Raw genomic sequence first — 41,124 nt, 5'->3', positions numbered from 1 at the left:
GCAAGCCCCGCCATTCAGGGTGGAGAAGGATAGCGCAAACAGCGGAGCCGTTCTGTTATTTTACTGTCGGCCCCAACCACACTGACCTACGGCAGGGCATGCCGGAAGTGACACCTGTGGAGATAGGAGTAGTGGATACGCACTCGGCTTAAGAACCCACCGCAGCAACCTAAGATCATCGGCTTGAGCGCTGTAGGAATCTTTGGCCTTCTAGTCGGGGAAGATGTCAAAAAGCTGAAGTTTGTCTCTAGTTGGAAGTCAAGAACTGCCTTTAACGGGTAAGGACAGGTTTCAGGGGGAGCCAAGTCGTTCAAGGGGGTCTCACGAATCCCTAAATCCATCGGCCTCAGCGATCGCCGGTAGTAAGTAAGGCTGAAGGCGGGAGGGTGATTGATGCGCTTCGCCACAGCTTGCCGTTGTTTGCGAATGACTGCTCGCAACTTTTACGCCGTTTTTGCGGCTGATCGTCCCACTTCAGGAGATGCCCAATCAAGACTCCTAGGCAATTCTCTAGCTCCCGACGCTCCTGCCTGCCCAAGGCTTCAATTTCCTCCACGGGATGGGCAATATCAAGGTGGGTAAAGTCTCTTGCCTTCAGTAACTTTACCTGCTCTAGGGTTCAGGCGTAAAAATCGCTTTCATAAAGACTGCCTTGCATGATTTTTTATTGGCCGATCTCCTCAAGCTGCATTTTAGAGAATGTACGCGGCAAAAAATTGCCCCAAGCTGGGACTGGCACTCACCAGTGTATGGAAAATACGACTCCCAGCTTCCTGACCCGGCTGCATGGGAAACAGTCTTTGCCAAGGTTGCGGCGGATCTAGCCATTGCCAGTGGGCACCGGCGGCATGGACAATTGGCCAAGCGGGGGCGACATCCCAAATGTGAGGTGTGCGCTCTACGGCACCGAGGGTATAGCCAGCAGCAACGGTCAGCAAATTGTAACTGGCAGATCCTAACATGCGAATTTTGCAGGGAAAGGAACGCTTGAGCACATCGGTGCTGCGGGCGCAGAGGCTAAAGAACGTTTGTGAATTTGGCTCACCGACTTTGGCGCGAATGGGTTTCTCATTCAAATAGGCACCATTGGCATGAGCCGGTGCTTGATAGAAGCCATGAAATGTTTGCTGAAAGCCGGGAACGTGCACATAGCTAAATACGGGTGTGCCTTGGTAGAGCAGACTTAAGGCAATACACCAAATGGGCAGACCATGACTATAGTTAGTCGTGCCATCAATCGGATCAATGATCCAACACCACTGTTCACCACCATAGGTATGGTTGCCCTCTTCACTCAGACAGCCGTGGTGGGGAAAGCGCTCTTGCAGCATCTCGGTGATTTTCTGATCAGCCCAAAGGTCGGCGCGGGTGACAAGGCTGCCATCGGCTTTGCGATCGCTGGGGGACTGCCCTGCCCACTCCAGCAAACGGGGGGCAACCACCTCCTGAATCTGTTGACAGGTTTCCAGCACCTCAGACCAAAACCCTGAGTTCATTGGCTGTCTCCCACCGCGATACAATGAGCACGTCGCCCCTGATCCTATACCCAAGAGGCAATCTTCGTCCCCACTTCCCATGGCACAAACACTGGTCGTCAAAATTGGCACATCGAGCTTAACGGGGGGCAAAGAAGGGAATCTGGCCTTGGCCACCATTGCCCAATTAGTGGAGGTTTTGTGTCATTGTCAACGGCGGGGCGATCGCGTGGTTCTCGTCTCCTCCGGGGCCGTAGGTGTGGGTGCCGTGCGCTTGGGTCTGAGCGAGCGTCCCCAACAATTAGCCCGAAAACAGGCGGTAGCAGCCGTAGGTCAAGGACACTTGATGCGCATGTATGACGACCTCTTTTCGGTGCTCCGCCAGCCCATTGCCCAAATCCTCGTCACACGGCAAAATTTTGTTGATCGCCAGAGCTATTTGAATATCTACAACACGTTCCAAGCCCTGTTTGAACTGGGCGTCATCCCCATTGTCAATGAAAACGATACCGTGGCGGTGGATGAACTCAAGTTTGGCGATAATGATACCCTCTCAGCCCTTGTGGCTAGCCTTGTGGAGGCGGACTGGCTCTTTTTACTTACGGATGTCGATCGCCTGTACTCAGCAGATCCGCGCATTGATAAGACAGCCGTTCCCATTGAGCGGGTGGTCTCCTTGGCAGAGTTAGCGCAAACAATTCAAATCGGTGCTGCTGGCTCCCCTTGGGGTACAGGGGGCATGACGACAAAAATTCGAGCTGCAGAGATTGCCACAGAAGCGGGGGTGCGCACTGTCATTACCGATGGGCGATCGCCCATTAACCTTCTCAAAATTCTTGCGGGTGAACCCTTGGGTACCCACTTTGAACCCCGTCCCAAAACCCTCAATGCCCGCAAACGCTGGATTGCCCGCGCCCTGATTCCCAAAGGCGAGTTGTGGCTAGATGATGGCGCTGTAAAAGCCATTACCATTGGCGGCAAATCTCTTTTGGCTGCTGGCATTACCCGTGTTGAAGGGGAGTTTCAAGCCCAAGATGCCGTCAAGCTCTGTGATCCCACAGGAACTGAAATTGCCCGTGGCCTCGTCAACTACAGCAGCGAAGAAATCCGCCGCGTGCAGGGGCAACAGTCCACAGAATTGGCCAACATCCTCGGTTATGCGGGTGCCGATACAATTGTCCATCGCGACAACTTGGTGGTGACCCTGTGACAGTGCCCTATTATTAAGCACAGGACAATAGCGAACCAGTGCGGTAAAATTACTCACTAACTGTAACGATTTATGCAGCGATTGGGGGTAGGTTTTGCATCTGGCATAGCCACATTAAGGAGGGCGTATCCCCTAAGGACAGTCTCTGATTGGCAAAAGGAAACCTATGGTTCAATTCCACATCCAACCAGATAGCGAAATTCCTGCTTCAACTCAGCTCTTTAATCAAATTAGTTTTGCGATCGCTGCACGACAGTTTCCACCGGGTTATCGCTTGCCCAGTACGCGGCAGCTTGCCATGCAAACCGGGCTGCACCGCAACACCATTAGCAAAGTTTACGAACGCCTTGAAGCCGCCGGTTTAGTCGTGCCCCAAGTGGGGTCTGGCATCTATGTGCGCGCCCTCGGCCAAGAGGAAACCCGTCCCCGCCAACGCCGACCCGCAGTTGTGTCTGTACACCGCGTTGTCCAAGAAAGTGTCGATACCCTTCTTGAAATGGGCTATTCCCTGAGTCAAATTCGGGAGTTATTCCTTGCGGAGATCGACGCCCGCCACAAAGCTGGGGTGAGGATCTTGGTAACGGTGCCCCGCCACGATCAAGGGGCTGGCGAACTGATTGTTCAAGAACTGCAACAACTGTTGCCGATTCCTGTAGAACTGATCTTTCTTGAAGACTTGGAAACCGTCCTGGAGGGGGATACCTCTGCAACCGTCGTTACCGTGCGGTATTTTGCCAGCATGACGGAAGCCATCACCCGCGATAAGGACGTGCGGGTATTTTTCATCGACATCTACAACTACCAGCGGGAACTGGAAGTGATACAGCAATTGCCGAAAGGCTCCTGCTTGGGGTTGGTCAGCCTGAGTTCCGGTACCCTTGGTGTTGCTGAGGTCATGATCCACAGTTTGCGAGGGGATGAACTTCTCTTGGTGACGGCTCAAGCCAACGATAGCTATAAGCTCAATGCCCTTGTCCATCGTGCTCACACAATCATTAGCGATCGCGCCAGTGGCGAACGGGTCAAAGCAGCCATTGCGGCAGCCCGCCATGATTTGATTCGCATTCCCCGTCTCATTTGTTGTGAAAGCTACATTGATCCGCAGTCAGTCGAACTACTGAAGCGGGAAATTGGCCTGACGGAGGATCCTCCCCTCGCAGCCAAAGCCTCTTAACTCAGGGATTGAGATCATTCAAGCGATGGGACAATTGCACAGGAATTGCCTGCTGTTTTGCTTGATTGTGCATTTCCTCCAGTTGTAGGTTCGTAAGATAACCTATACCGGCGGCTAGACCACAGTACAGCAGACCGACAATACCTAGTTTTGGCCAATGCAAGCTTATAAAACGCCACATGGGTTGACTCCTCACTTTCAAAGCCACGCCATCAAACCAGACCACCTACCCTTTTTCATCAAGAGGGAACACGATTAAATTTGTCGCAGTCTCCAAGAAAAAGTATTGTGGGCACCTCTCCCAAGGAAATCTGCCGTGAACTTCCTAGGGGAGGGCAGTAGGGGTTATTACTCAAAAATTAACTCTAAATAATTCTAATAATGGCGCCAAGAATTGTGCTGCCAATGTTACATTTGCTAAAACATTGTTAAAAATTTAAGGAAGTGCGGCAAAGTCTCTAATTCTCAAGGCTTGAGAAGAAGCCGCAAAGTCTTCTAAAATTATCTAGAAAAGGTTAATTATTTTTTTGTTTTGACTCAGCAGACAAGCGTGGATACCCTCCCGTCGGTGCGCATTGTCCTCGTTGAACCCCAAGGGGAAATCAATGTCGGCAGCATTGCCCGTGTGATGAAAAATATGGGATTACAGCAGTTGTGGATTGTCCGTCCCCGCTGTGATCCCAAGGGAGAGTTAGCCCATCGCTGGGCAGTCCATGCAGAGGATGTGCTGCATCAAGCCACGATTACGGATTCCCTGACGACGGCTCTAGCCGATTGTCAGCGGATTTTTGCCACGGTGGGGCGAGATGTGGCGGATTTAGCGTTACCCCTTTGGCCTCCCCGTCAAGCAGCACCTCAACTGTTGGCTGTGCCTCAATCGGCACTGGTATTTGGGCGTGAGGATCGGGGACTCACAAATGCAGAATTAGAGTGCGCCCATGGTTTAGTGCAGATTCCTACGGCCAATGCCTATCCATCTTTGAATCTGGCGCAAGCTGTGGCCGTATGCTGCTATGAGTTGTGGTTGACGGCCTCCGACAGTGCGGGCACTTTTCCCCAAGGGGCTGCCGTCCCCTTTGAGCGGTTGCAGGGGTTTTATGCTCATTTAGAGCAGGTGCTGCTCCAGATTGGTTTTTTGTATCCCCATACCGCTGCTAGTCGTATGGCCAAGGTGCGATCGCTACTCGGGCGCGCCTACCCCACGGATGCCGAGGTGGCGCTGTTGCGGGGTATGGTTCGTCAGGTGGAGTGGGCGATTCAGCACGCAGCCACGCTCTCTTCAGACACCTTCCCCCTAGGGTAAACGGCATGGTTGCTCAGTCTCGTTCAATGGTTCAGTCTTCTGGTCTTTCCTCACTGTCTCGTCCAACAACGCTCCCCCGTGCCAATTTGTTCTTAATGGCTTTTCGCTTTGCGGTTAGTGGAGTGGCTCTTGCTGCAATAGTAGGAACGCTATTGTCAGTGTTGCAGCCAGAAGAACAGTCTTTACAGACCACTGCCAGTCAGGCGATCGCCCCCGAAACCACAACGCTCAACCTACCTCCAGAACGCCCCCTGACGACCCTACAACAGCAAATCCAGCAACTGGTTGCCCGTCAACCCAATCTGACGGCGGGGCTGTACTTTTTTAACCTCGATTCCGGAGCCTCCCTCAATGTAGGCGGCGATGCGGTCTTTCCGGCGGCATCTACGATTAAATTTCCAATCCTTGTTGCCTTTTTCAAGGCGGTGGATGAAGGACGAATCACACTTCATGAACGCCTCAGGATGCGTCCAGATCTCATTGCCCCTGAGGCCGGTACATTGCAATACCAAAAGCCAAATTCCCAGTACCCCGCCCTTGAGGTGGCAGATTTAATGATTACCATTAGCGATAACACCGCCACGAATATGATCATTGATCGTCTTGGGGGCGCAGCTGTGCTCAACCAACAGTTTCGGGAATGGGGGTTGGAAAACACGGTGATCCACAATCCGCTACCGGATATGAAGGGCACGAACACCACTAGCCCCCGCGATTTGGCAATGCTGATGCTGAAAATTAGTCAAGGGGAAATTGTCTCGCCCCGTAGTCGCGATCGCCTGCTGGATATGATGCGGCGCACGGTCACCAATACTCTTTTACCCGCGGGTCTTGGCAAAGGAGCCACCATTGCCCACAAAACTGGGGATATTGGTATTGTGGTGGGGGATGCAGGCATGGTGGATATGCCCAATGGCCAACGCTATGTGGCGGCAATGATCGTGAAACGCCCCTACAATGATCCCCGAGGCAGTGAACTCATTCGCCAAGTCTCCCGCATGGCCTACCAAGCCTTCGAGAAAGTTCCCCCTTCTCAGCCTTAGATGTCGCAGCCCCTCCTGACTTTAGAGAAGGTGTGCCGCTACTGCGGCGGCCTCAAGGCCATTGAGATCAGGTCTCCTTTGCTGTTGAAAAGGGCGAAATTTTTGGCATTATTGGCCCTAATGGTGCCGGTAAAACCACCCTTTTTAACCTGCTGACGGGGTTAATTCCTCTCACCTCAGGGCAAATTCAGTTCCAGCAGCAGCCCCTCCACCGGCTCAAGCCCCACCAGATTGCTGGATTGGGCATTGCCCGCACATTTCAAAATATCCGCCTCTTTCCAGAGATGAGTGTTTGGGAGAATGTGCGCATGGGACAGCATCTCCATGTCCCTGCCGGCTTTTGGGCAAACCTCTGGGGGGCACCGCCTGTGCGTCATGCGCAGGAGTGCTTGGAGAACCGTGCCAAGGAACTTCTTTACTGGGTAAACCTCTATGAACGTCGCCACGAGCGAGCCGGCAATTTGCCCTATGGTGAACAACGCCGCCTTGAGCTGGCGCGTGCCTTGGCACTCCAACCGCGACTGCTCTTGTTGGATGAACCGGCTGCGGGCATGAATCCCAAGGAGAAGCAAGACCTTTGCGAGCTAATTCGCTGCCTCAAGCAAGGAGACCTTTGAACTGACGGTGATTCTTATTGAACACCATGTCCCCTTGATAATGCGTTTGTGCGATCGCCGAGCGGTTCTAGATTTTGGTCAACTCATTGCTCTTGGCGACCCCCTCAGTGTTAAAAACGATCCCAAGGTGATTGAGGCCTATCTGGGCGGCGATGTTTAGATCCACAGATGCCTATTTTCAAGGCCGTACGGCAATTCTTGCTAGTAAACACGGCAAAGAACAGGTGATTGCTCCTGCTTTTGCCCCCTTGGGGGTGACCGTGGTTGTGGCCCCAGATTTTGATAGCGATCGCTTTGGCACCTTTAGCCGTGAAATTCCCCGTACGGGTACCCAAGAGGAGGCAGCTCTCGCCAAGGCAGAAGCGGTGCTAGCGCAAATGGATACAGACTTAGTCCTTGCCAGTGAAGGCAGCTTTGGCCCCCATCCTCAATTTCCGATGCTGCCCAGCGATCGCGAACTTGTCCTCCTTATAGACCGCCGCCATAACCTTGTCTTGCGGGGGGAGGTGCGCTCCTTGGAAACTAACTTTAACCATGCCACCGTGAGTGATCTTGAAGAGGCCTTGGCCTTTGGGGCACAGGTGGGCTTTCCAACCCATGGTTTGCTTGCCATGGCGCAGGCTGATCCTCCGCCCAATACGCCAATTTTCAAAGGGATTCAAAGCGAGGAACAGTTGCAAAGGGCGATCGCCACCCTACAGGCCTACAGCCCCAGGATTCACCTAGAAACTGACATGCGTGCCCACATGAACCCCACACGGATGCAGGTGATTGCTCAAGCTGCTGCCGAGCTCGTTCAAGCAATGGCTCAGGGCTGTCCTCGGTGTGGTTGGCCGGGGTTTGTGGTTTGCGAGAAACTGCCGGGGCTGCCCTGCGCGCTATGTGGGGCACCCACCAGCGCCATCAAAGCCAACCGCTACCGCTGTCAACACTGTTTGTACCAAGTGACAGTGCCTAGGGCGGAAACCGTTGCCGATCCCGGTCACTGCTACTTCTGCAACCCCTAGGCAAAGACAAAGACTTGGTATAATCCCTTGTGTAGCTCTTTTCACTGCGGCACCGATTCAGCCATCCTATCGTCTGCATTCCCAGCACAATTTTGAGGAGTGACCGATGACACCCCGCTACCTGACCAGTCTTGTCCTTGCCACATTAACGCTCAATCTTGGGAGTATAGCCCTTGCTCAGACTGCAAGCCCAAATAACCCAATGGAGGGCTGGCAACAAAATGGCAATGCCAATGATTTAGGCACCATTCTCAATCCCCAAAATGGCAATTTTTCTGTGCCCGGATTGATGAATCGGCTGCGTTTGATGGATGGTCGCGATCCCCGCGAAGTGGTGGCAGATCAAATGGAAAATCTCAATGCTCAAGCAGAGGCCTTTCGCAAACGGCAGCAGCAACAGTTCCAAAATTTAACGGTTACCCCCTAGGATGGGGATGGTATGTCCCCAAGAGTATTGATTTTGGGTTTAGGGCATTGGGGACAAACACTGGCGTACCTATTTGAGCAACAGGGCTGCACGGTTTCCTGTTGGGGGCGATCTCACGGGCCACTCTCAGTTGCTCTTTTCCAAGACATTCAGTTAATGGTTTCAGCTCTCCCCATCAAAGCGGTGCGGGAAGTTGCTGCTCAAGTTGCTGCCCTTCGCCCCCCTTTAGGCATCATCTTTGTCAGTGCCACAAAAGGCCTAGAATCTGAAACCTTTGCCACGGCGGCGGATATTTGGCAAGCTTACTGTCCGCATCACGATCTGGTTGTGCTTTCAGGTCCCAATTTGGCTAGTGAAATTCAGCAGGGATTACCAGCAGCAGCAGTAGTGGGGGGGCATCCAATGGCTACCAAGCAAGTGCAGGACTGTTTAGGGAGCACCACCTTCCGCCTCTATAGCAATGAGGACCGGCGGGGCGTTGAAATGGGGGGCATCTTCAAAAATGTAATTGCGATCGCCTGCGGTGTCAATGATGGTCTCGGTCTTGGTGTCAATGCCCGCTCTGCCTTGATTACCCGAGGACTTGTAGAAATGGTGCGGGTGGGGACTCACTGGGGCGGACAAGTGGAAACCTTCTACGGTCTTTCTGGGCTAGGGGACCTCCTTGCCACCTGCACCAGTGCCCTCAGTCGCAATTATCAAGTGGGGTGGCACCTAGCCCACGGTAAATCTCTCTCCCAAGCTCTAGCCTTGACAAAGGGGACTGCCGAAGGGGTAAACACTGCATGGGTTCTGTGCACCTATGCTCAACAGCACCAGTTAGAGATCCCTATTACGACCATGGTGAACGCAGTTCTTGCTGGCAATCTCACGCCCCAAGCAGCTCTCAATTGTCTTTTGGAGCGTCCCTTCAAGCCGGAGATTATTCCTGGATTGGGGTTTTAGTTGTTGATTCTGCACTGGGTTCTGGCAGCACCGCAGGAGCCGTTTCACTCACGGGAATAGCTATGGGGGGACGGTCGAGACTGAGCATCAAACCGACTCCTGTGGGTTCAATCGGTAAAGGAGATGGTGCTGGCTCAAGACGGGCAGGGCTAGTAACAGCCACAGGCAGACTAGGGAAGGGATTGGGAATTAGACCTGTAAACATTGCTACAAGGGATGCAGCTAGTGTCGCCCCCGCACTCCCTAAGACCCAAATACGACGGGGACGATTGGCCTTAGCAATTACTTGAGCCGCCAAATGATCCGCTGGACAGGGGGTCAGGGGTACGGGCAGCTCTTGCATCTGCTGCTTGAGAATCAGGAGTCGCCGGTAGAGGCGTTGTCCTTCAGGGTCGGTGGCAAGCCATGCTTCCACCTGTTGCCGTTCTGCAGCCGTCACTTCACCATCAAGGTAGGCGCTCAGGAGTTCAAAGGTATCGCGTTTGCAGTAATCAAGTTCATCCATCATGGGGGTCTGTCCTTGCAGGAAAAGGGTAGGGGTGATTCGCATTAGGTTGAAGGGAGATCGAGGTGAGGTTGTAGTTCTAGTTGGAGCCGCTGTCGGGCACGGGCAATTCGTGATTTCACGGTGCCGAGGGAAACTCCAGTGATGTGGGCAATTTCTTCGTAGGAGAGGCCTTCAATTTCGCGGAGGACAATGGTTGTCCGAAAGGCTTCTGGTAAGTTGGCGATCGCCCGCCGTAATTGAGCATAGAACTCATCTGTGCGCAACCGGTCATCGGGACTGGCATCACTAGTGGCAAGTTCCCAATTCATTTCACCTTCTTGGGTTTTCAAGGGCGCATCCAGAGAAAGAGGCGGCTGATGGCGTTTGCGTTTGCGCAGCTCATCGTAAAACAAGTTGGTGGCAATGCGACTGAGCCAACCTCGAAATTTGCTGGCATCTTGCAATTTGTGAATGTTGCGATAGACCCGAATCCAGACTTCTTGGACAAGATCGGCGCGATCCTCCCAGTCGGGAGCAAGATGATAGATAATTCGCTCCACATGGGATTGGTATCGGCGCAGCAGTTCAGTAAAGGCAGCACGATCTGGGGTTCTGCCGGCTTGACAGCGAACAACCAACTCTTGGGGTGTAAGTTTTGTCAGCGGCAGCGTCACCCGAGCACTGATCTCCTCAACACGCTTCCAAGTGAGGGGAAGACTGGATGTCATGGATACAATTGACCTCAGACCAATCGCTTTTCATGACGCCTGTGCCCCCATGATGTTCCCTGATCCGTTATAGCTTGCCCAGGACAGGGTCATACGTCCTAATCTGTTAATATTCCCTTAACGTTGATGAATTTAGATTAAGCTTTTTATTGTAGTGGCGATCATTCTTTGGACGCTCTACGCAGACACTTAACGCGCGGCTCAATGTAACCCCCCTTCCTAATCACCGCCCTTCACCACCATGCTCTGGATCCGCATTGCCAGTGGACTTGTCGCGATCGCTCTGACGCTGCTGATGACCTTTCTAGGCGGTTGGTATTTTTGTCTGGGGATTGGGGCGCTAATTTATCTCGGTCAACTGGAATACTTTGAACTAGCTCGTGCCAAGGGGAGCGCGCCAGCAGCCAAAACCACCCTTGTGGTCAGTCAAGTACTTCTCATCACTTCTTTGCTGCAGCCAGATCTTGCCGATGCCGTGTTTCCCGTTGCGGGTACTTTTATTTGCTTCTACTTGCTATTTCAACCCAAGCTGGCCTCAATCGCCGATATTTCCACTTCAATCATGGGGCTGTTTTACGGCGGCTATTTGCCAAGCTATTGGGTGCGTCTGCGGGGGCTAGAGCAACAGGCAACATTACCTTTGGGGGGATTTTGGCCAGAGCAGTTTCAACTTACTGCTTTGCCTTTGGGGTTACAGGCGACTCTCTTGGCCTTTGTTTGCATTTGGGCAGCGGATATTGGTGCCTATACGGTTGGCAAGCTCTTTGGCCGAACACGACTTTCTCACATCAGTCCCAAGAAAACTGTGGAAGGGGCAGTGTTTGGCGTTTTGGGGAGTTTAGGCGTCGCTCTTTGGGGAGCGTATTCCCTTGGCTGGCCACTCCCTTGGCTTTTGGGGGCAATGTTTGGCCTCATGATTGGCATTGCTAGCCTATTGGGGGATTTGACAGAGTCAATGATGAAACGAGATGCTGGGGTCAAAGATTCTGGCCAGTTGATTCCGGGACATGGCGGTATTTTGGATCGCGCCGATAGCTATGTGTTTACAGCACCTCTTGTGTTTTACTTTGTGACGTTGCTATTGCCCTTATGTCAATAGTTTGTTTCCATTTAAGTTTCCATAAGTTTCTATATTAATCAGCTGAACACGAGATTCAGCAACGGTGGCTTAATGGAGCGTGCCTGTTTATTGCACAAACACTGAAAGCTGAGCCGCCTGCCGCACAGGTGGCTGCCCTAGAGCATCTCTTCCAGACCTTTTTCTCCTTCGCCCTGCCACCCGAAGCCCTAGCACAGTGCACTAGCTTTCTGCGCGACTAGGTTGTCTTGCCAAGACTGAGAAAGCAGATCAAACAGATCAAGAACAAAAAAGGTGAACTATACGGATGTGCTCCCATACGCTTGAACAATCTTATCCGCTGAGGCTAACTGACACGCAGGAATGCCAATCTAGCGATCGCCACCTCAAAACAATTGATTAAGACAAAGCCAGATTTTGAACAGCAGTTGTGAGTTCAACACAGGAGAGTCGCAAGGGCTGAGGTGTTTGAGGATAAACTTGGCAATCTTGCCAAAGGATGCGATAATTAGCCAATAAATTTTATATTCCTTAAGGGAAGAATACACCATTTCTTCTCTTTTTCCAGTCTCTCAATCTATCGTTCAACACTTTTAGTTTAAGAGGATACCATTGTCTCCGATAGCAGCTTTTACCGTTTTCAGCGGGTTCCATCGATGGGAAAAGGATTGGCATAGATGAAAATTTATTACACTGCTTAAGAAACATTTGAACTTATTCTAAGAATTGTTCAGAATGGATTGTACTGCAACCAAGTAAATTTTTTGTAAACAGGATAAAATCTTGGGTTCTAAAATGGTAAGCGGTTCTCCTTGTCAATACCCCTTTAATTGAGGAATTTGTAGTCAAAGCCGTTCCTTGATGACAATTTACCGAGGCGATAAATGTGAAGTCTGATCCGCCGAAGAAGTGGCGCCATCTCCTCGTTATTGAAGATCAGGAGGGTCGGCGCATCATTCACTTAGAAGCTAGTACCTATACAATTGGGCGGCATCCCAGTAATACGATTGTTCTTAGGTCACCCCTGATTTCCCGGCAACATGCTGTTTTGCTACGGGTTTTGGATCCGAACAGTGGTAATTTTTTCTTTCGCCTTATTGATGGCGATTTACAAGGGAAGCGCAGTGTCAATGGTCTGACGGTAAATGGCAGACCCTGCTACTCCCACATTCTCCAGCATAAAGATTTGATTGTCTTTGGCGGAGATGTACGTGCCCGCTACCACGCGATCGCCAATATCTCTGATTCAAGTTTCAACCGCTACACCCGTGCCCTAGAGGCCGCCGGTATTTCAGATCGGGAGGCGGCTTCCTTGGGGGGTGCTTTCATCGGCAGTCAGATGTCCGACTTGACGGAACTGCAACTGCTGCGGTTGTCCTCTTTTCCGGAGCTAAGCCCCTATCCAATTATTGAACTTGCCCCCAATGGCCAACTCACCTACCTGAATCCAGCGGCAATTCAGGAATTTCCTGAGTTGGGGGAGACGGATGGGCAACACCCCCTCCTATCCCGCCTCAAAAGTTGGTCGTTACACAAAAGGCGATTTACCGTTGAGGAAATCAATGTTGGCGATCGCACCTATGAAGTAACAATCCATAGGCTGCCGGAAAGCCAATTAATTCGCTGCTACATTACCGATATTACTGAGCGCAAACGCTCAGAACTTGCCCTGCGTCTTAGTGAGGAACGCTATGCTCTTGCAGCCGAAGGTGCAAATGATGGACTTTGGGATTGGCAGATTCGCGATCGCTCAATGTACTACTCGCCCCGTTGGGAACTGCTAATTGGGGAAACGCCGGGAACGTTACAACCCAGAATCGAGGAATGGTGGCGGCGTGTCCACCCCGATGATCTAGAGCGATTGCGTCAGTGCATGAAGGAGCATCTTTTCGGTACCCATCCCCATTTTGAGTGTGAATTTCGGATGAAGCACGCCGATGGCAGTTACCGCTGGATGCGATCGCGGGGTAAGGCACTGCGCGATGAGAAGGGGCAGCCCTACCGCATGGCCGGTTCAATGACCGACGTTACACAGTACCACCTGATTCAGGAGCAGATTCTCCATGATGCACTCCACGATGCCATGACCGGCTTGCCCAACCGCGTACTCTTTATGGATCGTTTAACCCGGGCCATTACCCGCTGGGTGCGGCGTCCCAACTCCCTCTTTGCGGTGCTCTTTTTGGATGTGGATCGCTTTAAGGTAATCAACGATAGCTTGGGACATTTAGCCGGGGATCAGCTCCTCATGGGCATTGCCCAGCGACTTACCACCTGTACCCGCGCAGAGGATACGGTTGCCCGCCTCGGTGGTGATGAGTTTGCCATTCTTTTGGAAGAGCTAAGGAATCCTGCTCAAGCCATTGAAGTAGCAGAACGGATTTTAGCAGCTTTGAGCCGTCCTTTCCTGCTGGAGAGACATGAAGTCTTTACCAGTGCCAGTATTGGCATTGCTTTTCCCAGTGAAGAAAGTAAAACGGCTGAGGACTTATTGCGCGATGCGGATACGGCCATGTACCGCGCCAAATCCCTGGGCAAATCTCGCTACGAGGTTTTTAGTATAACGATGCGTGCCCAGAGCATCGCCCTAATGAAAATTGAAACTGATCTGCGACGGGCGGCAGAGCACAATGAATTTTTGGTTTATTATCAACCCATTGTGGACTTATCAACACTCAATATTGTTGGCTTTGAAACACTGCTGCGCTGGCAGCATCCCGAACGGGGGGTAATCTCCCCAAGTGAATTCATGACTGTGGCTGAAGAAACGGGTTTGATCCTACCCATTAGTTGGTGGGTGATGGCGGAGGCGTGTCGGCAGATGCAACAGTGGGCAAAGGCTTTTCCTTGTAGCCGCATTCTCAGCCTCAGTGTCAACCTCAGTGGTCGTCATTTTCAGCAAGCAGATCTGTTACCCAATTTAAGATCTATTTTGGCAGAAACGAAATTTCCCGCCGAGCGATTGCGCCTTGAGGTGACAGAGGGAATCCTAATTGACAACAAGCAGGTAGCGATCGCTACCCTAGAGGAAATCCGCGCTATGGGCATTGGCCTGTATATGGATGATTTTGGTACAGGCTACTCTTCCCTCAGTTATTTGCACCGTTTCCCCGTTGACACTCTAAAAATTGACCGCTCGTTTATTGCTACCCTCAACAGGGAACAGCCTTCGGCTACAATTGTGCACACCATTCTCATGTTGGCTCACTCACTGCGTCTGAAGGTAGTTGCAGAAGGTATTGAAACCGATGAACAGTACCGTATCCTCCGAGCCCTCGGCTGCAACTATGGCCAAGGGTATTTCTTTGCGCGTCCCCTTTCTCCTCAACAGGTAGAACAGTTATTTGCAGGTTCCTCTTTGCCGCGCCTAGTAGGCTCCACTGCCAAAGAGCACAATCCGCACCGTCTCCACTAAAATTTCCAAATCTAGATTGAGAGACCAATTATCGATATAGTAAAGGTCAAGGCGGGCGGCTTCATCAAAATTGTTGATTTGAGAGCGGCCGGAAATTTGCCACAGTCCTGTAATACCGGGCATCACCTGATGGCGAATGTGGTGCCAAGAATGAAAACGGGCAACATCCCGCAGGGGAAGCGGACGCGGTCCTACTAAACTCATGTCTCCCCAGAGGACATTAAATAGTTGGGGCAGTTCATCAATACTGGTTTTGCGTAGGAAACTACCAAGGGGAGTGCGGCGAGGATCATTTTTCACCTTGAAAAGAATGCCATCGGCGGATTCATTTTGTGCCTCCAACTGGGCTTGGAGCTGAGGAGCATCGGCTCGCATAGTGCGAAATTTCCACATCTGAAAGACCTGTCCGTGGAGTCCCACCCGTTCTTGGCGAAAAAAGACAGGTCCGGGGGAAGTGAGTTTGATGGCGATCGCCACCCCAAGAAAGAGGGGCGCTAGCACTACAATGCCAAAGAGTGCCAAAATCACGTCCAAATAGCGTTTCAGCCGATACTCCCAACCATGGAGATAGGTCATATCTACCCGCAGGGTGGGCAAAGCAGCCACAATTTCCGGAGTGCCGCGTCGGTAGAGCATTTCTAAGCTGGAGGGAATCAACCGCAAAGAAATGCCATGTTGTCGCAGTTGCCAATAGAGGGCTGAGGCCAAGTGAGCCGGCGGCAGGCCTTCTACAATCACCTCTTGGGCTTGACAATTAAGAATCTCGGTCAAAGTTTCCGGTTCATTGGCCAAAGTGGCGATCGCCCTGCCGACAATCTTATAGTTGGAGCGCTGCTCCAGTCGTCTGCTGAGATATTCTTGCCGCTCCACGGGCGCCACCAAAAATGCACGAATCGGTCGCCGTAGGGTGAAAATTTTGAAGGCTAAACTGACCGCCAAGCGCAAGATCACAGCAAGGATCACACTGAGACCCCAAGCACTAAAAAACAGGGAGCGAGGCAGATCCACCTTAGGATCATAGAAGTAGGCGATCGCCAGCGCCAGCAAATAGCCCAAGCTCAACGCCTTAGCGAGGCGCAGATAATTTTTCCAATGGCCGCGCGGGTGATACAGCCCACTTAGAGCAATCAAAAACAACAAGCCCGCTGCAAAAAGCCAAAAGACACTGGGCAATCCCAGCCAGTACCATGCTGCCAAATCAGAGGGCAATGGCGCATAGAAGCGATTGAGTTGTAACCCCAATTTCCACGCCAACACCAACCCCCCTAGGTCACTGGTCAATAGCAGCAGAGCAAAGGCTGTTTCTGAGCGCCACCACATCCCACGGCAACGGGGTGCCCGAATATCACGGGGAGACGTTTGAGACCGCATCATGGAGCAGCAAAGTCACTATCGCCAGGGTTTAGTATTCCCCAGAACATCAAGGGGCGATCGCGGTGCAAGATCTCTTTGCAGACCCCAATCAATCCTCGACAATGGGGGATAGCAAACAACAATCTTCTCCAAATCACCTCCACATGTCCAGTGATTTAATTTATCCTTCCACCCTACTGCTGACGAGTTTGTTGGCCGTCGGATTTGTGTTTTTCATTCGTGCCTCCACCAAAGAACGCATTGAAACCAAAGAGTGGCTCATTGCCCAGCCCATTACTGAACTTGCCCCCCGCCTCAAGCAATATTTTCAGCAGCGGGGCTACCGTCTGCATACGGTCAATGCCGATGGCAGTGAAGTGACATTTCAGGGAAATGTTGCCGCTAGTCCCTTTTTGGCCGCCTTCCTTTTTGGCCTTGCCGTCTGCGGTGCCACGGCGATCGCCCTAGTGTTGACTGTCCTCTTACCGGAGCGCGGTATCTTGGCCTTTGGTCTCATTGGTTTGACCCCCATTGCCCCTTGGTTTTATTGGCGGGGCGCCCAGCGGCTGGAAACCGTTAAGCTCTCTTTGCAGCCCCACGCAATCGGTACTCAAGTGACCATAGAAGGACACCGCGATGAACTGATCACCTTTGAGAACACAATGCTAGGCGTTCGCTAGGGGGCGCCCTTAGTTGACATCCTCCCCGCAGTCTCCCGCGCAAGTGGATGAATCTACTGCAAAGATTCGTGAATTGAGCAAAATTGATGAGAGTATGATCAGCTGTTTCGTGACGACTGCGGCTTTTCACTGCGTCTAGGAGCGAAATGATACCCAACTTTGGCGGGGGACTTTGCTAGAATCAGTCAACAGATAGTTTTTCTGTGGTCAGCGGTAGGCTATCGCTCCTTGGTATCTTGCGAGGTCGGGTTTTTATGCACTTGAGTGAACTCACCCATCCTAACCAGTTGCATGGGTTGTCCATTGCCCAATTAAGTCAAATTGCCGCCCAAATTCGCGACAAACATTTGGAAACGGTGGCGGCCACGGGAGGACACCTTGGGCCGGGTTTGGGGGTTGTCGAACTCACCCTCGCACTCTATCAAACCCTTGACTTAGACAAAGACCGTGTGGTTTGGGATGTAGGGCACCAAGCCTACCCCCACAAAATGTTAACGGGTCGCTACAACAACTTCCATACCCTGCGACAAAAGGGAGGGATTGCTGGCTATCTCAACCGCCGCGAGAGTCCCTTTGATCACTTTGGTGCGGGTCATGCTTCCACGAGTATTTCAGCAGCTTTGGGAATGGCGATCGCCCGCGATCTCAAGGGCGAAAAATTCAAAGTTGTGGCCATTATTGGCGATGGTGCCCTCACCGGCGGGATGGCTTTAGAAGCGATTAATCATGCTGGCCATTTGCCCCACACCAACCTGATGGTAGTACTCAACGACAATGAGATGTCCATTTCCCCGAATGTGGGCGCGATTCCTCGCTATTTGAATAAAATCCGCCTCTCACCGCAGGTGCAATTTATTGCCGATAACCTCGAAGAGCAGTTCAAACATATCCCCTTCCTAGGTGAAAACCTGACCCCGGAGATGCAGCGCATCAAGGAGGGCATGAAACGTCTTGCGGTTCCCAAGGTGGGGGCTGTCTTTGAAGAATTGGGCTTTACCTACGTTGGCCCTGTGGATGGCCATAATTTGCAAGAACTGATTACTACATTCCAACATGCCCATACAATTCCGGGGCCTGTCTTGGTTCATGTGGTAACTGTTAAGGGGAAAGGCTACGCGATCGCCGAGAAGGATCAAGTAGGTTACCATGCCCAAAACCCTTTTGATCTGGTGACGGGTAAGGCCAAACCCTCCAGCAAGCCCAAACCCCCTAGCTACTCCAAAGTCTTTGGCGAAACCCTAACTAAGCTTGCAGAAAACGATCCACGCATTGTTGGCATTACAGCAGCAATGGCCACGGGCACAGGGCTAGACATTCTCCAAAAACGGGTGCCGAACCAATATATTGATGTCGGCATTGCAGAGCAGCACGCTGTCACGATGGCAGCCGGTATGGCCACCCAAGGTATGCGCCCTGTGGCGGCGATTTATTCCACCTTCTTGCAGCGAGCCTACGACCAAATTGTTCACGATGTCTGTATCCAAAATTTGCCGGTCTTTTTCTGTATGGATCGGGCGGGGATTGTCGGTGCCGATGGCCCTACCCATCAAGGGATGTACGACATTGCCTATTTGCGCTGCTTACCCAATATGGTGCTGATGGCACCTAAGGATGAAGCCGAACTACAGCGGATGATTGTAACGGGCATCAACTACACCGATGGACCAATCGCCCTGCGCTATCCCCGTGGCAATGGCTATGGTGTTGCCCTGATGGAAGAAGGCTGGGAACCCCTTGAAATCGGTAAAGGAGAACTCCTGCGCGCCGGCGAAGATGTTCTTTTAGTGGCCTACGGCTCAATGGTCTATCCCGCAATGCAGGTGGCGGAAATCCTCAAGGAGCACGGCTTGAGTGCCGCAGTAATTAATGCCCGCTTTGCGAAGCCCCTAGACACTGCGTTGATTTTTCCTTTAGCAAAACAAATTGGCCGCGTGGTTACCCTCGAGGAGGGCTGCCTGATGGGGGGCTTTGGCTCAGCGGTTCTAGAGGCTCTTCAGGAGGCCGATATTCTCGTGCCAGTGCTCCGTTTGGGGGTACCCGATGTCCTAGTAGAACACGCTACGCCCGAGGAATCAAAAGCGGACTTGGGTCTAACGCCGCCACAAATGGCTAAAACCATCATGCAAAAGTTTGGGGTTGCGCAACCGACGGTGGTGACTGGTTCCTAGGGACGGGCTAGAACAATCACGGCATTTTGACCACCAAAACCGTAACTACAGCAGAGAATGTGCTCTAAGTGAGCAGGAAAGGTCTGTTGGACAATGTTGAGGTCAAAGTCGGGAGTGTTGCAGCCAACACAGGGGGGAATCTGCTGTTCTCGCAAAGACAGGCAGGAGAGGGCAATGGCGATCGCTCCAGCGGCGCCTAGGGTATGCCCAAGGGCACCCTTATGACTAGTGACAGGAACCCCCTGAGCAAACAGGGCTTGAATCCAAGCAGCTTCGGCAGCATCATTGCGCACCGTTCCCGTGCCGTGGCTATGGATACAGTGGATTGCTTGCGGGGTGAGATTGGCTTGAGCCAAGGCGCGTTGAATTGCTAGGAGGGCGCCCCTTTGATGGACACTGGGGGCAGTCATGTGCTCGGCATCCGCACTCAAACCCAGGCCAGCAATCCGTGCGTAGGGTTCGATGGCTCGCGATCGCGCCCCTGCTTCAGACTCTAGGACAACAATGGCACCGCCGGCCGCTAGGCCAAATCCCTGCCGCTGGCGATCAAAGGGAGCTGCTCGTTCCTGAGCCAATACACCCAATTGCTGAAATCCCGCCAAAGTTAGGGAGGAAACGGCTGACTCCACGCCCCCTGCCAACACCAAATCACAATGGCCCTGCTCAATGAGTAATGCCCCTTGGGCGATCGCCCATATGCCGGTGGCACAGGCGGCGGTGGGGTTGAGAACAATCCCCTGAGTGCCAACAATTTGCGCCACCTGCTGTGAGACGGCTGCCGGCAAGGTTTGTAGCCATGTTTCTCGGGAAAGAGAGGACTGCCGTAACCATGTTTCCCACTGGGCTTGAAAACCACGACTGGAGCCGACCACTACGCCAGCACTGCTTAGGGGAGCCGTTAATTTCGCATCGTTGAGCGCTTGAGTTGTGGTAGTTGCAATAATTTTCTCGATGGGTAACGCCGTTGCACCTACTAGGCCTTCAGGGGTACGTATCAGGGCTGTTTTTCCTTCGCAGTAGCGTTGCCATGTGGCGATCGCTGTATCCCCCAGCGCTGTCCACAGCCCAATCCCAGTAATAACAACATTCACTGCACAATTGCTTCAAGATAGGATTGACATAGTGAGGTGAGGATAGCAAGCTTGGAAGCAACATCAGAGTATTGTGTGGTCATTGTCACTACTGCCACGGAAGCTGAAGCACTTTCTTTAGCCAATCAACTGGTAGCCGAGCACTTAGCTGCCTGTGTACAGATTCTGCCTATTCAATCAATATACCGCTGGCAAGGGGCTGTACATCGCGATCCAGAATGGCAGTTACTCATTAAGACCCGGCTTGCTTTGTTTGAGCAGGTGCGCGATCGCCTACTGGCATTACACAGTTATGAAGTCCCAGAAATAATTGCCCTACCCATTATTGCTGGTTCCTCTGCCTACTTGAGTTGGGTAAAAGAACAAACCTAAGAACCATCTAAAGGTTAAGAATGTCTGCATCCAAAATCAAAAGTTTCTATTAAGTTCCCCATATTAACGACCTACCCCCTATCTTTGAGCATGGCATTCTTTCCCGCCAGGGACTAAAGGGATTCGATCTCCTGCTGTCCTCCTCCTTGGCTGTGGTTTTGAGAATACAAAGCAATAGGGCCACTGATGTGTTGTTATTTTGGCCAAATGTAGATTCAGGTTGCTATTTACTGACCCTGAGAACAAAAGGTACCACGAGAGTTTTTAACTAAAGATTTTTTATTGGCTGCTTAAGGTCTTGGTGAAACGCTTTTTTGCAACTGGCTGGCAGTGCCTAGACACGGTTTTATCTAAAACTTAAAATGAAAGAATGGTTTCTCTTGCTCGCAAAAATCTTTTAGAAGACTTTAGCCGCTTTCTCGTTGCTCAACTGGGCATTACGTTTGCGGTCAGTCTGGTTACGATTCAAGCAGGACTTCTTGAGGGGTTTGGTCGCTCAGCCACTCTCTTGGTGAACAAAAGCCAAGCAGATTTTTGGATTGCCTCTAACGAGCTACGTTACTTTGGTCTGACGTTGCCCATTGAGTATCAAGTAGTTCTCGATGCCCAAGCGGTGGAAGGGGTTGCGATCGCAGAACCGCTTCTGATGCAGTCAGCCATGTGGCGGCGTTCAGAGACAGAGGCAATCGATCCAGTGCAGGTGGTTGGGATTGAGCCAGCAGGAACATTGCTACCTTTGACAACAGTTGCGGGTGCAGCGCTGACGGATCTAGAACAACCCTACAGTGTCATTGTAGATCGCATTGACCTCAATGCCCTTTCCCTGACGGCTGTGGGCGAGCAAGGTCGAGCAAATAACTACCCCGCCACGGTCATTGGCTGGACGCGCGGTCTAAAATCAATCGTCTCTAGCCCCTATGTTTTTACCTCGCTGGAAACTGCAAACCTTTATTTGAACTTCCCTCGGTTTGATGCCAGTGAGCCTACACCCGAATTTCTGCCGTTGGTATCCCCCAGTACCCGCATTACCTATGTCATGGTCAAAGCAAAGCCGGGGGAAGATTTAGCCAAGGTGCAGGAGCGATTGCGGGCGGCTCTCCCCAACTATCAAGTGCTGAGTAGCGCGGCTCTGAGTGAAATGACCCGCCGTTATTGGTTGGCCAGTACCAGTGTAGGGTTCATTTTGGGATTGGGAGCAGGGGTGGGTATAGTCGTGGGGATAGTGATTGTCAGTCAGATTCTTTATTCCTCGGTAAGCGATCGCCTGCAAGAATATGGCACTCTCAAAGCGATGGGGGCCTCTGACTGGTACCTATATCGAATTATTATTGAGCAGGCTCTATGGATGGCTGTGTTAGGGTACATACCTGGCTTAGCCCTCTGCTGGGGATTGGGGATGTGGACAATGCAGACCCGTGCAATTCAAATTATCATTAGCCCTCAATTGGCCTTGGCTGTTTTTAGTGCCACCGTGGCCATGTGTGTCAGTGCTTCCCTGTTAGCGGTTCAAAAAGTCATGCGTCTGGATCCTGCCCAAGTCTTTCGAGCTTAAGCCATGCCCCGTCCTCCCCTCCCTTGGCCCACCTGTTCATCTCAAGGTGAACCTGTCCTGAGTGGTTGGGAACAGGAGTTGAGTGACGTGCCCCGTCGCCCTCCCCTGCTCCCCTTGGCGATCGCTCCGATTCGCGCGGCCTTTGCCTGTGCCCTCCATATGCACCAGCCGACAATTCCAGCCGGAGAGGATGGCCGCCTGATGAGTTACTTACAGGACATGCTGATGCATCCCCAAGAGGGAGACAATCACAACGCGCCCCAATTTCTCTGGTGTTATCGCCGCATGGGAGATTGGATTCCCCAGTTAGTGGCGGAGGGTTGTCAACCGCGGATCAGGCTCGATTACTCTGGAAATCTGCTCTGGGGTCTAGAACAGATGGGACAAGAGGAAGTCCTAGACGCCCTGCGGCGGATTACGGTGGCTACCTATGCCCCCTATGTGGAGTGGCTGGGCACTTGCTGGGGACATGCGGTGATTCCCTCAACGCCAATCGCCGACATTGAGTTGCACATTCGGGCTTGGCAGCATCAATTTGTGGCGCTTTTTGGTGTTGAGGCGTTGCAACGGGTACAGGGCTTTTCGCTGCCGGAAATGCATCTCCCCAACCATCCAGATACCCTCTTTACCTTGGTGAGCTGCCTCAAACGCTGCGGTTACAGTTGGTTGCTGGTACAGGAGCACAGTGTGGAACAGTTGGATGGGTTGCCTGCCAAGTATGTCCCCAATGGGCTTGTGGCTCGCAATTCTAAAGGAGAGGTGGCGGAAATAACGGTGCTTATTAAAACCCAGGGCTCGGATACGAAACTCGTGGCACAAATGCAGCCCTATCACCAAGCCAAACATCTGTCTCTTCACTGGCAAGAATCACTCTCTCCGCCTTGTGTGAGTCAAATTGCCGATGGCGAAAATGGCGGTGTGATGATGAATGAATATGCCCGTGACTTTATGCCGGTCTGGCATGAGATTAAAGCCAATCCCCAAGCGGGGGTGGTGGGTCTCAATGGCAGTGAGTACCTTGCCCTCTTGACAGCTCAAGGGGTGACTGCCGATCAATTCCCCCGTTGTCAGGCGGTGCACCAGCATCAACTCTGGCAGGCTTTAGGAGATAGCCCAATAACACCAGAAAGGGTTGCGGCAGCAATCGCCCACTTAGAGCAAACCAATCCCCACTTCTCCATGGAGGGTGCCTCTTGGACAAATCACCTGCGTTGGGTCAAGGGCTATGAAACGGTTCTCGAACCCATGGAGCGCCTCAGTGCAGAGTTTCACCGCGTTTATGATCCTTTAGTGGCGGCCGATCCCCAAGTCACCCAAAGTCCTGCCTACCGTGAAGCCCTCCTCTATGTACTGACCTCCCAAACCAGTTGTTTTCGCTATTGGGGGAGTGGTTGCTGGACGGACTATGCAAAAACAATTTGCGATCACGGAATGGCACGTCTGAAAGAAACTAGCGTTTGAGAGGCAGTTTTTTCAGAATTTCAACAGTTTGTAAAATAAATTATGGCATGGCAGAACTGGTGCATACCTCCTTTAGGAGCAATTGTGGCGGGTTCCCTCGCCGTTGCCTTTACCCGGGAACCGCTTCCTGTGGTGGCGGTCAGTTCTGCCGGGGCACTAGTGGGCACTTGGGTACAGGATCGACGGCATCCTTCTCCATCCCCCCAGCTTAAAGATCTCCTCCAACGGCTAGAAGAAAGGCTTGAGCGCATCGAAACCCGAACTGTTGGGAATGGCCAGCGCCGCACTGCTATTTTCTACGACATTGAAAACCTGATTAAAGGCTATAACATCAAGGCCACCGATGTGGCCAAAATTTCCCTAGGTGCCATCCAAGACCATATTCGCCAAGCCTACCCCATCGAGCGGGTGCTGCTGCAACGCGCCTATGCCAACTGGAGTGATGCCCGCCTTGGGTCGCTGCGCCGTGAAATGCACCAATTGGGTATTGAACCTGTACAGGTCTTTGGTTTTTCCTACGAGAATCGCAAAAATGCTGCTGATATTCAATTGGCCATTGATGTGGTGGATTTAATTTTTCAGGATGACCGTTTTGATACGTTTGTGATTGTCTCTGGGGATGGTGGCTTTGGCTCCTTGGCCAAGAAGTTACGGCAGTACGGCAAAACGGTGATTGGCTGTGCCTACGAAGATGCCGCTGGCAAGAGTTTTCAGGCCATTTGTGATGCCTTTGTTCACATTCCTGATCCAATGGTGAAACCCCAACGGCCTGTCACCAGTTCTGCCCTTCCTATTGAAGCTCCGGCACCAACCATCCCACCCGCCGCCATTTCTTTAGATGCCGATAATCGTCGTTTGTGTGCAGATTTGAGTGTCAGCCTTACCAGCCATGCCGAGGGGGCGATCGCCAAAACACGGGAGATTCTAAATTGGTATCGTCGAGATCCAGAGTGCGGTAAGCTCCTGCGGGCGCAAGGACTACCCATTAGTAAAGTCCAAGGGGCGGTGCAAGCTCTGCTGCCCAATTTTGACATTTTGCAGCTAGGGATGGTCAAGTTCTCGGAATACCTGCGTTACGTCTGCAAAAATACAATCTTCTGCGTCTTTTATCGTCAGGGCAATGCTAATCAGCTACTCCTTGGCCTACGGGAGCATTTACCCCCCAGTGCTCTAGTGATGGCCAACTTTGAAAAGCGTCCCCTCCATAGTTTGGTAACCTATCGTGCCCTGCTCAGCCATGCACGGGTGGCGATCGCCCACCCCACAGCCTTGGCTTATGTTTTGACGTGGCTTCTGGAGCATCGCGATTGCAAAGCATTCCCTGCGGGTGATTCCACTGCCACCTTAGGGGAACTGGCCACGATGATTGCAAAAACTGCGCCAGCAGAAATTAGTTGTCGTCAAATTGCAATTGCGTTGAATAACTGCCAAGCAGCCAATATTCTAGTGCCGGCTGCCCACAGGGATGATCACTATCTCGTCAGTGCAAAAATCACAACGCTGCCCGAAGGCTATACAGCGCTAGTGGAGTGGCTGAACCAGACTCTGCAACTATTTTTTGAGCGGGTGGGGGCACATCCAAAACCCGAACTCTTGCGAGCATTAGTTGAACTATCGGCTTCTGTGTACAAATAGGCGATCGCCATGACCTTTCCTTGGTTAGTTTGGCTTGAAACCTGTGAAAGTACCAACACATGGGCATTGCACCGTGCCGATCAACTCTATCTTGGTCAAGTAATCTATACTCAGGCACAAACGCGAGGACGGGGTCAGTGCAACCGTGTCTGGCACTCTCCGAAAGGTGTGTTGACAGCCTCCTTTATCCTGCCGCAGGTGCAGGGGATGGTTGCCCCCAGTGTCCAAGCTGGGATAGCAGTGATGCGCGCCCTGAGTGGGCTGCGGCCAGCAGTGGATCGCCATCTGCAACTAAAGTGGCCAAATGATGTCATGGCTGAGGGCAAGAAACTGGCGGGAATTCTCTGCGAAAGCCGTTCCCCTTGGTTAGTGGTGGGGGTGGGGCTGAACCGCTGTGTTGATGTTGAGGCCATGGGTATTCCCCAAGCCATTAGTCTCCATAGGCTGCTTGATCCTTGTGAGGCAGTCCCTACGGACTTGGAACTCTTGGCGGCCATTCGGGCTGAACTCCTTTGGTGCTGGCAACAGCAACAGTGGGCGGGGGTGGCGCCAAGACGGGATTTTCTGCGGGGGCGATCGCTGACGCTTCTCCAAGGGGAACAGATATGGCAGGGAATTGGTGTGGGAATTAGCGATCGCGGCACATTGCAGGTGCGCCTTAGCAATGGAGAAGTGCGCGAATTTAGTAGTGGCCACGTAATCTACGGCTCCTAAGAATTGATTGCGCAAGTGGGCAGACCGTCTGCCAAAATTGTCCTTAGTACTACAACCATCTGAGGTGCGCATGAAGGGTTGGCAGATTCATTGGCAACGCGCGATCGCTATAGTGCTTTGCCTAGTTCTTCTTTGGTTAGTAGGGGATAAAGCAGCAGCAAAGTCCAGTGACTCGCTAGCAGAAGTGGCTCCTCCTGTAGCCATTGAAGATATGAAAGATTGGTTTGATCGCTATGAACCTCAACTGAAGATTCTCAGCCCCAAAGCTAACCAAACCCTCCAAAGCCGCAACGTCGCCGTCAACCTCAGTGTCCAAGGATTGCCCATCTTTCAGGATGAGCGCACTGGTCTCGGTCCCCATGTGGAAGTGATGCTGGATGATCTGCCCAGCCGCAGTGTCTATGATCTGAGCAAGCCTATTGAATTTAGTGACCTTAAGCCGGGGACCCATCTCCTGCGGGCTTTTCTGGTCTATCCATGGGGTGAAAGCATAAAAACTCCCCTTGCCTATGCCCAAACCACTTTTCACCTTTACACCGCAGACGAGGACACGCAAGCAGCCAATCTTCCCCTGCTCACTTACAACCAACCCACCGGCACCTATGGCGCTGAACCTGTGCTCCTCGACTTTTACCTCAGCAACCTGCCGTTGGATCGACAATTCAACAATGAAAACGTCTGGCAAGTGCGCTGCACCATCAATGGCCAGTCTTTCACGGTGGATCGCTGGCAAGCCTACTATCTCACAGGTCTGCAGCCGGGGGACAATTGGGTGCGCCTCGAACTTCTAGATGGCAATGGTCAGCGTATTCCCTCTCCCTACAATCCCATTACCCGCTTGGTCACCTATCAACCCAATGGCAAGGATGTCCTCTCGCGCCTACTGCGGGGAGAACTGGCGGCGAAAAATCTTCAAAGCAGCCTCAGTCCAGAACTCCCCAGCAACTTGCCTGCCGAACCTACCCCAGAGCCAGTGCCTTTTGTTGAGGAACCCACTTCTGCTCTTAAAGCGCCCGTTGCTCAGGAATCTGCACCAACTTCAACCACAGAGGAAACACCGCTGACTGTTGAATCCGTAGAGCCAGCTCCCCTTGCCCCAGAGCCAACACCAGAACCTGCAGTGAAAGCCGCCGAAGAGACTCCTTCCGCACCGAAGGCAACACTAGAACCTGCGGTGAAAACCACCGAAGAGACTCCTTCCGCGCCGAAGGCAATGCCAAAAGCTACGCCTAAAGCTACTGAGACACCCCCTTCGGCACCTGCGCCACCAAAGCCCTTCTGGCAGCGTCTAAATCCCTTCAAGAAAGCAGAAAGCCCAGCGCGTTCTGTGCTCATCAGGCCGCGAGTCCTCTCCAACCCCTCCCCTTCTGTAGATAAACCCACTCCAGCAGGCACTGAACCGGAAACGGTTGCCACTCCAGAGGATTTGCCACAATTGGAAGAGCCAACTACCCCTCAGGAGTAAAACCATGCAAGGAACCTCCTTGGCCACTGTGCGCTTGCAACCCTCATTTGCTGTTCCTCTAGGTGTTCTGCTGTTAGGTCTGCCCCTGTGGTGGTTGCGGTGGTGGCTGGGCTTACCTATTTCTCTTTTTGCCTTATTTTTGGCTGTGCAGGCGGCAACACTGCGCTTAGAATTTACAGCAACAGCACTAGATGTCTATCGAGGTAGCCAACAGATTCGTCACTTTCCCTATCAGCAATGGCAGCACTGGGAGGTGTTTTGGCCAGTCTTTCCCATCCTCTTCTACTTCCGGGAGGTCAACAATATCCACTTTTTGCCGATTCTGTTTGACGCCAAAACTTTAGTACAATGCCTGCAAGAACGCTGCCCACGCACAGCCTTTATTTCCCCAGTTCGCAATGACAGATGACCCTACGGTGACTGATCTTTCTGAACCCACGCCAGAGGAAATCACAGCCCTCAAAGCCCAGCGCGATGCCCTCAAAGCGGAAATTCAAGCCCTCGATGCAGAGTTTCATCGTCTTGTCCACGATCGCCTCAAGTCCTTAGAAGAGCGGCAACAAAGTTTGCAGCTGACAATTGAACAACTGGAACGGCGCAAAGAACGCATTGAGCAGGAGCTACGGCGCAACTTTGTGGGTGCCTCCCAAGAACTTGCGATTCGGGTGCAGGGGTTCAAGGAATTTCTAGTCAAGAGCATGCAGGAGTTGGCTGCCACCATCGAGGAAACGGAATTGCTGCCCCCAGCCCCCCCTGTGGCGGAAACTGCCCCTGCTCCAGTAGAAACAGCCGCAACACCGCCCAAGTTAGTTCTTGATGAGGGATTTCAGGAAGAAGCGGATCGGATTCGCCGCTTGCTGGAGCAGTATCGCAGCAGCCCCAATTACTATGGCCCCCCGTGGCAGTTGCGACGCACGTTTGAGCAAATTCATGCTGAGCGTGTCGAAAGCTGGTTTTTTGATCTGGGGGGACGGGGTGCCCTGCGATCACTCCCCAGTCGGTTACAAAATATCCTTGTTGCCTCGGCAATCATCTCGATCCTGCGGGATTTCTATGGGGAGATGTTGCGGGTCTTGGTCTTAGCCGATTCTCCTGAGCGGCTAGGGGACTGGCGACGGGGGTTGCAGGATTGCTTGGGGATTAGTCGTCAAGATTTTGGCCCTGATCAGGGGGTGGCACTTTTTGAATCAGCGGAGGCTTTGGCCTTTCGTGCCGATCGCCTTGAACAGGAGGACTACATCCCCCTGATTCTCATTGATGATTCCCAACCTCAAGTCAGCCTTTCGCTCCTGCAATATCCCTTGCTTTTGGGTTTTGCCCCTGAACCCCAGTTGCGTCCTAGCCGTAGCTCTGATTTTTTTGAGTAGTTTCAGTTACCCTTGGAGGCTCCCGTGACCACTGCACTGATCCTTGGACTGCTGGCGCTCATGAGCTACCTGCTCGGCTCGATTCCTACGGGCTATCTCCTAGCGAAAGTGCTGCGGGGCATTGATATTCGTGAGTATGGCTCTGGCTCAACCGGTGCAACCAATGTGCTACGGGTAGTGGGCAAAGGTCCTGGACTGATCACCTTTTTGGTGGATGTCGGCAAAGGATTAGGTGCCGTTCTTTTGACGCGTTGGGTCTTGGGACAATCTTGGAGTCCAGTACCCGCCAGTTGGTTTGAATTTGTGTTGCTGGCGATCGCCTTTATTGCAGTGCTAGCTCACAGCAAGCCCATTTGGTTGGGGTGGCGCGGCGGTAAATCCGTTGCCACAAGTTTAGGGGTACTCCTTGCCCTCAATGCTCCCACAGCCTTAGCCGCTTTTGCCGTGTTTCTAGTGGTCTTGGCGGCCAGCCGCATTGTCTCCCTGAGTTCTATCACTGCTACTTTATCCTTGCCCGCCTGGTTTTGGCTTTTTACGCAATCTTGGCCTTTTGTTGGCTTTAGTGTCATTGCCGGTGCCTTTGTGATTTGGCGACACCAGAGTAATATTCAGCGCCTCCTGGCAGGGACAGAGCCACGGTTAGGAGCTTCGGAAGGGTAGCTCTTTTCCAAGGCAGCTTTATGGACAAGCTCGGGGTTCCTCAATGCCCCCCATATTTTAGCTCATCGGCGGCAAGCCCCGTGCTCTCCCGAAGGGGAATCTTGCTGCTCAATGTACCGCTTCGACCGCTCCACCACTGGCAAGGACTCATCCAAAGCGCCGACTGCCCATGGAACTTGTTTACCTGCAGCCTGCGACTAGAGACAGATTTAAGACAGTTTTGCCGACGCCGGAATAGCTGGGCGGTTGGTCGTGCAGGTCAACCCCGCCGCTACGTCACAGCACTGGGGAATTTGCCTGAACCAAGTGCCGCCAGCGTGATCCGACCGGCAAGACGTGAACTCTGGATTGCCTATTAAAAAAGTGAGCCTAGGACATCGGCTCACTATAAAATGCAAAGGTTGCAAGACTGGAGAAGCCCGCCCTCGACACGAAGCGTGAGCGTCGGGAGTATGTCACAAAACGGTTGTATTTATACCTTTGGAACGGCTCTGAAGTTGCTACCATGAGTGGATACCAGTTTTGGTGGGGAGATTTGTAATGGAAACACTGCGGGGGCGTGATTTGCTCAGCATTGCTGACCTCTCACGGGCAGAGGCAGAGTATCTGCTGGATTTAGCTGCACAGATGAAAATTGGTAAAGTAGCTCCCCGGTGTCCCAAGGTGTTGGGGCTGCTGTTTCAGAAAGCTTCGACCCGTACCCGTGTCAGCTTGACGGTGGCAATGTACCAATTGGGCGGTCAAGTCATTGATCTAGATCCCCAATCCACACAGGTGGGGCGCGGTGAACCGTTACCCGATACCGCACGGGTGTTGGATCGCTATTTGGATGCTATAGCAATTCGCACCTATGGTCAGGTGGAACTGCAACTGTTTGCGGACTATGCGCGGATCCCCGTGATTAATGCCCTTACCGACCGCGAGCATCCCTGTCAGATTTTGGCGGATTTGCTGACGCTGCGGGAATCCTTTGGCACATTGGCGGGACTGACCCTTTGCTACATTGGCGACGGCAATAATGTGGCACATTCGCTACTCTTGGGTTGTGCCCTCCTAGGGGTAAACATTCGGGTGGCATCGCCGCCACAGTTTGCGCCTTTGCCCGATATTGTGGCGCAAGCCAAGGTATTGAGTGGCGGTAAGAGTGAAGTGACTGTTCTTGCGGATCCGCAGGCAGCAGCTAAGGATGCCCATGCCCTTTACACGGATGTTTGGGCCAGTATGGGACAGGAGGCAGAAGCGAGCGATCGCCAGCCCATTTTTCGACCCTACCAAATTAACGATCAGCTCTTGGCGCTTGCGGATCCGCGGGCGATTGTTCTCCACTGCCTGCCGGCTCACCGCGAGGAGGAAATTACCGCCAGTGTCCTTGAAGGGCCGCAATCCCGTGTTTGGGAGCAGGCGGAAAACCGTCTCCATGCCCAAAAGGCACTGCTGGCCAGTCTCTTGGGATAGGACAATGCTGCGCCACCGCTGGCACAAACTCAGCCTCTCAGATCGGTTGTTGCTAGTCGGAGCTGTGATTTGCGGAGCTTTTCTGTTACTGGCGGTTTTTGCTCCCCTTGGCCAGGCTCTGGGCTGGCTTGCCAATCCCCAAGAATTTCTGGACTTTCCGATTCATGCGCCGCCTTCGCCGCAGCACTGGTTTGGCACGAATCGCTTGGGCTATGATGTGTTTTCGCGCACGATTTTTGGTGCCCAAGCAGCTTTGCAGGTGGTGTTTGTGGCAACGCTGTTGAGCCTGGTGGTAGGGGTACCCTTGGGACTGCTGAGTGGCTATCGCGGCGGCTGGCTGGATCGCGGACTACTCTTTTTGATGGATACGATCTACACGTTGCCGGGGCTACTTCTGGCTATCACCGTGGCCTTTGTGGTGGGCAAGGGAGTGCTGAATGCGGCGATCGCCCTCAGTGTGGCCTATATTCCCCAGTACTATCGGGTTGTCCGCAACCATACTGTGAGTTTGAAAAATGAGGTCTTTATCGAAGCTGCCCGTGCTCTTGGTGCCTCTACTCCGCGGATTCTGCAGCGGTATCTTTTGGTAAATGTTCTCCCCAGTATTCCCGTGCTCTTTACGCTCAATGCCGCTGACGCCATCTTGACCTTGGCTGGACTGGGGTTTTTGGGCTTAGGGTTGCCGCCCCAAGTGCCAGAATGGGGGCAAGATCTACGACAAGCCTTAGATGGGCTGTCGGTGGGCATTTGGTGGACGACGTTCTTTCCGGGGCTAGCCATGACACTTCTTGTGGTGGGTCTATCGCTTCTTGGCGAAGGGCTAGGAGAGCGCCTTAATCCGAGCCGGTTCAGTTAACCAATAATGTCGAATCATGCCTAATCACATCTTGGTAACTGGTCCGAGTCGCAGTGGCAAGAGTGAATGGGCCGAATCCCTTGCTGCCCAAAGTCAGCAAGCGGTGATTTACATTGCAACAGCGATCGCCCCTCCAGACGATCCTGAATGGCTACAGCGCATTGAACAACACCGGGTTCGCCGCCCCACTGAGTGGGAATTGCGGGAGTGCCCCCTCGAGCTGGCTGCCCTCCTGCGTAACCTGCCGCCTCATCATTGTGCCCTTGTGGATTCCTTGGGAACCTGGGTGGCCAATTGCCTAGACCAATCTCCCGATCAATGGCAAGCCACCGTTGCTGAATTCCTAGCAAGTGTGCAAGCGTGTGCGGCTCAACTCATTGTCGTCGCCGAAGAGGTGGGCTGGGGGGTGGTGCCGGCCTATGCCAGTGGTCGTTGTTTTCGCGATCGCCTCGGTGAACTGTGCCAGCACCTGAGTCCGTTGATGGCGCAAGTGTATCTTGTAGCCGCTGGCTTTGCGCTGCCACTCCACCAATGGGGTATCTGTCTTAAACGTCTGAGGGTTGCTAATTAATTCCTCAGACCGTCCAGGGGAACTCCCTCTTTAGCAGGAAGTGGTTGTTTTGAACTTCTCCACAGTCGTTGATTGCAGCGGAGTGATGCCGGGGTTTTTCCCGCCGATGGGGCGGTTGTGGGTTTAGAGCCGCTCGACAAATTTTGCAAGCCGCGTCAGGCCTTTTTCAATGGTGGCTAAATCCGTGGCGTAGGAGAGGCGAATGTGATCATCCATGCCAAAGGCTTTGCCGGGAATTGTGGCCACTTTTTCCTCCTCCAGTAGGCGATCGCAAAACTCTACGGAACTTAACCCCGTTTCGCTAATATCCACAAACAGATAAAAGGCCCCCTGGGGTTTTAGACAGTGCAACCGAGGAATCTCACAAATACGTTGGTACATGAGGGCACGGCGATCGCGGAAAGCGGCCACCATCTCGGCCACACAGGCTTGACTTCCTTGCAAAGCCGCAAGCGCACCATACTGGGCAAACGTACATACATTTGAGGTACTATGGCTTTGAATTTTCGTGGTTACCTTAACAAACTCCGCTGGCCCTGCAATGTAGCCCACGCGCCAGCCGGTCATCGCATAGGCCTTGGCAAAGCCACTACACACAATGGTGCGCTCAAAAGCAGCTTCACTTACCGCTCCAATGCTCAGATGCTCGGCATCGTCATAGAGAATCTTCTCGTAAATCTCATCAGAAACCACCCACAGTTGATGCCGCACAATCACTGCCGCTAGCTCACGAATTTCTGCGGGTGTATAGACCATGCCCGTGGGGTTGCTGGGGGAGTTGAGAACAAAGAGCCGTGTTTTCGGCGTAATCGCATCCTCCAGTTGAGCTGGAGTAATCCGATAACCATTCTGCGGTGTGGTTGCCACAATCACGGGCGTACCACCGGCTAGATGCACCATTTCTGGATAGCTCACCCAGTAGGGGGCAGGAATAATCACCTCATCACCGGGGTTGATCAGGGCTAGCATCAGGTTAAAGAGAGCCTGCTTGCCGCCATTGGTGACGAGAATATTTTCAGCACGATAGGGCAGCTGATTATCTTTGTTGAGCTTGGTGGCGATCGCCTGCCGTAAGGCCGGTTCCCCCGCTGCAGGACCGTAGCGAGTTTTGCCTTGATCGAGGGCAGTTTTTGCAGCCTCACGGATATGGGCAGGGGTGTCAAAATCGGGTTCACCAGCACTGAAGCTACAGATATCTTCTCCGCTCCCGCGCATTGCCTTGGCTTTGGCATCAATTGCCAATGTTGCCGACGGTGTGACCCGCATCACCCGCGTTGCCCAGTCCATCCTTTGTCTCCTGCACTACTTTCCGTATTGTGGCACTTTGGCCGGGCATCGGTGAACCAAATATTCGGGGTTGGCGTTGAGACTGTTGCTTGGGATACCCCCAGGGGAATTCGAATCCCCGTCGCCTCCGTGAAAGGGAGGTGTCCTAGGCCTCTAGACGATGGGGGCAAGGCTCAGCATTAGTTAATGTAGCGAATGGACTAAGCTTTTGTCAACACCCTAGGAAACTTTTGCATGAACCCTCCTCCTAGGAAGAAAATAAGGAAGATTCCTGAGGGACTTGCTGTGGAACTTGCTGGCCTACGTTCCTTCTCCATTGTGATGCCCGCCTACAATGTGGTCACCCAGCGGGGAGAAACAGTTTTTGCGGAAACGCTGGAGAGCATTGCTGCCAGTTGCTACTACCTACAGCAGCACTTTCCCTACGCTACGGAGGGGGAATTGATCCTTGTCAGTGATGGCTCAACGGATTCCACCTGTGACGTGGCGGTTAAACGATGGCCAAATACGGTGCCGCTGCAAGTAGTGGGCTGGCCAATCAACATTGGCATTGCCGCTGCACGCAATATGGGAGTTCGCTTGGCTAAAGGAGAGGTGATTTTTTTCTGTGATGCCGATGATCTGTACCGCCCTGAGCACCTGTTTTTAGCCCTATCGGTGTTGAATCAGCCCCTACCGGAACCCTATGCCCCAGCTTATTTTGGTGCTGTGCGCACGGGAGTCTATTGTCGCGATCGCCTACATCCCTACTGGCACAAAAGCCTAGAGCACACCTTGGTTCTCAATTTGGCGGTGCGCCGCGAAGTCCATGAATTTATTGGTGGCTTTCCTGAAGATGAGGTCTTCCGCCAGTTTCGCTATGGGGCTGAGGATGTGGCCTATGCCCATTGGTTGCACCAGTTTTGTCACACCGCCCGCCTTGAGCAGCAAACTGTTGAGTACCGCCGCTTTCCCAACAGTTTCTTTGATCGCCAGCTTAAGAAATTCCAAGCCGCTCCGGGTACGGTAGCCGACGACCTTGATGCCAGCGATCGCCAGCAGGAAGCCCAAATTCAGCAGATTATGGCCACACGACTTCAGGAATTGCAGGCCAAGGCGGCTCAACGAGTAGCCTAGGTTTTTTTGTGGCGCTGGACAATCGTTGCAGCCAGTTTCTCCGGTACTTCCTGAAGGTGATCAAATTGCCAGTGGAAGCCACCAGTGCCCATCGTCAGGGAGCGCAACTCCACCACAAAGTCGTGCATTTCCGCTTGGGGTAAATAAGCCTCAATCTGTTCCCAGCCAGGCCAACCCTCCTTACTGCCGTAGCCCAAAACCTGACCGCGCCGCCCCGTCAACGCCTGCATCACCTTAGCCGTAAAGGCTTGGGGCATCCACACTTGCACCGCCATGATTGGTTCTAGGAGTTGCGGCTCACACTGGGGAATTCCCGCCTGCATGGCAAGGCGAGCCGCTTGGCGAAAGGCCTGCTCAGAACTATCCACAGAATGGTAGGAGCCATTGGTGAGGGTCACCGCCACATCTACGATTGGAAATCCCAAAGGCCCTTGGTTGAGAAATTCCCGCACCCCCTGCTCCACACCGGGGATATATTGCTTGGGAACAACGCCGCCGACAATGGTTTCATTAAATTGGAAGCCGCTGCCGCGTTTTAAGGGAGCAATATCAAGGTACACATCGCCAAATTGGCCATGCCCCCCCGTTTGATGCTTATAGCGACCATGGCTGTTTTTTATGCCACGGCGAATGGTTTCCTTGTAAGGGACTTGGGGTAAGTGGGTTTGCATCGGTAGGTTATATTTACGGCGCAGGCGATCGAGGGCAATCTGCAAGTGAATCTCACCCTGTCCCCAGAGAATAATCTCATGGGTATCGCCATGCTGTTCCCAGTGCAGCGCCGGGTCTTCCTCCAGCAGTTTTTGCAACGCACTGGTGAGCTTTACCTCATCACTGCGTTTACTGGGGGTAATAGCCAAGCCATAGACAGGTTCCAGTTGTGGCGCGCAGGGCAAAGGTGCCGCCTGACCACTGACACTGAGGGTCTCACCTGTACGAATACCCTCTAGCCGCGCCAAAAGAACAAGGTCACCTGCTGTTGCCTGCCCCAGGGATTCTAGCTGTGGGCCCTGGGCACGGTAGATGCCGCCCACGCGCACCCCATTCAGGCTCATACCATCGGTCAATGTGCCCTGCCATACCCGCACGAGGGAGAGTTTGCCGCCTCCTTGAGGTAGATAGAAGGTCTTCAGTACTTGGGCAAGAGGCTCCTCGCCCTTGATCTGGCGATGGGCAGCAGTTTCTGTGGCATTGGGTGCTTCGCGATCAAGAGCCGCCAATAGAGGACGTACACCGTAGTCCATTTGCGCACTGCCAAAGAAGACGGGCACAATTAAATCGGCTCCCAACTCCCAGCGCAGGTCTGCTATGATTTCACTTTGCGGCGGCGCAATCTCCTCAAGGAGTTCCTCTAGGAGGTGATCGTCATAGTTGGCTAAAGCCTCCAGTAGCTCCGCCCGGGCAGCCTGTTCAACGGCTTGCAGTTCCGAAGGAAAAGAGACTAAATCTGCCGCTGCCCCTGCATGGTAGTGATAGGCCTGCTCCGTTACCAAGTCAATGTAGCCTAAAAGATCATCCCCCTGCCAAATGGGGTACTGGTGGGGTACAAGGGGACGGCTGGAAACTTGACGATAGGCGGCAAGGATTTCCATGTAGGGGTCGTGGGCACGCTCCATCTTGTTAATAAAGAGGAGATGGGGAATTTGCCAGTCATCGAGGAATTTGAACAGGGGGGTGAGGGTAAAGGCGCGATCGCTGAGGGGTTCACAGACAACGATCGCCATATCCACACCAACTAGGGCATTGAGGGTTTCTTGGAGCAACTCCACTGAGCCAGGACAGTCAAGAAGGATCAGCTCCCAGTCCCCATACTGGGTATGAACCACATTCAGCTCTACCCCCATCTGGCGATCGCGCGTCTCAGGACTGGTATCTAGAAGACTACTGGCCTTGCCATTGGTGGCGTGGGTAAGGCGCAAAATGCTTTCTGCAAGGGTCGTTTTGCCACTGTTGTAGCTGCCCACCAGGGCAATGTTGCATCGTCTTGCCATCGGACACCTACCTTTTGATTTGCCATTCGGGTCAAAATTGTCCAGAATAGACCTTTGCAGCCCTTTTCATTCAGGTGGTACACACTTGAAAACTGTGCAAACCACTACAGGAGAGGCTCCCCTTCCTTTGATGTATTTCCTAGAAAAAGGCTGTAGTTTGCCTTAACTAGATCTCTTAACTCTTGGCGATCGCCCTTGGTGGAATTTGCAGCATCTCTTAAGGGGACTGTAAACAACTATTAAGTTGCGGTTAACGTTTGCGAGGAGGACTACTCACGATGCGCTTCAATTCCCTTTTATGGGCAAGTATTGCCGGTCTTGGCCTTTGGATGGCATCGCCAGTACACGCCAATAGCCAAGTCAGCACGCTGATGCGGGAAGGGCGACGGCTAGTAGAAGCAGGGAACTATGCCCAAGCCTTGATCATTTATCAGCAACTGCTCCAGAGCGAGAGCCGTAATCCCCGCGTGCATTCTGCCATTGGCTACATCTATGCCCAGCAGGGACAATTTGCTGAAGCTGCTCGTGCCTATCAACGTGCCATTGAGCTAGATCAACAAAACGCTGATTTTTACTATGCCCTCGGCTACAGTCTGGGGATGATGGGGGAAAACCACGGTGCTGCTGCCGCCTACCGCCAAGCGATTCGCCTCAATAACCGTAATGCCCAAGCCTATGAAGGATTGGCGGTGATTCTTGCCCGCATGGGGGATCCCCAAGGCGCTATACAGGCCTACCGCTCTGCCCTCGGTCTTGACCCTCGCAATTGGGCAGCTCAACAGGGATTAGGTGTTTTGCTGTTCCAACAACGCAATATCCCTGAAGCCCTCAGTCATCTGCAACAGGCGGCAACTCTTGCCCCTAGCAAGGCCTCAATTCAACTCAACTTGGGGATGGCGCTTCTTGCCGCTGGGGATTCTAGCAAAGGCTGGCAGGCCATTGATCGCGCGGCCAACTTGGGGCAGCGCGATGCGGATCTACTTCAACAGGTGGCAGAACTCGCCGTTGCTGCAAATCAACCAGAGCGCGCCATCCAAATGTATCGCCGCCTGATCACCCTGCAACCCGAACAGGTGGCCACCTACTTCCGTTTAGGTGAGCTGTTAATGCAGCAAGATAATTCCCTTGAAGCGGTGGCAATTTATCGTCAAGCCACGCAGATCAGCCCCACAAATGCCGATGGATTTTACCGCTTGGGGAAAGCGTTGACAGCTCAAGGCCGACGGCAGGAGGCCCATAGTGCCTATCAAATGGCTCTGAAGCTCTACCGTGAGCAAAATAACCGCACTGGGGAAACAAAAGTCCGGGAAGCAATGCGGCAGCACAACTAGTCGCTAAGCTTCTTGCCCCAGTTTCATGACCACCTGCTGCAACTCAGAAATGAGGGCACTGGGACGGCCATTGAGGATAGTTTGGTTGATTCCCTCGAGAGCTTGACGCAAGTGATTGAGGCGATCTTGAACAGGTTGTAAAATTTCCCGCAATAGAGTTGCCTGTCCCCGCTTCGCAGCCAGCAATCGTTGCTCTTCAAGCAGTATTTGTTCTTCTTGGTTCAGTTGATCTTTTTGCTGCTGTTGCAGCTTGCGGCGTTCTTCGAGGTCGTGACGCAAACTTTCTAAATCGGTATAGGCCTGTTGTAGTTCCTCCGCCAGTTGATTGACGGCCACACTGTACTCTTGAAACTGGCGTTCCAATTCGCTGAGAATGGGAATGAGACTAATGCCCTGTTGGGAGGCAGGATCCTTGCGTGCCTCTAGCACTTGCTTGTGGATTTTGTAGATTGCTTCTTTTTCACGGATATTTTGCCGCTGGCCTTCAAGAGCCTGATTGAGCAGATTACAGCGCTGGCGTTCGTCTTCCAATTCCCCCGCCAGTTGGAGGCGATCGAAGTCACTGGCTTCTTTGACTTTTTGCTCCAGTTCTGCCAAGGACTCTAGAGCCATCTTTAGCTCTTCTTCTTGATCGTTGACAAAGGCAGAGGCGCGCTTGAGGTCATTGCCTCGGTTGGCCACTTCTTTTTCAAGTTCCTCGATGGGCATTTGCATCAGGGCATTGACATCCACTGCCTCTGTGAGATCACTAACCATGGCTTGGCGCATTTGCTGGATCATTTCCTCCTGTTGAGTAAGGAGGTGGCGTTCTTTTTCAAGGACAGATTGTTTGTAGCGGCAGAGTTCCTCCTGAAGGGCGATCGCCCGATTGTCTTGCCAAAATCGCTCTTGAGCAGTGCGCCACGTCTCTTCCTTTTGCTGAAAGACCCGAAGTTGCTCCTCTAGGGCAGCTTGACGTTGACTAACCTCCTGCTCCAGTTGCTCCAGTTGCTGCCAGTACTGGTTGAGCAAGGCCTGCTGCTGGTCTAAAGTCTGAAAACATGCGGTGAGTTGGGGACGCCCACCACTGTTGAGACTGTCTGCCAATTGCTGCAAAATCAAATCCACTTGGCGAATTTGTTCTGGTGATAGGCCAACACTGTGGCTGGATTTAAGTTGTTCCCAGCGCTGCTGCTCTTGGTACACTTGGTGGCGTAAATTTTCAAGGGCTTGGCGCTCTGCTTGAATCCGCTGTTCCTCTGCGGTCAGTTCCTCCCGCAGTTTGTTGAGTTGTGCCAATTGCTCCTCGGCGCCCGCTAGTTGTGCCTCAAGTTCTTGCAGTTCTTCTTTGCGCTGCTCAAATTCCTGTTCCCGTTGATTGAGAGCCTCCGCTTGATAGGATAAGGATTGCTTCCAACCTTCAATCTCTTCCTCTTGGCTTTGGAAGCGCTCCCGCATCCGCGTGAAGCCGTGCAAGATACCTGTAAGACGGCGAGACGCCTCATCCACATTGTGAATTTGGCGGTTGGCAGCCATTTCCACAAAGACGAGCACCCCGTTGCCGTAGTCACGGCTATTGTCAAAGGGAATCGTCTCTTCGTTTTGGGGGACGGGATGCCAGTAACCCGACTGCTCACGCATGAGCAATTTCAATTCGGATTTCGTCCCCATGAAACCCGTTTTCTTAATGACCTCGGCGAGATACTGCACAGCCCTTGACCTCTACCCTAACGCTGAGACTGACACACAACAGCAACCAATGACAACCGTAATAATACGCATGACGGACTTAAGCTCATGAAGAATGCAGCTTTGCGTTTGCTAGCGATCGCAACAATTCAGAACTCTATATCTCTATTAAACACCCATCAGTGAGAGTTCATCAGGGGCTTGAATTCCTGAGTCGGGAACTAAAAAATTGCCAAGGCCAAGGTGGTTCGGCTACATTCTATTATCTATTATAGCGTCGTTATAGCGTCAGGATTGTGGCCGAAAGGCGGCTAATCCTCACTGGCAGCGGGCATCCAAGGTTGCTGCGGCAAAAAAGTGCGATCGCGGGGCAATGGAGCAATGGGTTCTGTCAAAGTAAAACGACCACTGTAGAGCCATTGCTTGAGAACTTCAGCAATACGCTGACTAAAGTAGAGACTGGTGAGGGGAGCCGTGCGCACGGTTTTACCTTCAATTTTGATTTTGCCTGACTTTAGTTGGGCATAGTTGACCATGCCAAAAGTGGGACGCACACGGCGAGGAATTGAAAAGTCAATAATCGGGGCAACCACTTCTTCATCGCGAATCGCGCAGCGGGCAATGACCTCTTGATCTAGCACCGGCAGCGGAACACCTACCCCCAGCATCAGAGAAGCCCCATAGTGCTTGAAATAGCAACCCCGCACCCAAAAGGGATCCATTTGTTTGGCATCGCCAATAAGGGCAAGGGTGGCGGCTGGTCCAATGGGTGTGTCGTTGGCTAACCGTTTTTGCAAAGGGAAGTGTTGGGTGCCTTCCCACGCCACATAGCCAATGCCGCCGCCGAGAAAAATGCGCGTGCCAATTCCCACTAGTCGCAAGTAGGGATCGTTCAGCAGAGGCGAGAGGGCACCGCCACAGGCATAGACGGCGTTGCCCAGTTGCGGTTGTAGTGGTCCAAGGTAGGTATAGAGGGGGCGATCGCCCCCATTTACGCCAACAATAAAATTTTGATAAAGATTACGGGGGTTGTAGAGATAGAACTGGTTGATCGTCTCTTTGCTGATCACAGTTTCTAAACTGGCACGGGGATAACAATCAGTGACATAGCCCACTGCCCGCAGGGAAATGGCTTTACCGGCAATCAAATCGGCAATCACATGGCCACCCCCCCGTTCCCGCAGACTATCCACTTCACCCCCATCGGAATTCGGGTCAAGGGATTGGGCTGCCCCCAAATACAGATCCACAGCACCAAAACCACTGTAGGCAGGAATGCCGTCCAGCCAGCACTGCCGCAGTTTAATCGGTGGATCCGTTGGCCCCAAATTAATGATTGCCCCTGAAGACTCCATGGGTTCAAACGTACCCGTCGTAACCACATCTACTTGGCGGGTGGCTTCAGCAATGCTCAGGCTTTCA

At 52.7% G+C, this 41,124-nt stretch carries 36 protein-coding genes, 1 tRNA gene and 1 pseudogene; 26 read left to right on the top strand and 12 right to left on the bottom strand.

Annotated elements, in window-relative coordinates; genetic code table 11:
- Positions 1-346: 346 nt before the first annotated feature.
- Together P3X23_RS12060 and P3X23_RS11285 are read right to left on the bottom strand one after the other, a co-directional pair.
- The gene (locus P3X23_RS12060; protein WP_367186618.1) at positions 347-556 is read right to left on the bottom strand and encodes a DUF29 family protein; all 210 of its coding nucleotides are present in this window, start codon (positions 554-556) and stop codon (positions 347-349) included.
- A gap of 136 nt (positions 557-692) precedes the next feature.
- Positions 693-1,496 carry an inositol monophosphatase family protein gene (locus tag P3X23_RS11285; RefSeq protein WP_300876808.1) on the bottom strand — a complete coding sequence of 268 codons (804 nt, stop codon included), beginning with the start codon at positions 1,494-1,496 and terminating at the stop codon, positions 693-695.
- A gap of 79 nt (positions 1,497-1,575) precedes the next feature.
- On the opposite strand from P3X23_RS11285, the gene proB reads away from it, so the two are divergent.
- Positions 1,576-2,685: a glutamate 5-kinase gene (proB, locus tag P3X23_RS11280; protein WP_300876806.1), complete on the top strand. Its 1,110-nt coding sequence runs from the start codon at positions 1,576-1,578 to the stop codon at positions 2,683-2,685.
- A gap of 166 nt (positions 2,686-2,851) precedes the next feature.
- Positions 2,852-3,859, top strand: coding sequence for a GntR family transcriptional regulator (locus P3X23_RS11275; RefSeq protein WP_300876803.1), 1,008 nt, complete (start codon positions 2,852-2,854; stop codon positions 3,857-3,859).
- 1 nt (position 3,860) lies between these two features.
- On the opposite strand, the gene P3X23_RS11270 is transcribed toward P3X23_RS11275, so the two are convergent.
- Positions 3,861-4,040: a hypothetical protein gene (locus P3X23_RS11270; RefSeq protein WP_300876801.1), complete on the bottom strand. Its 180-nt coding sequence runs from the start codon at positions 4,038-4,040 to the stop codon at positions 3,861-3,863.
- 369 nt (positions 4,041-4,409) lie between these two features.
- Here P3X23_RS11270 and P3X23_RS11265 point away from each other — a divergent pair, with 369 nt between their 5' ends.
- The 6 genes and pseudogenes from P3X23_RS11265 to P3X23_RS11235 all read left to right on the top strand — a co-directional run bounded on the left by P3X23_RS11265 (position 4,410) and on the right by P3X23_RS11235 (position 9,201).
- Positions 4,410-5,162, top strand: a complete 753-nt coding sequence (locus P3X23_RS11265; RefSeq protein WP_300876799.1) for an RNA methyltransferase — start codon at positions 4,410-4,412, stop codon at positions 5,160-5,162.
- A 5-nt stretch (positions 5,163-5,167) separates the two neighbouring features.
- Positions 5,168-6,205: a serine hydrolase gene (locus P3X23_RS11260; protein ID WP_300876797.1), complete on the top strand. Its 1,038-nt coding sequence runs from the start codon at positions 5,168-5,170 to the stop codon at positions 6,203-6,205.
- Positions 6,206-6,982 (top strand): annotated as a pseudogene (locus P3X23_RS11255) (ABC transporter ATP-binding protein). It begins immediately after the preceding gene.
- Positions 6,975-7,829 (top strand): DUF6671 family protein, encoded by an 855-nt coding sequence (locus tag P3X23_RS11245; RefSeq protein ID WP_300876791.1) that lies wholly within the window; start codon positions 6,975-6,977, stop codon positions 7,827-7,829. Before P3X23_RS11255 ends, P3X23_RS11245 begins: the two are co-directional and overlap by 8 nt.
- A gap of 106 nt (positions 7,830-7,935) precedes the next feature.
- Complete coding sequence (locus P3X23_RS11240; RefSeq protein WP_300876788.1) at positions 7,936-8,256, top strand: hypothetical protein; 321 nt, start codon at positions 7,936-7,938, stop codon at positions 8,254-8,256.
- A gap of 12 nt (positions 8,257-8,268) precedes the next feature.
- On the top strand, positions 8,269-9,201 hold the full coding sequence (locus tag P3X23_RS11235) for an NAD(P)H-dependent glycerol-3-phosphate dehydrogenase (protein WP_300876786.1): 933 nt from the start codon (positions 8,269-8,271) through the stop codon (positions 9,199-9,201).
- Here the strand turns inward: P3X23_RS11235 and P3X23_RS11230 are convergent.
- Both P3X23_RS11230 and P3X23_RS11225 read right to left on the bottom strand, forming a co-directional pair.
- Positions 9,179-9,709 (bottom strand): anti-sigma factor, encoded by a 531-nt coding sequence (locus tag P3X23_RS11230; RefSeq protein ID WP_300876785.1) that lies wholly within the window; start codon positions 9,707-9,709, stop codon positions 9,179-9,181. The genes P3X23_RS11235 and P3X23_RS11230 overlap by 23 nt on opposite strands.
- Positions 9,710-9,750: 41 nt before the next feature.
- The gene (locus tag P3X23_RS11225; RefSeq protein ID WP_300876784.1) at positions 9,751-10,416 is read right to left on the bottom strand and encodes a sigma-70 family RNA polymerase sigma factor; all 666 of its coding nucleotides are present in this window, start codon (positions 10,414-10,416) and stop codon (positions 9,751-9,753) included.
- A 241-nt stretch (positions 10,417-10,657) separates the two neighbouring features.
- On the opposite strand from P3X23_RS11225, the gene P3X23_RS11220 reads away from it, so the two are divergent.
- The gene (locus tag P3X23_RS11220; protein WP_300876783.1) at positions 10,658-11,515 is read left to right on the top strand and encodes a phosphatidate cytidylyltransferase; all 858 of its coding nucleotides are present in this window, start codon (positions 10,658-10,660) and stop codon (positions 11,513-11,515) included.
- Positions 11,516-12,380: 865 nt separating this feature from the next.
- Positions 12,381-14,909 carry an EAL domain-containing protein gene (locus P3X23_RS11215; protein WP_300876781.1) on the top strand — a complete coding sequence of 843 codons (2,529 nt, stop codon included), beginning with the start codon at positions 12,381-12,383 and terminating at the stop codon, positions 14,907-14,909.
- On the opposite strand, the gene P3X23_RS11210 is transcribed toward P3X23_RS11215, so the two are convergent.
- On the bottom strand, positions 14,862-16,280 hold the full coding sequence (locus P3X23_RS11210) for a sugar transferase (protein ID WP_367186619.1): 1,419 nt from the start codon (positions 16,278-16,280) through the stop codon (positions 14,862-14,864). The genes P3X23_RS11215 and P3X23_RS11210 overlap by 48 nt on opposite strands.
- Positions 16,281-16,345: 65 nt before the next feature.
- On the opposite strand from P3X23_RS11210, the gene P3X23_RS11205 reads away from it, so the two are divergent.
- Together P3X23_RS11205 and dxs are read left to right on the top strand one after the other, a co-directional pair.
- Positions 16,346-16,942: a cofactor assembly of complex C subunit B gene (locus tag P3X23_RS11205; protein WP_300876777.1), complete on the top strand. Its 597-nt coding sequence runs from the start codon at positions 16,346-16,348 to the stop codon at positions 16,940-16,942.
- A gap of 254 nt (positions 16,943-17,196) precedes the next feature.
- Positions 17,197-19,110, top strand: coding sequence for a 1-deoxy-D-xylulose-5-phosphate synthase (dxs, locus tag P3X23_RS11200; protein ID WP_300876774.1), 1,914 nt, complete (start codon positions 17,197-17,199; stop codon positions 19,108-19,110).
- Here dxs and P3X23_RS11195 read toward each other — a convergent pair.
- Positions 19,107-20,201, bottom strand: coding sequence for a beta-ketoacyl-ACP synthase (locus P3X23_RS11195; protein ID WP_300876772.1), 1,095 nt, complete (start codon positions 20,199-20,201; stop codon positions 19,107-19,109). The genes dxs and P3X23_RS11195 overlap by 4 nt on opposite strands.
- Before the next feature lie 51 nt (positions 20,202-20,252).
- On the opposite strand from P3X23_RS11195, the gene cutA reads away from it, so the two are divergent.
- From cutA to cobU, 12 genes are all read left to right on the top strand, one after another.
- The gene (gene cutA, locus P3X23_RS11190) at positions 20,253-20,573 is read left to right on the top strand and encodes a divalent-cation tolerance protein CutA (RefSeq protein WP_300876768.1); all 321 of its coding nucleotides are present in this window, start codon (positions 20,253-20,255) and stop codon (positions 20,571-20,573) included.
- Positions 20,574-20,943: 370 nt separating this feature from the next.
- Positions 20,944-22,125 carry an FtsX-like permease family protein gene (locus P3X23_RS11185; protein WP_300876766.1) on the top strand — a complete coding sequence of 394 codons (1,182 nt, stop codon included), beginning with the start codon at positions 20,944-20,946 and terminating at the stop codon, positions 22,123-22,125.
- A 3-nt stretch (positions 22,126-22,128) separates the two neighbouring features.
- A complete protein-coding gene (locus P3X23_RS11180) occupies positions 22,129-23,586 on the top strand; it encodes a glycosyl hydrolase family 57 (RefSeq protein WP_300876763.1) in 1,458 nt (485 codons plus the stop codon).
- 84 nt (positions 23,587-23,670) lie between these two features.
- Positions 23,671-25,221 carry an NYN domain-containing protein gene (locus tag P3X23_RS11175; protein WP_300876761.1) on the top strand — a complete coding sequence of 517 codons (1,551 nt, stop codon included), beginning with the start codon at positions 23,671-23,673 and terminating at the stop codon, positions 25,219-25,221.
- Positions 25,222-25,230: 9 nt separating this feature from the next.
- A complete protein-coding gene (locus tag P3X23_RS11170; RefSeq protein ID WP_300876758.1) occupies positions 25,231-25,935 on the top strand; it encodes a biotin--[acetyl-CoA-carboxylase] ligase in 705 nt (234 codons plus the stop codon).
- Between the two features lie 70 nt (positions 25,936-26,005).
- Positions 26,006-27,400: a hypothetical protein gene (locus P3X23_RS11165; RefSeq protein WP_300876755.1), complete on the top strand. Its 1,395-nt coding sequence runs from the start codon at positions 26,006-26,008 to the stop codon at positions 27,398-27,400.
- 4 nt (positions 27,401-27,404) lie between these two features.
- A complete protein-coding gene (locus tag P3X23_RS11160; protein ID WP_300876750.1) occupies positions 27,405-27,809 on the top strand; it encodes a DUF3119 family protein in 405 nt (134 codons plus the stop codon).
- 7 nt (positions 27,810-27,816) lie between these two features.
- Positions 27,817-28,767, top strand: coding sequence for a DUF3086 domain-containing protein (locus P3X23_RS11155; RefSeq protein WP_300876747.1), 951 nt, complete (start codon positions 27,817-27,819; stop codon positions 28,765-28,767).
- Between the two features lie 24 nt (positions 28,768-28,791).
- Positions 28,792-29,427 (top strand): glycerol-3-phosphate 1-O-acyltransferase PlsY, encoded by a 636-nt coding sequence (gene plsY / locus P3X23_RS11150; RefSeq protein WP_300876744.1) that lies wholly within the window; start codon positions 28,792-28,794, stop codon positions 29,425-29,427.
- A 540-nt stretch (positions 29,428-29,967) separates the two neighbouring features.
- Positions 29,968-30,882 (top strand): ornithine carbamoyltransferase, encoded by a 915-nt coding sequence (gene argF / locus P3X23_RS11145; protein WP_300876741.1) that lies wholly within the window; start codon positions 29,968-29,970, stop codon positions 30,880-30,882.
- A gap of 4 nt (positions 30,883-30,886) precedes the next feature.
- The gene (locus tag P3X23_RS11140; RefSeq protein ID WP_300876738.1) at positions 30,887-31,738 is read left to right on the top strand and encodes an ABC transporter permease; all 852 of its coding nucleotides are present in this window, start codon (positions 30,887-30,889) and stop codon (positions 31,736-31,738) included.
- Positions 31,739-31,754: 16 nt separating this feature from the next.
- Positions 31,755-32,309, top strand: coding sequence for a bifunctional adenosylcobinamide kinase/adenosylcobinamide-phosphate guanylyltransferase (gene cobU, locus P3X23_RS11135; protein WP_300876735.1), 555 nt, complete (start codon positions 31,755-31,757; stop codon positions 32,307-32,309).
- Between the two features lie 123 nt (positions 32,310-32,432).
- Here the strand turns inward: cobU and P3X23_RS11130 are convergent, their stop codons facing one another.
- Both P3X23_RS11130 and P3X23_RS11125 read right to left on the bottom strand, forming a co-directional pair.
- Positions 32,433-33,596, bottom strand: coding sequence for a pyridoxal phosphate-dependent aminotransferase (locus P3X23_RS11130; protein ID WP_300876732.1), 1,164 nt, complete (start codon positions 33,594-33,596; stop codon positions 32,433-32,435).
- A 95-nt stretch (positions 33,597-33,691) separates the two neighbouring features.
- Positions 33,692-33,764, bottom strand: a tRNA-Glu gene (locus P3X23_RS11125).
- A gap of 117 nt (positions 33,765-33,881) precedes the next feature.
- Here P3X23_RS11125 and P3X23_RS11120 point away from each other — a divergent pair.
- Positions 33,882-34,712: a glycosyltransferase family 2 protein gene (locus P3X23_RS11120; protein ID WP_300876729.1), complete on the top strand. Its 831-nt coding sequence runs from the start codon at positions 33,882-33,884 to the stop codon at positions 34,710-34,712.
- Here the strand turns inward: P3X23_RS11120 and P3X23_RS11115 are convergent.
- Complete coding sequence (locus P3X23_RS11115; protein WP_300876727.1) at positions 34,709-36,703, bottom strand: elongation factor G; 1,995 nt, start codon at positions 36,701-36,703, stop codon at positions 34,709-34,711. The two genes, P3X23_RS11120 and P3X23_RS11115, sit on opposite strands and share 4 nt — an antisense overlap.
- Before the next feature lie 278 nt (positions 36,704-36,981).
- On the opposite strand from P3X23_RS11115, the gene P3X23_RS11110 reads away from it, so the two are divergent.
- Positions 36,982-38,034 carry a tetratricopeptide repeat protein gene (locus P3X23_RS11110; RefSeq protein WP_300876724.1) on the top strand — a complete coding sequence of 351 codons (1,053 nt, stop codon included), beginning with the start codon at positions 36,982-36,984 and terminating at the stop codon, positions 38,032-38,034.
- Positions 38,035-38,037: 3 nt separating this feature from the next.
- Here P3X23_RS11110 and hmpF read toward each other — a convergent pair whose 3' ends face one another.
- Both hmpF and P3X23_RS11100 read right to left on the bottom strand, forming a co-directional pair.
- Positions 38,038-39,723: a pilus motility taxis protein HmpF gene (gene hmpF / locus P3X23_RS11105; protein WP_300876721.1), complete on the bottom strand. Its 1,686-nt coding sequence runs from the start codon at positions 39,721-39,723 to the stop codon at positions 38,038-38,040.
- Between the two features lie 290 nt (positions 39,724-40,013).
- A partial coding sequence (locus tag P3X23_RS11100) for a homocysteine biosynthesis protein (RefSeq protein ID WP_300876719.1) occupies positions 40,014-41,124 on the bottom strand: 1,111 nt, incomplete at its 5' end.

Source organism: Thermosynechococcus sp. Uc (assembly GCF_029335995.1).
In the GTDB taxonomy this organism is placed as follows: domain Bacteria; phylum Cyanobacteriota; class Cyanobacteriia; order Thermosynechococcales; family Thermosynechococcaceae; genus Thermosynechococcus.
The sequence above is the reverse complement of the archived record's forward strand: the minus strand, read 5'-3'. Positions and strand labels throughout refer to the sequence as shown.

Excerpts from the sequence above, each read along its gene's own strand:
- P3X23_RS11285 (WP_300876808.1), bottom strand. The coding sequence starts at position 1,496 with ATGAACTCAGGGTTTTGGTCTGAGGTGCTGGAAACCTGTCAACAGATT.
- proB (WP_300876806.1), top strand. The coding sequence starts at position 1,576 with ATGGCACAAACACTGGTCGTCAAAATTGGCACATCGAGCTTAACGGGG.
- P3X23_RS11275 (WP_300876803.1), top strand. The coding sequence starts at position 2,852 with ATGGTTCAATTCCACATCCAACCAGATAGCGAAATTCCTGCTTCAACT.
- P3X23_RS11270 (WP_300876801.1), bottom strand. The coding sequence starts at position 4,040 with ATGTGGCGTTTTATAAGCTTGCATTGGCCAAAACTAGGTATTGTCGGT.
- P3X23_RS11260 (WP_300876797.1), top strand. The coding sequence starts at position 5,168 with ATGGTTGCTCAGTCTCGTTCAATGGTTCAGTCTTCTGGTCTTTCCTCA.
- P3X23_RS11245 (WP_300876791.1), top strand. The coding sequence starts at position 6,975 with ATGTTTAGATCCACAGATGCCTATTTTCAAGGCCGTACGGCAATTCTT.
- P3X23_RS11240 (WP_300876788.1), top strand. The coding sequence starts at position 7,936 with ATGACACCCCGCTACCTGACCAGTCTTGTCCTTGCCACATTAACGCTC.
- P3X23_RS11235 (WP_300876786.1), top strand. The coding sequence starts at position 8,269 with ATGTCCCCAAGAGTATTGATTTTGGGTTTAGGGCATTGGGGACAAACA.
- P3X23_RS11230 (WP_300876785.1), bottom strand. The coding sequence starts at position 9,709 with ATGATGGATGAACTTGATTACTGCAAACGCGATACCTTTGAACTCCTG.
- P3X23_RS11225 (WP_300876784.1), bottom strand. The coding sequence starts at position 10,416 with ATGACATCCAGTCTTCCCCTCACTTGGAAGCGTGTTGAGGAGATCAGT.
- P3X23_RS11220 (WP_300876783.1), top strand. The coding sequence starts at position 10,658 with ATGCTCTGGATCCGCATTGCCAGTGGACTTGTCGCGATCGCTCTGACG.
- P3X23_RS11210 (WP_367186619.1), bottom strand. The coding sequence starts at position 16,280 with ATGCGGTCTCAAACGTCTCCCCGTGATATTCGGGCACCCCGTTGCCGT.
- dxs (WP_300876774.1), top strand. The coding sequence starts at position 17,197 with ATGCACTTGAGTGAACTCACCCATCCTAACCAGTTGCATGGGTTGTCC.
- P3X23_RS11185 (WP_300876766.1), top strand. The coding sequence starts at position 20,944 with ATGGTTTCTCTTGCTCGCAAAAATCTTTTAGAAGACTTTAGCCGCTTT.
- P3X23_RS11180 (WP_300876763.1), top strand. The coding sequence starts at position 22,129 with ATGCCCCGTCCTCCCCTCCCTTGGCCCACCTGTTCATCTCAAGGTGAA.
- P3X23_RS11170 (WP_300876758.1), top strand. The coding sequence starts at position 25,231 with ATGACCTTTCCTTGGTTAGTTTGGCTTGAAACCTGTGAAAGTACCAAC.
- P3X23_RS11165 (WP_300876755.1), top strand. The coding sequence starts at position 26,006 with ATGAAGGGTTGGCAGATTCATTGGCAACGCGCGATCGCTATAGTGCTT.
- P3X23_RS11160 (WP_300876750.1), top strand. The coding sequence starts at position 27,405 with ATGCAAGGAACCTCCTTGGCCACTGTGCGCTTGCAACCCTCATTTGCT.
- argF (WP_300876741.1), top strand. The coding sequence starts at position 29,968 with ATGGAAACACTGCGGGGGCGTGATTTGCTCAGCATTGCTGACCTCTCA.
- P3X23_RS11140 (WP_300876738.1), top strand. The coding sequence starts at position 30,887 with ATGCTGCGCCACCGCTGGCACAAACTCAGCCTCTCAGATCGGTTGTTG.
- cobU (WP_300876735.1), top strand. The coding sequence starts at position 31,755 with ATGCCTAATCACATCTTGGTAACTGGTCCGAGTCGCAGTGGCAAGAGT.
- P3X23_RS11130 (WP_300876732.1), bottom strand. The coding sequence starts at position 33,596 with ATGGACTGGGCAACGCGGGTGATGCGGGTCACACCGTCGGCAACATTG.
- P3X23_RS11115 (WP_300876727.1), bottom strand. The coding sequence starts at position 36,703 with ATGGCAAGACGATGCAACATTGCCCTGGTGGGCAGCTACAACAGTGGC.
- P3X23_RS11110 (WP_300876724.1), top strand. The coding sequence starts at position 36,982 with ATGCGCTTCAATTCCCTTTTATGGGCAAGTATTGCCGGTCTTGGCCTT.